62 protein-coding genes and 1 pseudogene (2 of these 63 cut by a window edge) are annotated in these 57671 nt (G+C 51.6%); 35 read left to right on the top strand and 28 right to left on the bottom strand.

The genetic code is table 11. The annotated features are described in order from the left end of the window. Both DW088_RS04515 and DW088_RS16210 read right to left on the bottom strand, forming a co-directional pair. On the bottom strand, positions 1-764 hold the 5' portion of the coding sequence (locus tag DW088_RS04515; protein ID WP_118359837.1) for a hypothetical protein. Its footprint begins 151 nt before the window's first position; the window shows 764 of its 915 coding nt (coding positions 1-764); the start codon lies at positions 762-764; its stop codon lies beyond the left edge, outside the window. Beyond that, complete coding sequence (locus DW088_RS16210; RefSeq protein WP_243029784.1) at positions 757-1869, bottom strand: DUF6076 domain-containing protein; 1113 nt, start codon at positions 1867-1869, stop codon at positions 757-759. Before DW088_RS16210 ends, DW088_RS04515 begins: the two co-directional genes overlap by 8 nt. 222 nt (positions 1870-2091) lie before the next feature. Here DW088_RS16210 and DW088_RS04500 point away from each other — a divergent pair, with 222 nt between their 5' ends. From DW088_RS04500 to DW088_RS04470, 7 genes are all read left to right on the top strand, one after another. Continuing rightward, positions 2092-2712, top strand: coding sequence for a CHC2 zinc finger domain-containing protein (locus tag DW088_RS04500; protein ID WP_055199526.1), 621 nt, complete (start codon positions 2092-2094; stop codon positions 2710-2712). Continuing rightward, positions 2687-4078, top strand: a complete 1392-nt coding sequence (locus DW088_RS04495) for a DNA primase family protein (RefSeq protein ID WP_118359833.1) — start codon at positions 2687-2689, stop codon at positions 4076-4078. Before DW088_RS04500 ends, DW088_RS04495 begins: the two co-directional genes overlap by 26 nt. Positions 4079-4456: 378 nt before the next feature. Continuing rightward, complete coding sequence (locus DW088_RS04490) at positions 4457-5746, top strand: plasmid recombination protein (RefSeq protein ID WP_118359831.1); 1290 nt, start codon at positions 4457-4459, stop codon at positions 5744-5746. A gap of 15 nt (positions 5747-5761) precedes the next feature. Beyond that, positions 5762-5947 carry a hypothetical protein gene (locus tag DW088_RS04485; protein WP_007488117.1) on the top strand — a complete coding sequence of 62 codons (186 nt, stop codon included), beginning with the start codon at positions 5762-5764 and terminating at the stop codon, positions 5945-5947. A gap of 89 nt (positions 5948-6036) precedes the next feature. Continuing rightward, complete coding sequence (locus tag DW088_RS04480; protein WP_007488123.1) at positions 6037-6267, top strand: helix-turn-helix domain-containing protein; 231 nt, start codon at positions 6037-6039, stop codon at positions 6265-6267. Beyond that, a complete protein-coding gene (locus tag DW088_RS04475) occupies positions 6248-7927 on the top strand; it encodes a recombinase family protein (RefSeq protein WP_118360101.1) in 1680 nt (559 codons plus the stop codon). Before DW088_RS04480 ends, DW088_RS04475 begins: the two co-directional genes overlap by 20 nt. Before the next feature lie 14 nt (positions 7928-7941). Further along, on the top strand, positions 7942-8190 hold the full coding sequence (locus tag DW088_RS04470; RefSeq protein ID WP_118359829.1) for a hypothetical protein: 249 nt from the start codon (positions 7942-7944) through the stop codon (positions 8188-8190). A gap of 374 nt (positions 8191-8564) precedes the next feature. Here DW088_RS04470 and DW088_RS04465 read toward each other — a convergent pair whose 3' ends face one another. Further along, complete coding sequence (locus DW088_RS04465; protein ID WP_118359827.1) at positions 8565-8975, bottom strand: hypothetical protein; 411 nt, start codon at positions 8973-8975, stop codon at positions 8565-8567. Positions 8976-9071: 96 nt separating this feature from the next. Beyond that, positions 9072-9509 carry a recombinase family protein gene (locus DW088_RS04460; protein ID WP_279217332.1) on the bottom strand — a complete coding sequence of 146 codons (438 nt, stop codon included), beginning with the start codon at positions 9507-9509 and terminating at the stop codon, positions 9072-9074. On the opposite strand from DW088_RS04460, the pseudogene DW088_RS04455 reads away from it, so the two are divergent. Then, a pseudogene (locus tag DW088_RS04455) lies at positions 9504-9941 on the top strand (DUF4316 domain-containing protein); the annotation flags it as partial. The gene DW088_RS04460 and the pseudogene DW088_RS04455 sit on opposite strands and share 6 nt — an antisense overlap. A gap of 419 nt (positions 9942-10360) precedes the next feature. On the opposite strand, the gene DW088_RS04445 reads toward DW088_RS04455, so the two are convergent. Then, entirely contained in the window at positions 10361-10630 is a 270-nt protein-coding gene (locus DW088_RS04445; RefSeq protein WP_243022604.1) for a helix-turn-helix domain-containing protein, read from the bottom strand. 229 nt (positions 10631-10859) lie between these two features. Between DW088_RS04445 and DW088_RS15820 the strand changes: the two genes are divergently transcribed. Continuing rightward, the gene (locus DW088_RS15820; protein ID WP_158574609.1) at positions 10860-11012 is read left to right on the top strand and encodes a hypothetical protein; all 153 of its coding nucleotides are present in this window, start codon (positions 10860-10862) and stop codon (positions 11010-11012) included. A gap of 73 nt (positions 11013-11085) precedes the next feature. Here the strand turns inward: DW088_RS15820 and DW088_RS04440 are convergent, their stop codons facing one another. The 6 genes from DW088_RS04440 to DW088_RS16020 form a co-directional block, all read right to left on the bottom strand. Continuing rightward, positions 11086-13515, bottom strand: a complete 2430-nt coding sequence (locus DW088_RS04440; RefSeq protein WP_118359823.1) for an ABC transporter permease — start codon at positions 13513-13515, stop codon at positions 11086-11088. Then, the gene (locus tag DW088_RS04435; RefSeq protein WP_118359821.1) at positions 13512-14186 is read right to left on the bottom strand and encodes an ABC transporter ATP-binding protein; all 675 of its coding nucleotides are present in this window, start codon (positions 14184-14186) and stop codon (positions 13512-13514) included. Before DW088_RS04435 ends, DW088_RS04440 begins: the two co-directional genes overlap by 4 nt. A gap of 112 nt (positions 14187-14298) precedes the next feature. Then, complete coding sequence (locus DW088_RS04430; protein ID WP_243029776.1) at positions 14299-15549, bottom strand: sensor histidine kinase; 1251 nt, start codon at positions 15547-15549, stop codon at positions 14299-14301. Beyond that, a complete protein-coding gene (locus tag DW088_RS04425) occupies positions 15546-16235 on the bottom strand; it encodes a response regulator transcription factor (RefSeq protein ID WP_118359817.1) in 690 nt (229 codons plus the stop codon). The genes DW088_RS04430 and DW088_RS04425 overlap by 4 nt, the downstream gene beginning before the upstream one ends. Positions 16236-16808: 573 nt before the next feature. Then, entirely contained in the window at positions 16809-17012 is a 204-nt protein-coding gene (locus DW088_RS04415) for a DNA-binding protein (protein WP_118359813.1), read from the bottom strand. A 126-nt stretch (positions 17013-17138) separates the two neighbouring features. Next, entirely contained in the window at positions 17139-17453 is a 315-nt protein-coding gene (locus tag DW088_RS16020) for a hypothetical protein (RefSeq protein WP_199720415.1), read from the bottom strand. Here DW088_RS16020 and DW088_RS16705 point away from each other — a divergent pair. The 7 genes from DW088_RS16705 (at position 17442) to DW088_RS04380 (ending at position 21570) form a co-directional block, all read left to right on the top strand. Beyond that, on the top strand, positions 17442-17747 hold the full coding sequence (locus tag DW088_RS16705; RefSeq protein WP_442861171.1) for a hypothetical protein: 306 nt from the start codon (positions 17442-17444) through the stop codon (positions 17745-17747). The two genes, DW088_RS16020 and DW088_RS16705, sit on opposite strands and share 12 nt — an antisense overlap. Positions 17748-17773: 26 nt before the next feature. Then, a complete protein-coding gene (locus tag DW088_RS04405) occupies positions 17774-17896 on the top strand; it encodes a replication initiator protein A (protein ID WP_147356548.1) in 123 nt (40 codons plus the stop codon). Next, positions 17897-18007, top strand: coding sequence for a winged helix-turn-helix transcriptional regulator (locus DW088_RS04400; RefSeq protein WP_118359810.1), 111 nt, complete (start codon positions 17897-17899; stop codon positions 18005-18007). It begins immediately after the preceding gene. A gap of 135 nt (positions 18008-18142) precedes the next feature. Then, positions 18143-18391, top strand: coding sequence for a hypothetical protein (locus tag DW088_RS04395; protein ID WP_147356547.1), 249 nt, complete (start codon positions 18143-18145; stop codon positions 18389-18391). Continuing rightward, a complete protein-coding gene (locus DW088_RS04390) occupies positions 18388-19089 on the top strand; it encodes an ATP-binding protein (protein ID WP_207663031.1) in 702 nt (233 codons plus the stop codon). The genes DW088_RS04395 and DW088_RS04390 overlap by 4 nt, the downstream gene beginning before the upstream one ends. A 258-nt stretch (positions 19090-19347) precedes the next feature. Beyond that, complete coding sequence (locus DW088_RS04385; protein WP_118359806.1) at positions 19348-19530, top strand: hypothetical protein; 183 nt, start codon at positions 19348-19350, stop codon at positions 19528-19530. A gap of 54 nt (positions 19531-19584) precedes the next feature. After that, positions 19585-21570 (top strand): recombinase family protein, encoded by a 1986-nt coding sequence (locus DW088_RS04380; protein ID WP_158574607.1) that lies wholly within the window; start codon positions 19585-19587, stop codon positions 21568-21570. Between the two features lie 112 nt (positions 21571-21682). Here DW088_RS04380 and DW088_RS04375 read toward each other — a convergent pair whose 3' ends face one another. The 7 genes from DW088_RS04375 to DW088_RS04345 are packed head-to-tail and all read right to left on the bottom strand — an operon-like array spanning position 21683 to position 27059. After that, positions 21683-22363 (bottom strand): RibD family protein, encoded by a 681-nt coding sequence (locus DW088_RS04375; protein WP_118359802.1) that lies wholly within the window; start codon positions 22361-22363, stop codon positions 21683-21685. Between the two features lie 15 nt (positions 22364-22378). Beyond that, the gene (locus tag DW088_RS04370; RefSeq protein ID WP_199720407.1) at positions 22379-23266 is read right to left on the bottom strand and encodes an aldo/keto reductase; all 888 of its coding nucleotides are present in this window, start codon (positions 23264-23266) and stop codon (positions 22379-22381) included. A 13-nt stretch (positions 23267-23279) separates the two neighbouring features. Continuing rightward, the gene (locus DW088_RS04365) at positions 23280-23729 is read right to left on the bottom strand and encodes a flavodoxin family protein (protein WP_118359798.1); all 450 of its coding nucleotides are present in this window, start codon (positions 23727-23729) and stop codon (positions 23280-23282) included. A gap of 39 nt (positions 23730-23768) precedes the next feature. Continuing rightward, a complete protein-coding gene (locus tag DW088_RS04360) occupies positions 23769-24740 on the bottom strand; it encodes an alpha/beta hydrolase (protein ID WP_118359796.1) in 972 nt (323 codons plus the stop codon). 15 nt (positions 24741-24755) lie between these two features. Next, positions 24756-25445: a flavodoxin gene (locus DW088_RS04355; protein ID WP_118359794.1), complete on the bottom strand. Its 690-nt coding sequence runs from the start codon at positions 25443-25445 to the stop codon at positions 24756-24758. A gap of 22 nt (positions 25446-25467) precedes the next feature. Next, on the bottom strand, positions 25468-26295 hold the full coding sequence (locus DW088_RS04350; RefSeq protein WP_199720406.1) for an SDR family oxidoreductase: 828 nt from the start codon (positions 26293-26295) through the stop codon (positions 25468-25470). Next, entirely contained in the window at positions 26292-27059 is a 768-nt protein-coding gene (locus tag DW088_RS04345; RefSeq protein WP_118359789.1) for a carboxymuconolactone decarboxylase family protein, read from the bottom strand. Before DW088_RS04345 ends, DW088_RS04350 begins: the two co-directional genes overlap by 4 nt. A gap of 137 nt (positions 27060-27196) precedes the next feature. Between DW088_RS04345 and DW088_RS04340 the strand changes: the two genes are divergently transcribed. After that, on the top strand, positions 27197-27637 hold the full coding sequence (locus DW088_RS04340) for a MerR family transcriptional regulator (protein WP_118359787.1): 441 nt from the start codon (positions 27197-27199) through the stop codon (positions 27635-27637). 187 nt (positions 27638-27824) lie between these two features. On the opposite strand, the gene DW088_RS04335 is transcribed toward DW088_RS04340, so the two are convergent. The 3 genes from DW088_RS04335 to DW088_RS04325 are packed head-to-tail and all read right to left on the bottom strand — an operon-like array spanning position 27825 to position 30448. After that, on the bottom strand, positions 27825-28856 hold the full coding sequence (locus DW088_RS04335) for a hypothetical protein (RefSeq protein ID WP_442861170.1): 1032 nt from the start codon (positions 28854-28856) through the stop codon (positions 27825-27827). 33 nt (positions 28857-28889) lie between these two features. Beyond that, positions 28890-29333: a GNAT family N-acetyltransferase gene (locus DW088_RS04330; protein ID WP_117529613.1), complete on the bottom strand. Its 444-nt coding sequence runs from the start codon at positions 29331-29333 to the stop codon at positions 28890-28892. Beyond that, positions 29330-30448, bottom strand: coding sequence for a DUF6076 domain-containing protein (locus tag DW088_RS04325; protein WP_118359785.1), 1119 nt, complete (start codon positions 30446-30448; stop codon positions 29330-29332). Before DW088_RS04325 ends, DW088_RS04330 begins: the two co-directional genes overlap by 4 nt. A gap of 88 nt (positions 30449-30536) precedes the next feature. Here DW088_RS04325 and DW088_RS16195 point away from each other — a divergent pair, with 88 nt between their 5' ends. From DW088_RS16195 to DW088_RS04305, 4 genes are all read left to right on the top strand, one after another. Further along, the gene (locus DW088_RS16195) at positions 30537-30983 is read left to right on the top strand and encodes a transposase (protein ID WP_147356546.1); all 447 of its coding nucleotides are present in this window, start codon (positions 30537-30539) and stop codon (positions 30981-30983) included. Positions 30984-31021: 38 nt separating this feature from the next. After that, positions 31022-31162, top strand: coding sequence for a hypothetical protein (locus DW088_RS16535; RefSeq protein ID WP_279217330.1), 141 nt, complete (start codon positions 31022-31024; stop codon positions 31160-31162). Between the two features lie 290 nt (positions 31163-31452). Next, positions 31453-33837: a ferrous iron transport protein B gene (feoB, locus tag DW088_RS04310; protein ID WP_118359779.1), complete on the top strand. Its 2385-nt coding sequence runs from the start codon at positions 31453-31455 to the stop codon at positions 33835-33837. 13 nt (positions 33838-33850) lie between these two features. Beyond that, a complete protein-coding gene (locus DW088_RS04305) occupies positions 33851-33994 on the top strand; it encodes a FeoB-associated Cys-rich membrane protein (protein ID WP_118359777.1) in 144 nt (47 codons plus the stop codon). A 98-nt stretch (positions 33995-34092) separates the two neighbouring features. On the opposite strand, the gene DW088_RS04300 is transcribed toward DW088_RS04305, so the two are convergent. Both DW088_RS04300 and DW088_RS04295 read right to left on the bottom strand, forming a co-directional pair. Further along, the gene (locus DW088_RS04300) at positions 34093-34638 is read right to left on the bottom strand and encodes an NADH peroxidase (RefSeq protein ID WP_110435265.1); all 546 of its coding nucleotides are present in this window, start codon (positions 34636-34638) and stop codon (positions 34093-34095) included. Between the two features lie 30 nt (positions 34639-34668). Further along, a complete protein-coding gene (locus DW088_RS04295; RefSeq protein WP_118285485.1) occupies positions 34669-35079 on the bottom strand; it encodes an RrF2 family transcriptional regulator in 411 nt (136 codons plus the stop codon). Between the two features lie 478 nt (positions 35080-35557). Here DW088_RS04295 and DW088_RS04290 point away from each other — a divergent pair, with 478 nt between their 5' ends. Continuing rightward, positions 35558-36040 carry an RNA polymerase sigma factor gene (locus DW088_RS04290; protein ID WP_227108921.1) on the top strand — a complete coding sequence of 161 codons (483 nt, stop codon included), beginning with the start codon at positions 35558-35560 and terminating at the stop codon, positions 36038-36040. Then, the gene (locus tag DW088_RS04285) at positions 36037-37056 is read left to right on the top strand and encodes a hypothetical protein (RefSeq protein ID WP_118359775.1); all 1020 of its coding nucleotides are present in this window, start codon (positions 36037-36039) and stop codon (positions 37054-37056) included. Before DW088_RS04290 ends, DW088_RS04285 begins: the two co-directional genes overlap by 4 nt. Positions 37057-37109: 53 nt before the next feature. Here the strand turns inward: DW088_RS04285 and DW088_RS04280 are convergent, their stop codons facing one another. From DW088_RS04280 to DW088_RS04260, 5 genes are all read right to left on the bottom strand, one after another. Further along, on the bottom strand, positions 37110-37655 hold the full coding sequence (locus DW088_RS04280) for a CAP domain-containing protein (protein WP_118359773.1): 546 nt from the start codon (positions 37653-37655) through the stop codon (positions 37110-37112). Between the two features lie 152 nt (positions 37656-37807). Next, positions 37808-39085, bottom strand: coding sequence for a glycosyl hydrolase family 18 protein (locus tag DW088_RS04275; protein ID WP_118359771.1), 1278 nt, complete (start codon positions 39083-39085; stop codon positions 37808-37810). Between the two features lie 130 nt (positions 39086-39215). Continuing rightward, positions 39216-39908, bottom strand: coding sequence for an LrgB family protein (locus DW088_RS04270; RefSeq protein ID WP_118359769.1), 693 nt, complete (start codon positions 39906-39908; stop codon positions 39216-39218). Further along, positions 39901-40269 carry a CidA/LrgA family protein gene (locus DW088_RS04265; protein ID WP_147357269.1) on the bottom strand — a complete coding sequence of 123 codons (369 nt, stop codon included), beginning with the start codon at positions 40267-40269 and terminating at the stop codon, positions 39901-39903. The genes DW088_RS04270 and DW088_RS04265 overlap by 8 nt, the downstream gene beginning before the upstream one ends. Before the next feature lie 5 nt (positions 40270-40274). Beyond that, positions 40275-40829, bottom strand: coding sequence for a DUF4364 family protein (locus DW088_RS04260; protein WP_158574606.1), 555 nt, complete (start codon positions 40827-40829; stop codon positions 40275-40277). Between the two features lie 260 nt (positions 40830-41089). Between DW088_RS04260 and DW088_RS04255 the strand changes: the two genes are divergently transcribed. From DW088_RS04255 to DW088_RS04200, 12 genes are all read left to right on the top strand, one after another. Then, positions 41090-41689, top strand: coding sequence for a GNAT family N-acetyltransferase (locus DW088_RS04255; RefSeq protein ID WP_117489440.1), 600 nt, complete (start codon positions 41090-41092; stop codon positions 41687-41689). Between the two features lie 141 nt (positions 41690-41830). Then, positions 41831-42535 carry a JAB domain-containing protein gene (locus DW088_RS04250; RefSeq protein WP_118359765.1) on the top strand — a complete coding sequence of 235 codons (705 nt, stop codon included), beginning with the start codon at positions 41831-41833 and terminating at the stop codon, positions 42533-42535. A gap of 204 nt (positions 42536-42739) precedes the next feature. Beyond that, positions 42740-44659 carry an excinuclease ABC subunit UvrB gene (uvrB, locus tag DW088_RS04245; protein ID WP_243029803.1) on the top strand — a complete coding sequence of 640 codons (1920 nt, stop codon included), beginning with the start codon at positions 42740-42742 and terminating at the stop codon, positions 44657-44659. A gap of 110 nt (positions 44660-44769) precedes the next feature. Continuing rightward, positions 44770-47616 (top strand): excinuclease ABC subunit UvrA, encoded by a 2847-nt coding sequence (gene uvrA, locus DW088_RS04240; RefSeq protein ID WP_118359761.1) that lies wholly within the window; start codon positions 44770-44772, stop codon positions 47614-47616. Between the two features lie 423 nt (positions 47617-48039). Then, positions 48040-50115 (top strand): single-stranded-DNA-specific exonuclease RecJ, encoded by a 2076-nt coding sequence (gene recJ, locus DW088_RS04235; protein WP_118359759.1) that lies wholly within the window; start codon positions 48040-48042, stop codon positions 50113-50115. A 20-nt stretch (positions 50116-50135) separates the two neighbouring features. Continuing rightward, complete coding sequence (locus DW088_RS04230; protein ID WP_118359757.1) at positions 50136-52322, top strand: RelA/SpoT family protein; 2187 nt, start codon at positions 50136-50138, stop codon at positions 52320-52322. A 456-nt stretch (positions 52323-52778) separates the two neighbouring features. Next, positions 52779-53231, top strand: coding sequence for a D-aminoacyl-tRNA deacylase (dtd, locus tag DW088_RS04225; protein ID WP_118359755.1), 453 nt, complete (start codon positions 52779-52781; stop codon positions 53229-53231). 176 nt (positions 53232-53407) lie between these two features. Next, positions 53408-54040 (top strand): MBL fold metallo-hydrolase, encoded by a 633-nt coding sequence (locus tag DW088_RS04220; RefSeq protein WP_118359753.1) that lies wholly within the window; start codon positions 53408-53410, stop codon positions 54038-54040. Continuing rightward, on the top strand, positions 54037-55506 hold the full coding sequence (hemZ, locus tag DW088_RS04215; protein WP_118359751.1) for a coproporphyrinogen dehydrogenase HemZ: 1470 nt from the start codon (positions 54037-54039) through the stop codon (positions 55504-55506). The genes DW088_RS04220 and hemZ overlap by 4 nt, the downstream gene beginning before the upstream one ends. Positions 55507-55552: 46 nt before the next feature. Beyond that, on the top strand, positions 55553-56476 hold the full coding sequence (locus tag DW088_RS04210) for a uridine kinase family protein (RefSeq protein WP_118359749.1): 924 nt from the start codon (positions 55553-55555) through the stop codon (positions 56474-56476). Positions 56477-56646: 170 nt separating this feature from the next. After that, positions 56647-57039, top strand: coding sequence for a zinc ribbon domain-containing protein (locus tag DW088_RS04205; protein ID WP_117751371.1), 393 nt, complete (start codon positions 56647-56649; stop codon positions 57037-57039). 84 nt (positions 57040-57123) lie between these two features. After that, positions 57124-57671, top strand: partial view of a putative polysaccharide biosynthesis protein gene (locus DW088_RS04200; protein WP_158574605.1) — the beginning only. It continues 1078 nt past the right edge of the window; 548 of the gene's 1626 nt are visible here — the first part of the coding sequence; its start codon is at positions 57124-57126; the stop codon falls past the right edge of the window.

The raw sequence follows: 57671 nt of genomic DNA, 5'->3' as shown, positions 1-57671 counted from the left end.
TTGAAAATGGTTTTATAACCCAAATCGAAGTTTTTGGCAGTGGTATAAACTATCAAAAAAGTGTACGGGCAACCGTTGGGGTCGTATTTTGTAAGAACTTTATTCATGTGGGAGTCTAATCGCTCTCTTTCCAATGAAGATACCTTTATTCCCTCTATCATTACAACAGGTAATCCATCATAACAAAGCTGAATATCAACCTCCCCAGCCTCGTCACCGTTTTCTGAGTCTCCTTGCCTTGTTTGATCTTTCATGAAATAGCTCTCGCCCAAAATATCCCGAATATAATCATTCATTGTATCTTCGCTACTATCTGCGTTGTAGTGGTGATTACGCTGTAGCTTTGAAAGTGCTCGTAACATTTTGTCGCATATTTCTTTTTCGGGTATTCGGCTATCATCTTCTATTTGTGCAGTACTACAATCTTCTTTGTATTCGTCCAAATGATCCTTCAATACATATAATTTTGACTCTAATTTGTCAAATCGTGTTTTGTCATCCCATCCGGTAAAATGGGATGACAATGCAATTATTTCGTCAATGTATGCGTCACCTTCTATTTTGGCAAGTTCAAAACACACTCGGTCTTTCCACTGCAAAAAGACTGGATTCTTATATATGGTTTGCAGATCTATGCTGGATGTTTTATGCGTTCCAGTATTGTAGTCATACATTGAAGCCACTGGGTAGCTCTCTGTGGTAAATAGTGTTTTGATTTCCGGTGCTTGATCAATCAATTCTTTTATAGCATCCACATTAATCATAGTTTTTTCCTTCCAACGCTTCTTTTCTTAATACGCCTTGTCCCATTTCTTTTTCATAATCGCCCTTGGCATAGGCTACATTGCTCAATGCCCGGAGCATTTTATCCTTTGCCAGCTTCTTCATAACCTCTGCAAGATCAGCGTCCAGAGTACCACGCTTCACATAGCGGTTTATGGTATTTAGCCGCTTTTCATAAATCTGTTTCAGCGGATGATCGTCCGCAAGTTCCCGCTGTTCTCTGCCTTTTAGATTGCCGATCTGCCGACAGGTGCGGTGCAGCTTGTCCCCCGGCGCATAACCGCCGCAGTATTTGGTGTGCCTTGCGTTGGTGGTCAGAAACCATTTGCCGCAGATCCGGCATTTTTTCGGTGAATGACCCACACACAAACCCTCAAAGAAATCAGACCGGAACATTCCCACAAAGGATACATAGTGCATCCGCTTGACCAGCTTCGCTATGTCCTCGCCGGGACGGATGGTAGCCACATACTGAACAGAGTTATTTGCAACAGACATCCAGGCATTGCCCTCTGTGATAGAGAACTTAGGCGGGAAATAGCTGCCGAACATTTTTGCAAAGCCCTCCGCTGTGCGGTCTGCCTCGTTGCCGTCTGATTTTTCTGCAAAATCAAGCATTGCCTTTTGATATTCCTCAAGAGAGTATGCCAGATGCCCGCATACAGCGGTATAGCGCTGGAGCATCACCGCATCAGCATATTTTGGAACTTCTTCGAACGGTAAAGAATTGGTTACGGCTTTTATGGCGAACTCCACATATTTCAGAGCATTGTCCGCAGTAAAAACCTTTTCTATCCGTTCCCTGTGCTTTGGTATATCCATATAGGAGAACGGCGGCGTTTTGCTGAGAATCTCTAACATTGTCAATGCAGCTTCCTTTACCATAGGAAAGAGTGCAGAAGTATCCTGTCCGGCATTCAGCATCCCGAGCAGCAGATTGATTTTCTCGCATTGCTCGTTCATTCTTGTAATAGTATCCGCAGGAACATTCAGCGCATCACAGGCAAGCGTGCCGACAGGGAATGTTTTGCCCTCATATATGACCGTATCCTGCCAGAAGTCCAATGTCATCAATTCTTGGTTCATGCTTACCCTCCTGTCCTGTTTTTTCACTTTCTTAATTGTATCATGCTAATGTAAAGAAATCTACATCTATCAATAAGTTGTCCTGTTTTTTGAAACAGGATTGTCCTGCCATTAGCCTGTTTTTTGAAAAATCCGTCATAACCATAATAGAAGGAGCGAAGCACCTGCCAATCACGGCGGGTGCTTCGTGCTTTCCAGAATATTATGAACGGAGGGTTTTCTATGACAATCTATGAAACCATCAAGGCGGCAATCAGCGTCAAGCAAGCCGCCGAACACTACGGGCTGAAAGTGAGCCACAACGGCATGGCTTGCTGCCCGTTCCACAACGACAGGCATCCGAGCTTGAAGCTGAATGAGGACTATTTTTTCTGCTTTGGCTGTGGAGCAAAGGGAGATGTGATCGACCTTGTGGCAAGGCTGTTCAATATGAGCAGCTATGAAGCAGCGCAAAAGCTGGCTTCGGACTTCGGACTTGACCCGAAACCGCCCACTGCCGCAGCTATGGCCAAGCCAAAGCGTCCTTATATCCGTCAGTTCCGGGAGGATGAAATGCTGTGTTTCCGGGTGCTGACGGATTATCTGCATCTGCTGGAAGATTGGAAAGTGCGGTATGCACCCAAAACACCGGAGGAGGCTCTGGATGATCGTTTTGTGGAAGCCTGCCAGATGCACTGTCCTATCGAATATATGGCAGATGTGCTGACCGTGGGTGATCTGGAAGAGCGGGTGGCATTGGTGGACGAGCTGATGAAGGAGGGAAAAATTACTTTTCTGCAAGAGTACATCACACGAAAGAAAAAGGAGGTGGCGCACCATGGCGAAGAACCGGAAAACGCCTGATATGAATTTGCCTGTCTGGTTTGATGGGCAGAACATCAACGAAGCTCTGTTTTGTGAAGAATTTTTGCATGAGCGCAGAATTATCTTCGCAAACGGAGCTTTTTTTACGCCCGATGGTCGAGTGACGGACGATCTCCCACTGCGTGGGGAGATTTACGACAAGCTGAAATTTTGTGCCGTAAACAATATCCCCCGGAAGATCACCAACATTCTGGAAGTGCTAAAACTGGAAGCACAAGTGCCGGACTTTCCACCGGAGCAGGATCGGATTCATTTGTCGAACGGTACGCTACTGCTGAACGGCACATTTACCGAGGGCAGACCGACTATCGTGCGAAACCGTCTGCCTGTTGTTTACAATCCTCATGCACCTACACCTGTGACCTGGCTAAAATTTCTGGATGGGCTGCTCCATGCGGAGGACATCCCCACTTTGCAGGAGTTTATCGGCTATTGCCTGATTCCCTCCAACAAGGGGCAGCGCATGATGGTGATTAAAGGCAACGGCGGCGAAGGTAAATCTCAAATCGGTGCGGTACTGTCTACCATCTTCGGCACGAATATGAAAGACGGCAGCATCGGCAAGATTTCTGAAAACCGCTTCGCCCGTGCTGATTTGGAACACATTCTCCTGTGCGTGGATGATGATATGCGGATGGAAGCTCTGCGCCAGACCAACTATGTAAAATCCATTGTCACCGCACAGGGCAAGATGGATTTGGAACGCAAAGGCAAGCAGAGTTATCAGGGCTGGATGTTCGCCCGATTGCTGGCATTCAGCAACGGTGATCTGCAAGCCTTGTATGACCGCAGTGACGGATTTTATCGCAGACAGCTTGTGCTGACCACCAAGGAAAAGCCAGTGGACAGAGCTGACGATCCCGACCTTGCGGAGAAGATGAAAGCCGAATCCGAGGGTATCTTCCTGTGGGCATTTGAAGGCTTACAGCGGCTTGTTGCCAACAACTTTAAGTTTACGGAGAGTGACCGTATCCGGGAAAACCGGGAAGCGGTCAAGCGTGACAACAACAATATCTTTGATTTCATGGATTCCGAGGGATACATCCAGCGTAAAGCGGATGCGTCCATCAGTTCCAAGGATTTCTATGAAATCTATCGGATGTGGTGCGAAGAAAATTCCCTTGCACCGCTGAAAGCCCGCAGCTTCAGCGACGCCATGATTGCCAATGCCGGGAGATTCAATCTGGAACATTGCAACAATATCACCAACTCTGCCGGACGGCGGGTTTGGGGATTCATGGGAGTGGAAGCCATTGCACGACCTCATATAAATGGGTTTTACGGAGATTCGCCGTGTACGTACGTACCGGAGGACATTCCGGAGGAATGGCGGCAGGTCGAGTAAATCCCATTACTGGTACGTATGTACGCAGCAAAAGAGCGTAAAACGCTCGTTATAGAAACAGCACGCATCCTCTCGTTCGGGTTGTTTCTATGTCCACAGGTTTTTGAAAAAGTGTCTGTGGACACCGGCTGCAAGAGGAAGTTGACACAGAACAGCTTCATGCAGACGGGCTGACCATGGGAAAAGGCGTAGACATTTTCGCCTTGGTCAGCAGAGGTCACCGCAGTGACCGCATTCCCCCTCGGGAGAGCCCTCGGAGAGCCCACGGCACTTTGCAGCCAGTATGGATGAAAGTGTAATAGTGGGTTATTACACTTTGAAAAAGTGCCGTTCTCCAGCCCTCCGCTGTCTGCAAATCTCAAAGAAAGGAAAAATCCAATGGCAAGAAATGATGGAATAGACCGTACCGTAGCCAGAAATCTGGACTTGGAAACACCGGCTGATGTGGCTAAGGTACAGGAACACAATGAGCGTGAAAAGGACAGCTACAGCAATCAGGACATCGTGCCGGAACGCACTTCTCTGAACGTTCATTTCAAAGCACCCACGGACGATTATGTAAAAATGTTTGAGCAGATGGAACAAGACGGCGTGATCTCCACCAGAGGTCTGAAACCGGATGCCGTCAAATACGGCGAGTTGATCTTCGATGTGAACTCCGCTTACTTCTACAACCACGGTGGCTATGAATTTGCAAAAGAGTTCTATGCCGATGCCTACAAAGCCGCCGTGGAGATCGTGGGCGGTGAACAGTATATCCTCTCCGCTGTGATGCACGCCGATGAGCGCAACCGGGCAATGTCCGAAGCTCTGGGCGAGGAGGTGTACCACTACCACCTTCATGTGGTTTATATCCCGGTGGTGGAAAAGCAGATCCTTTGGTCGAAGCGATGCAAGGATGAAGCCCTCCGGGGAACCGTTAAGGAGGTCATCACACAGGTCAGCCGCAGTAAGAAATGGGAGTCCAAGCCGGTGCTTGACGAGGACGGTAATCCAATGTTGAACGCAAAAGGAAAAAAGATTTTGAGGTCATCCTACAGTGTGTTGCAGGATGACTTTTTTCATTTCATGCGAGTTGCCGGATATACCGATCTGGAGCGTGGAGAACGTGGAAGCACCGAGGAACATCTGACTGTGACCCAGTTCAAGGTGCAGGCAGAACAGCAGCGGCTGGAAACTGTGACCGGGCAGGTGGCACAGGCAGAACAGAATTTGGAGGATGCCAAAGCTGCCACAGCAAAACAGAAAAAGAAACTGGAATCTTTGCAAAAGGAAACCAAGGCGGCAAAGACCATTGCGCTGACAGTGCAGGACATTGAAGCAATGGGCAAAAAAGCCACATTCGGAAACAATATCACGCTGACACCGGATGAATGCGACACACTCAAACGCTATGCGGTCAATGGCATTATCGCCAATGCTGACAACAAGCGCTTGAAGGAGAAACTGGCTTCCGCTGAAAAGACGGTTTCCATCTGGAAACAGCGGTATGAAGCAGTAAACGAAAAATATATGGAACTGAAACAGAAAGCCCAGCCTTTTCTGGATGCACTGGAAATTGCATCCGAAAGGGTTCGGGCTTTTATCAATTCTATCCTCATCAGAGGAAAGGAAACGCAGGAACACAAACACCCTGCCCGGAAGTGTGGACAGGATATGGAACTTTGATGGAGGAATCGCCTATTGAAGAAATATTATGAGGAAGCGAAATATAATGCGGCATTTGACCGCTGTGTGGATGTTATGAGCCAGATGCTCCAGAAGTACGGGCATCAGGTTTTGGATAAATTAGAGCAGGATACTCCGCAAACGGTGGAGTGTTCCAAGGATGATAAGCAAGCGCAGCCTTTGACGGATAAGGCTGCGTAAAAATTTACAATTTACACGTTGCGTACTTGTTGCGGCTATGCTATAATATGTACGCAACGTGTATTTTTGCTTTTTTGGAGAAAAGACGAATGGATTGTAAAAACAGAATTATTAAGTTGCGTGAAAGCACAGGACTGAACCGGAAAGATTTTTGCAAGCTCGTCCATATTCCTTACCGGACTATGACCGAGTGGGAATTGGACAACCGCCATGCACCGGATTATGTGCTTAGACTTTTGGAGTATTATATCCGCAACGAGGGATTGATGGTAAAAGAAATGAGCGAAGGAGGTGGCGATTCTGAAAAAGAAGCAACTTAAATGTTATCTATATACGAGAGTGTCCACCTCCATGCAGGTAGACGGATACAGCTTGGATGCCCAGCGGGACAAGTTGCGGAAGTATGCGGCATACGAGGATATGGTCGTTGCCGGGGAGTATTCTGACGAAGGATTTTCCGGTAAGAACATCCAAGGGAGGCAGGAGTTTCAACGGATGCTGAACGACATCCAGGACTGCAAAGACGGCGTTTCCTATGTGCTTGTCTTTAAGCTCTCCAGATTTGGCAGAAATGCAGCCGATGTTCTGAACTCTTTGCAGCTCATGCAGGATTTTGGTGTCAACCTGATTTGCGTGGAGGATGGCATTGACAGCTCCAAGGATGCCGGAAAGCTTATGATTTCCGTGCTGTCTGCGGTGGCGGAAATCGAGCGAGAGAATATCCGCACACAGACAATGGCAGGACGGGAGCAAAAGGCTCGTGAGGGCAAATGGAACGGCGGTTTCGCTCCCTATGGATACAAATTGGAAAGCGGAAACCTTGTCATTGCGGAGGATGAAGTGGAAGTAATCCGTGTTATTTATGACCGCTACATCCATACCAATGAGGGCGTTGCCGGAGTTGCTAAATATCTCAACCGCAACGGGTTTGTGAAGAAGCTGCGGCAAAATAACACCATCCCCGGATTTTCAAGGAACTTCGTGCAGGACGTACTGGATAATCCCGTTTATATGGGTAAAATTGCTTATGGCAGACGGAGAACCGAAAAGAGGCAAGGTACAAGAAATGAGATGCACGTGGTCGAGCAGTCGGAGTTCCCTGTTTACGATGGTCAGCATGAAGCCATCATTTCCGAAGAAGATTGGTATCTGGCACAGGAAAAGCGCAAGATCAATTCCTTTAAGCGGGAAAAGGTCAACAATCCAGACCACGCACACATCCTATCCGGTATTTTGAAATGCCCGTGTTGCGGAAAGAGTATGTACGGCAATATTGCCAAGGCTCATAGCAAGGACAAGAAAACACGGTATTATTACTACTGCAAAAATACGGTTACGCCGACGGGACATGAGTGCAGCTTCCGGCTGAATATCGAGCAGACGGAAATCAACAAATTTGTGGCGAAGGTCATCTCCGCTATGGTCAGCAATCCCCGATTTATAGAAGCAATTCAAGCGAAAATTGGAACGGCGGTTGATACAGAGGATATGGAAAAGCAGATCGCCGTTCTGCAAGGACAGCTAAAGCAAGCCTTTGGAACGAAAAGCCGCTTGGAGCGTCAGATGGATACTTTGGACATCAACGATGCCCACTATGACAGAAAAATTTTGGATTTGCAGCGCCGATATGATGAACAGTATGATACGATAGAAGAAATCGAAGTTCAGATTGGCGAATTGCAAAGTCAGATACGCAGCATCCAGCAGGAGAAAATCTCCGGCGATAACATTTATCGGCTCTTACTGGCATTTGATGAAGTCTACCATTCCGCAACGGAAGCAGAACAGAAAGAGTTTATGAAAGCCTTTATCGAGCGAATTGAGATGTTCCCGGAAAAGAGAAAAGACGGAAGCTGGATAAAGAAGATTGTATTCAACTTCCCTGTGCCTGTTGATGGCGAGGAAGTGAAAGAACTTCCCTTGGAAACTGAAGCAACAGTCGAGACGGTCGCCCTCTTGTCACGGGAACAAATCCACTGACGGTTGAGGTCAGAATGGAAGTGGAAACCGGCGAGGTCAAGGAGCATCCGACCTATAAGCGTATTCAGGAGTATGTGCAGGAGAAGTACGGCTTCAAAGTCCATACGGCATATATTGCAGAGGTCAAGCGTATGGTCGGACTGGATATGCACAAAGCACCGAACGCAGTGGAGCAGAGAAAACATGAGTATCATCCCTGCCCGCCTGAAAAGGTTGAGGCAATCAAGGATGCGCTGCGGCATTTTGGCTTAATATCAGAGTGAGTTTACGGCTAAAAGCCCAGCATCACGTCAAACGGCGTGGTGCTGGGCTTATTTTTGTCGTGCTTCGGGGCTTTTTTGAGGATAAAACCGCCTGTGTGCCGTTTGCTTTTCTTTGCCATATTGACACGCTGACCTCTGTTCGTCGTGGCGACTGTGCGTTTTCGGGATAGAAAATGGACACTTATCTTTGTATAGGGAAAAAGCAAGAGAGGAAAAAGAGAGTGAGCGCAGGCTGTGGGAACGGTGCGTAAACCGCTTGCGGTTTTCCACGGTTTCCATAGCCGCAGCGAGGGAGAAAAGGGAGAGGTGGCTTTCTCGCTCAGGCGGTTTGCCGCCGCTCTTTTGCTCTCCCTTTTCTCCCTGAATATCAGGGATTATTCTGCGTCATTGCTCGGCGTAACAGGGCGAAAGTCCGCCTGGACCCCTTCATTGAGGTCAAAGCACATGGTTTTTGCGTCGGCAACCCAGAAACCACGCACCTTGTAACTCTTGTCGGGAATCCAGTCCTCGCCAGTAACAGCGCGAAGCGGGTCAAGCAGATTCTTGTTGGAGATCGTAACAACACCTTTCTGCTCTCCCTTTGGCTTGGAAAACTTGAAGCCCTTCGGCTCGTTGCTCTTGCAGGAACGGATCGCAAATACCCTCGCTTTCGCATCCAGCAGACACAAAACAAAGGCGGGATAGCCCAAGTACTCAAGCACCTTCTTGGTGATGGTCACGCCATTCTGATTCAGGAATATATCCGGGTAGGCGTTGATGTTGGAGTCGATGGTTTCAAAGTTCAAAGCGGAAAATCAAAGTTCATAGTTAAAATCCTTTCATTTCATGGTGTTTTGCGCCTCATCCACGTTTTTCATAAACTCCTGACGCTCCATAAAAGATCACCGGGAATCCATAATCAGATAGCCCTTGAAAAGACCATCTTTCACGCGGTATGCGACGAAGTGACTGCTCAGACGGCGCAATGTAGCTCGTTTGACTGTGCTGTGCCGCTCTGACAGCAACTTTTGTACCTTGATCCAATCCTCTTTTTTGATAATCGCTGTGTGGTGATTTTCCTTGAAATACATATTTAAATCCGTATTTTTGACGGATTTATGGGTGCGAAAATCCTTGGTATAGGTTTTCTGCATCAAAGCATCACCGCAGTATTTCTCATTTCGGAGGATGTTGCGGACAGTACTGGCAGACCAGAGATCGTTCCCCATTGGAGATTTGATACCCTGTTCCGTCAGCGCAGCGGCGATTTCTGCCGGGGTTGCGCCCTCCAAGCAGCTTTCATAGATGTACTCAACAATTCTTGCCTCGGTCGGCTCAATGACATGAAGGACTACGGCTACGCATGGGCTGGCGTTCTTCCCGCTGGACAGGAAGCGGCTGAGAAGGCTTTGGAAAAGGGCTGCGAGGTTTACCGTCTCTATTCGGATAACATCGAGGGCTTGTGCGTGGATGCAAAGGAGATTGCCGATCATGCGGCAAAGGGCGGAATGCTCGGTATCAGCAAGGAAAGCTGGATGGCGGCACTTGAGAAGGAAAACTACCTCAAGGCGGCGGAGATGTCGATGGAGGATGACTACGGCATGATTGATGGGATCATCAACAACGGTCCGAAGGAGGACAAGACCGCAGAGGTCAAAGCCTCCGAAACCGGTGAGAAGTCCTCCATCATGGACAGGCTCAAGTCTGCAAAGGCAGAAAAGCAGGAGGAATGCTGCTCTCCCAAAAAGAACAAAGGAGAGATTGAGCTGTGAGCAGAAGTCAGAAATGGCGGCAGGAGTGGTCGTTCTTCATAGGAGACAGCGGACGCCGGAAGTATAACCGTTTCTGCGTCCGCTGCGTCCATAGCTGCAAGCAGAGCTTCCGCGCGGATCTCATCGCCTGTCCGCACTTCTCACGCAAGGCATCGAGGTGTAGACAGTTAGGGGTCGAAAAAGCCTGTGATTGCAAGCCTCAGAGCGGCGCAAATAGACCAGCCTAAGTGCTTGTATTCCCTGCGTGGTTTCATCTTTAGCGCGGAAATAAGTGTCGATTTCGGCACTTGTTTGAATGCCCGGAAAACGAACCAAGAGCCTCTGTCGATGCCCGGTTTGGGTGCCGGCAGAGGCTCTTTTTTATGACATATTCAAAATTGCGGACAGCAGCTCTTGAACCTGTTGCCGGTATTCCGGCTTTATATCCGAAATACGTCTGGCAAGCGCAAGGGCTTCCGCTTCTGGCTCGTCAGTCCCAAAGATATTCGGTCCGCACTGACGCCGAGCAAACGGCAAAGGCGCTGCAAGGCTTCAAGAGAGATACCGGAAGCACCACGCTCAATAGCACTCAGGTGATTCGGCGTCATGCCAAGCATTTCTGAGAGCGTGTCCTGCGTATAGCCCGCCTGTTCTCTTGCCACTTGAATATTGCCGCCGATTTCAATATTGATGTCCTTCTTCTCTCGCATAGCCTCACCACCTTTGCATTTAGTGTACCTAACGGCGGTGTCATTATCCACGGTGCGCCGTCGTTGATTTTGCTAACGACATTGCGTTGACTGTCCGTGATGAGGGTGATAGAATGGAGCTACCTACCAAAAGCCGGTAGGTAGCCCGGTCGTCCTATATAGATAGGGTAAGTAACCTGCCCCTCCGGGTTGTCCATTCTTTGTTCAATCAATTTTAGGAGGGATTCTTATGGACAAAGTAAATGGAAAGCTGACAATATTTTTTGAGGAGCCGTTTGGGGTGGGGATCTTTGATCAGTTAGGGCTAAAAATAGCCGTTGACCTGTTCTTTGTAGGAAGAACGGACAAGGTTGAGACGATGGCGGGTCCTCGCAAAATTTGACTTTTATGTTTGAATCACTATAAAGGTAAGCTGCCGCCCATCTTGAGCGGCAGCTTGCTTTTTATAGAATCTACTATCCCTGATACCTTATTCTTTCTACCAGCGTTTCCTTTTTCAGATTACTGCTTAAAACACAGGAAAGCGCAATTTGTAGAATACCAACCAGAAGAATCATAACAAGAATCGGGATAAGAGGAACGTGATAAACGTTCATTCCAAAAATCCCATTATGCTTCGCATAGGAAAACAGTGCATAGCCAAGGGGCAGACCGGCAGCAAGTGCGACGCAGATGGTGCCAACCGTAAAAATCAAGCCCTGTATTTGTAAGCTCAGATTTAACTGCTTATTGGTCATGCCTACCGCTTGCAGCACACCGTATTCCTGCTTCTTCGTGGTGATATTGATGATCATGGTGTTTGCCAGATTCATAAACCCGATGAGACCGACAATTGCCATGAACAGATAGCAGCCAAGCTTCATCATACGGCTTGCATATTCTGCAGATTGTAACTGTGCATGATAGGTATCCATTTTTATATGGGAAGTATTAGAAATCAAAGTATTCAGACTCTGTTCCACAGATGCAACATCTTTTTTATCACAGTCCACCCACAGATAGCCATAGGCTGTTCCCCTCGGATTCATGGAACGGTATACACCTTCCGGAATGACCAGATAAGTGTCCGCGCTTACAAAGGAGCCTGCGATTTTTCCATGATAGGTATAGGTTCCGCTTCCGTTATCAAAGTCAAATGCAATGGATTCACCCGGAGCATAGCCATCTTGTTCCATCCACGTCGACCAACCAAAGAAAATTTCACCATTCTTTACCGCCTGATCATAGTCCATAGAGCCAATATCCCCGTCTTGGCGCATAAAATCAAAATCATTTTTACTCACAATATCAGCCGGATATCTTGTTCCGTTCAGATCTGCAGAGACGATTTCTCTCGTCAGTACATCCGTTACACCGGGGATGGATTTGATTTCTTTAATCAAAGAATCATTCAGTGGGTTGTTCTGTAGGATTGTGTCCAGATTATTCTCCGAATAGGCTTCATCATAATTCTGGGAATAATCCAGATGCAACTCAAATTGTCCATGGTTGATTGCAATCCGCGCCTCGTGCTCCGTGTCAATATTCCCAACATAATTAGAGACAATTACAAACAATACACAGGAAAGCCCCATGGTAAGAATCGTAGCAATGGTTCTTTTCGGATTGCCTGTCACATTTGCCATTGCCATGGAGAAAACGGTGACATCTTTTCTGCCTTTTCGTCTGCCCTGTTTTTGCGTTTTGGAGCCGCCAAGATACCGTGTCGCTTCGATGGGTGAAATCCGGGAAACAATTTTCATGGGTTTGCGCAGAGCCAAAACGACCGTAAGAAACGATACAAAAATGCAGATGAGCATAATTGTCAGTGAAAACAGAGGAACCTGATGGTTCTTCATTCCGGACGATACCAGATTTCCCTGCTCCACCAGCCAGTTGAAGCTGACTTTTGCAATCAGGAAACCAAACAGCAGCCCCAGCGGTATCGAAGGAACCGCCAGAAGAATGCCCTCACGAAAGATCAACTGCTTCATCTGCTTTCTGGTTGCACCCAGCGCCTTGATTTTTCCGTACTCCTGAACCTTCTGGGCGATCCCGACCTGGAAGATATTATAAATGACCACAACGGAAAACAGCACGATTCCGAGGATCAGGGTTCCACAAACCACAATCATTTCATAGCTCGGCTGCAATACCCACTGCAGGTAGAGGTCATTGATGATCACGTTTTTCTGGTCAATGCCGCAGGAATCCGCGATTTCTTTTATAACAGGCGCAACATTATTCATAGATACATTTGCAGAATCGCTCAAGGTAAAATAGATATTATATTGCCTGTCACCCTCCGCGACACGCTCATTATAAAAATCCTGCGAACCGAATACAACATAGGAAGCCCCGATGGTATATTCATCCCGGTCATATAAAATCCCGCTGACAGTAAATTCCACCGGTGCGTATTCCGACTGCATGCCGGAACGGTACTCCAATGTTACGGTGTCTCCGACCTTTACATCATGGTATCCCACTGCATCAAAGAAAGCGCGTCCTGCGGCAATTTCCTGCGCCTTTTCCGGATAGGTACCTTCCTTCAACACATATTCCTGATTATAGGGAAGCATTTTCCTGACCGTTTCATCCGCACTGACAAAGCCGCCATTTTCATTTCCTTTCAGGATGCCCTCCGTACACATGATGCCGATATCAGATATCTCAGCTCTGCGTTCCACTTCTTTTAATTGCGTACCATCTGCGGCGATAAACAGGCCGTAGTTGCTTCCGTATGAGCTTGCAGCCTGATCCTTCTGTAAGCGGATCAGTCCATTTCCAATTGTACTGATAATGACCAGAAGCATGGTAGTCAGGCAAATCGCCGTCATAATGAGGACACTTCTTGTCCGATTTCTTTTGTCGTTGCTGAATGCAATTTTGCTGATCGTCCTCAATTAAAATCCACCACCTGTCCATCCTCGATGACTAAAATACGGTCAGCAACCTGCGCGATCTCATCATCATGGGTAATCATTACAATCGTCTGTCCATATTTTTTTGCGCTCATTTTCAGCAGCGCGATCACCTCGTCACTTGTCTTGGAATCAAGATTTCCGGTTGGCTCGTCCGCAAACAAAATCTCCGGTCTGTTTACCAAGGCTCTTGCAATCGCAACGCGCTGCTGCTGTCCTCCGGAGAGAGTATTCGGAAGATTATGAATCCGGTGATCAAGACCCAGTGTGGTGATAATATCATTGACATAAGCTTTATCCACTTTTTTTCTGTCAAGCCCCAGCGGAAGAACGATATTTTCCCACACATTGATGGAGGATACCAGATTGAATGCCTGAAATACAAATCCGATCTTTCTTCTCCGGAAAACGGCAAGCTGATCCTCCTTCATGGAATACAGGTCCTTGTCAGACAAGATCACGCTGCCGCTGGTTGGTGTATCCAGCCCGCCCAGCATATGCAGCAGGGTACTTTTTCCGGAGCCGGATTTTCCGACAATGGCGACAAATTCTCCCTGCCCAATCTGGATATTCACATGATTGACGGCTTTGACCTGATTTTCCCCCGTCCCATAAAATTTGCAAAGCTGATTCGTTTCTAATATCACGCCCACTCCAATGGCCTCCTTTTCTTATTTACCAGCATTGTATCAAAGGAACCTTTCATTTCACTTTCAAAAAGAGAGCAGAAGTCTTACAGATTTGAAAGACTTCTGCTCATCATCTCTACGAAAGTCCATTCTCCGGCAGCTGAATCAAAAAGGTACTTCCTTTTCTGACTTTGCCGGAGGCTACCGTAATTGTCCCACCATGCTGCTCAATAATCTGTCTGGACAGATACAGACCGATGCCAGTTCCGCTCTTTTCGCGGACTTCCGGCGCAGTCCCTCTGTAAAACCGCTGGAATATTTTATGGTATTCACTCTGCGGGATTCCGATTCCCTGATCCGCGATCTCAATTCTCACAAAGCCGGTTCTTTTTTGTAGACGGATCGTGATTTTTGAATGTTCTGGGCTGTATTTGATGGCATTGTCCAAAACGTTAATGATTGCTTCTCCAAGCCAACGTTTATCCTGCATGAGTGCACAATGCTCCAGTGATTCGTTGCAGTCGAAAATAAGTTCTATCCCTTTCTCCGCTGCCTTTGGATACGTTCGGTTTACTGCGGAGATGATCGTATCCATAATGGGAAGTGTTTTCTGATCAAGCTGAATCAAACCTGTCTCCAGTTTGGATATTTCCAGCAGAGACTGCAACAATGTTTCCAATCCGTCCAATGCACTCCGGCAGCGGATGCGAAATTCCTGTTGCTCCGTCTCACTCAGATTGTTCCGCAGCAATATGCTAAAGCAGGTATCCAAGGCTGCAACCGGGGTTTTCAGCTGATGGGAAATGTCGGATACCATTTCCTTTGTGCTTTCCTTCTCCGCTCTGGCTTCCTCTTGCAGCAGCTGGATATGATGTCCGATTGCTTCAAGCTGAAATTTCAGTCTTTCCTGCCCGACATGATCTTCTGTGTCCGGCACTACCTCAAAGTGATTTTCCCGAAATGCAATCAGGATTTGCTCTAGCTGCTCCAATCGTTTCCGACTTTCTTTCGCCTCAACTTTATTCCGGTAAAACAGGAACGTTAGCAAAGACAGACATAGCACTGCACTTGTACAGCCGGTTATCATGATATTCTGCCGGAAGCGCACATAAAACGAAGTCCCTTTGTTTTCCCAGTACCCGTATTGCTCTAATAATTGCTTACCTTGTTCATTGGCTTGATGGTCGTTTCCTTTCAGCCATCCTGCGGCAACATCCATGCCGGTGGTCTCTGCGCCCGCCGCAACTTCTGTCAGGATATCCATTTTACATTGATAATCCTGATAATATAAATAGGTGGTAAAGCAGTTCAATACCGCAAAAAAGAGTAGAACCGGCAGCACCAGTGACAAGGCATCAACCCACTTTTTGCGATGTCGTTTCGTCACTGACTTACCTCCTGATTCCATATATACCCAAGACCTCTGATATTCTTTATATAGACCGGTGCAGCCGGATTGTCTTCGATTTTCTCCCGAAGTCTTCTGATATTGACAGCGATTGTATTTTCATCCACAAAATCCCCTTCCAGATCAAATACATTTTCTAATATTTGTGTTTTTGAAAGAATCTGTTTCGGATTCTGAAGAAAAAAAGTCAGCATTTTCAACTCCGTTTTTGTCAGACTGATTTCACGACTCTTTATCAGGACTTTCATTTCTCCTGCGATAAATACGATATCTCCCGAAATCATCTTTCCGGCTTCTGTTTTCTCCTGTCTGCGGCGGAAATGTGCTTCTATTTTCAAAAGAAGTACCGAAAGACTAAACGGCTTTGTAATATAATCATCTGCCCCTGCTTCATATCCCATGACCTGATCCATCTCCTGATCTAGTGCTGTAAGACAAATAATGTATGTATTATAATTGCATCTCATCCACCTTACAAATTCCAATCCATTCCCATCCGGAAGATTCACATCACAAATGGCAACATCCACATTATTATCACTTGCAATTCTTTTCGCTTTTTTCACTGATTCTGCTGAAAAAACCTCATATCCGGATTTTTTCAGTGAAAATGTAATTCCACGATTCAAGTTTTCATCGTCCTCAACCACAAGGATATTTGGCATAATTCAAACCACCCTTCCGTCTTAGCTATATATGTTAAACGTTACATCAAATACTGCAAATGCTTTTATTGATTCAGGCGAATTCTGCATTCCTGTTGGCACACGATTTTCCGCAGGAAAGTCTAGTGTGCTATACCTTTGCTTCCGGCTGACGCGGGAAAGGAACCGCATTCGCCCTCTCTCCCCAAAACTAATTTTATTATATTCAATAAATTTCAGGAGCTGTGTCTCGGAAAAAGCGGGATCGGGTACAGCATGATGTGAGTTTTGTCACCACGAGGCATTTTTGTTCCTTTTGCCCCTGACATGACATAATCGAAGAATCCATCTTGAAACATGATGGATTTCAGAAGGTATGCGTACTTCTTGTCCAAGGCTCTAAAACACAGGACATCGGCGTTACACCCGCCCGAAGTTGTTGCGAACCACATCCTTTTGAAATATGGACGGATGTTGCTAACAAGCACGTCCTCCGCTTGAAAATATGTCACTCGCTCTGAAGAATCAGTCGTGCCAAAGGAAGCAACACCTTGCTCGTCCGGCAGAATGTTTTCCGTTGAGACATGATGCGGCTCATTTTTCGTTTTCGGCGGGCTTCTTGATATACTTGCCGTTCTTGATTCTCGCGTCCGCTGGCTTCTCTGCGTCCTCTGGAATTCCCCAGACCGTGCCAATGCGGATCGCACCGGGGACGCGCCCCTCGCCGCATAAAATCTGAATACGGCGAGTGGATATACCCCAGCGTTCGGCGGTTTGCGCGATAGATAAATACTTCATGGGCGGTACTCCTGTTGCAGTTCAGTTCTGCGTCTGCTTATAAAATCACAGTATAATTATAATCGTCAAAGCGAATAAAAGAAAGGGCTTTTCGGAAAAGCCCAGAAAGTATCTACAACTTAAAAATCAAGGGTTTGGGGCTTCCCCAAAAATCAAAATGGGCGTATCGGCTGCAAGGCTGAAACGCTCATTTTTCCGGTGTGTACGGACACCGGATGTGCTTGCTATTCTCTCAAATCTCATATCCGCAAATACAACGCGCTCCCGCTTTCGCAAAAGCAGGGGCGCATATTTTTTGAAAATCTTTCGTTTCGATACCTGCGTTTCGACGAAGAAATGTCCGTTGTATTGTGAAAGGAGTGTTTCAATATGCCAGATCGCACGTGACCCATCCGCAAAGAAATCTGTCTGAATGAGCAGGAATTGAGCATGGTTCGCCACAAGATGAACCAGCTTGGCACCCGCAACTTCGGCGCGTATGCCCGGAAAATGCTGATTGACGGGTACATCATCAAGGTCGATTACACCGAGCAGAAAAAGTTAGCCGCCGCTGCGTCCACGATTGCAAGCAGAGTTTTCGGGCGGTTGTCGTTATTTGTCCGCATTATCAGTCAAAGAGGGCAAAAAAGGGTGGCACAGCTGCGTACTCCCCTCGCGGACCTGACAGAAAACCGCCATAGCAGCCGTATCACACCAGACCAGAGAGGATGTGATGAAAAATCTATTTCAAACTGAATACCGCATTGCCGCCGTTCATTCCCTTGCCGCGCTTCATGCTGGCGGGCGAATATTCCATCAACGCCAAGCTGCTATATGGGCTTCTGCTCAACCGCACCATGCTTTCCCAGAAAAGCGGCTGGGCGTCCGAGGATGGGAATGTGTAAGTGATCTATACGATCAAGCAGATGGCGGATGACCTTGACCGGAGTGAGCGGACGGTCAAAACCGCCCTGCGGGAGCTGGAAAATGCCGGGCTGATCACCCGCGTCCGTTAGGGCTGGAATCAGGCGAACCGCATCTTTCTGCAAATTCCAGACAGGGTGCAGGATTCTTCCCCTTGCATGGGGCAGAAATTGCCCACAAGTAATACTGATGCAGAGTATAAAGAACATAGTAAGACCGAAAGAGTAGTGAGTACGCGCCGCCGGCTTGGAGAGTTTCAAAACGTTTTCCTGTCAGACGAGGAATGTACCCGGCTGGAGACGGCTTATCCCGGTAAAGCTGCCGAATACATTGAGCGTCTGTCCCGGTATATGGCTTCCAATGACAGGCGCTATGCCAATCATTACGCCACCATCAAGAAGTGGTTGGATGAGGACAGTAAGGGCAGGAGCGCGAAAAACTACACCTACGACGATAACGAAGGAGAGTGTCTATGAATCCGATTTTTACGAAAATGGTTGATGCCGTTGAAGCGGCTAATGCCGCGCCTGACGATTACATCAATCCTGCCGATGGGCTGAAATACTGCGGCAAGTGCCGCACGCCGAAAGAAGCGTTTTTTCCCGCTGACCTTCAGGCGCAGGGCTTTACCAAGCACCCGGTTATGTGCAAGTGCGCTGACGAGCGCCGCGAACGGAAAGAAGCAAAGCGCCGGGAATACGAGAGAATGTCCCACATGACAATGCTCCGCAGTGAAGCGTTCCGCGATATGCCCGCCTCTGGCTGGCGGTTTGAGTCAGCCGCAGTTACAGCGCCCCAACTTGCAAAGGCGAGAGGCTACGCGCAGAATTGGGACGAGTTCAAAAAAGCGGGGATCGGACGGCTCCTGTTCGGGAATGTCGGCACGGAAAAATCCTATGCCGCTGGCTGCATTGCCAACGCTCTGATTGACCGTTTGGAGTCTGTCCTCTTTGTGGGAATGTCTGACGTGGTCAACCGTATGCAGGGCAACTTCGGCACAGACCGCGACCATTACATGAAATCGCTTATGCGCCCCGACCTCCTCATTCTGGATGATTTGGGTGCAGAGCGTAACACTAGTTTCGGCAAGGAGCGCGTATTCGATGTGGTTGACAAGCGGCTGCTGACCGGCAAGCCCATGATCGCACCACGAATATCCCGCTTTCCGTTATGAAGCAAGCTGCCGATTTGGATGACCGCCGCATTTTTGACCGTATCTTGGAAGTCTGCGTCCCGATTCGCTTCGACGGGGAGAACTTCCGCAAAGGCAATGCCAGCGCGAATATCCCAAAAGCCGCAGAAATGCTGAATGGGTAAGCTGTTGCAGCAGCTTACCCACCCATGAGACAGGAATAATAGTAACTACTGAGTTACCATTGAAAAAGCGGCACTTCATTCGGCTGACGAACATAACGTCAAATGGGGTGATTACATGGTAGAAAACGAAAACTACAAGAGCTACACTGCAAACAATGGAACTGAGCTTCGCTTTCCCAAGGCGAGTGTGGTTCAGATGACGGCGGAGCAGCGGGACTGCTACCAGAACTTTATCAATGTTCTGGCACAAATCCTGATCAAGTATGCTGCCGCAGAAAAGGAAAATCAGAAAATCTGAGCAGAGTATTCCGGGCGGTCGATGACCGCCCGGTCCTGCAATAGGAGGCAATCTATGTATAATACGAAAGAGGGCAAATCGTGTGTTATCTATATCCGCGTCAGCAGTGAGCGTCAGGTAAAGGGGGATAGTCTGGATGGGCAGAAGCACTATCTGGCTGAATGCGCCGAGCGTCGGGGTATGACGGTTCTTGATACTTATGTTGAAGAAGGCAAAAGCGGCAAAAGCATTGAAGGGCGGACGGAGTTCCAGCGGATGCTGGATGACATTCAGAGCGGAAAGGTACATACGGACTATGTGCTGGTTTTCAAATTATCGAGATTTGGCAGAAACGCACGGGATGTGCTGAACTCCCTTGAGTTTATTATGAAATATGGCGTTCACCTGATGTGTGTAGAAGATGGGCTTGATTCCTCAACCTCCATTGGAAAAATGATGATTACCATTCTCGGTGCGGTAGCTGAGTTGGAACGTGAGAACATCATTGCACAGAGCCTTTTGGGGCGCGAGGAAAAAGCAAAGTCCGGCGGCTGGAACGGCGGCTTTGCACCCTATGGGTACCGTCTGGTAAAGGGCGATGACAAGAGTAAAGGGAAATTGGAGACCGTCCCGGAAGAAAAGGCTGTCGTGCAACTGGTTTTTGATATGTTCCTGAACCGAAATATGGGATACACGGCAATTTCTGGCTATCTCAATCGAAACGGTTATACTCGCCTACCGGCAAAGAATGCCATCCGCCCCAGCTATGGGGAGTGGAGTTCTGACCACATCAAGAGAATGCTTAGCAATCCGGTTTATACGGGGCGCGTGGCATGGGGAAAGCGACGGACAGAGAAAGTTCCCGGCAAAGATAACGAATATCGACTTGTGAAGCAGGATGAGTATATTTTGAGTGAGGTTATTTCTCGTGAGGCGTTTGTTTCCAAAGAGGATTTTGACAAGGTGCAGGAGATCAAAGCCATTCGTGGGAAAAAGGGTAATCACAACATTGGTCAGTATAACGCGCATCTGTTGTCCGGTATCGTAAAATGTCCGCAATGCGGCGCACCTATGTATATCGGTATGACCAAGTGGACAAATCAGGACGGCACGGAGCGCCGCACAGAATCTTATGTCTGTTCTTATGCGACTAAACATAGAGGGACTTCGGTATGCCGCAGGAATGGCGTGGTAGCCAGTCAGGTTGAGGACGAGGTGATGGAGTACACCCGGAAGATTGTTCGCAATCCGCAGTTTATCAAAGATTTGCAGGAAAAGGTAATGACCGCCGTGGACATGACCGAGGTCGAGACTGACATTACCGCCTACAAAAACCAGCTATCCGCTTTACAGCGCAGCCGCGACAGCTTGGAGCGGGATATTGACCGCATTGCCCCTGATGACAAATATGCAGAGCGCCGCCGCGCAGACATGACCCGCCGCCTGAATGACCTCTATGACCAGATTTATAAGGCGGAGGATCTGCTGCAAGAAAGCATGATGAAAAAAGCAACTCTGGAAAGCGAGCAGATGTCTGTGCAATCTATGATAGGAATCCTCTCGTCTTTTGACGCAATCTATGATAGAATGAATGCAGCAGAACGGCGCGACCTTGTGAAATACCTGATTTCCGAGGTTGAGTTGTTCCCGCGTGAGGAGCAAAAGACTCAGAAACGCTTTGTAAAGGCGATTGCGTACAAGTTTCCTATTGAGCAAAAGGTGCTCACGCAATTTGATGAATGCGGGGCATCTGTCGAGACGGTATGCCTTTTGTCCAAACTCAATGCGAAGCAACATATTGAAGTTGAAGTGAAGATGGACGAGCTGGATTTGACTGCTGCGGAGAGTAAGGCTACCTATGAGAAAATTAAGGCGTATGTGCTGGAACATAGCGGTATGAAAGTCAGCAGCCTGTATATTGCTCAAGTGAAGCAGAAGCGCGGTATCATCGAGCGGGAGAATTACAACAAGCCCAAGTCTGACGATGCCAGACAGCCCCAATGCCCGCCGGAAAAAGAGAAAGTAATCATGGAAGCATTTGAGTATTTTGGGATGATTTAATACTTTGGTAAAGCCTTTGGATGGCTAAAAATCAGCAAAACCGGCAACAGGGAAAGAATCCATGTTGCCGGTTTTGCTTTTTACGCGAAATTACGATTTACTTGCAGAACAATCAGTGCAGAGCATACCGAAGCCAGACAGCACCATTGTTATAGGGCTGTACGCTTAGGAGCTTCAAATTGACGGGTTCTGTGTCTAACGGTAAACCGTCAAAAGTAGCAGTCATACCTTTTCGACCATCGATTCCGGGACCGAGTAGAATACTGACTTCATCCAGTAGTCCGGCATTGAGGAAAGCAGCGTTGATCGTACCTCCACCGACAATCGCCATGCGTTCCACGCCAAACTCGGTATACAGAATTTCAACGGCTTTATGCAGATCAATATGCGTTTCACCGCAGACGATCCATGAAATATGCAGGGAATCCAGATAGGCAAGATACTCTTTTGTAACCTCTGTGGACATAATGACAATCAACGGGGAATCGCCGTTACTATCGTCATGCCACAGGAGCGTTCCTTTGGTATCGACCACCACCTGATAACCGTTTGCACTCCGCTTTTTTGAGAAGCCTTCTTTTCCAACGCTCTCTGTTGGATTCTTTGCTATAAAAACACCGGGTTCTGCCAATTCGAGCTGTGCAGTCACCCTGCCGCTGAGATTTGTGGGAACATCCAAAGCACGCAGCGCTTCATAATACTCATTGGAACCTGCAATTTTTACAGTCATGCCACAATCAATTCTTCCGTCCACAGACATCATCATGTGGCAGATCATATATGGTTTTTTCATGTATATCCTCCTCGATTACCAGTTTTTCTTATCTTTGGTGCAGTCGTGTTGCTGTTTTCGTTCATCCACCATCTTCACAAACCACTCCACCATATTCGGATCGGTGTGTGAGAAGAAGCTGCTTTGTTTTTTGTCAATCGTGGCAATAACCGCCATATCATCCTCGCTCAAAGAAAAATCAAATACATGAAAGTTTTCTTCCATACGCTCGAGGTGAGTAGATTTGGGAATGATGACAATTCCACGCTGCAAATGCCAACGAAGAATGACTTGAGCAACAGACTTTCCGTACTTCTCAGCAATGACTTGCAGTTCCGGCGTGTGGAACATATCGCCTCGCCCTTCACCGAATGGTGCCCATGCTTCCATCTGTATGCCGTATTTATCATGCCATGCTTTCGCTTCCGTCTGCTGATTGTGAGGATGAATTTCCACCTGATTTACCATCGGCTTGATTCGATTAAAGGAAGTAAAATCCACCATACGGTCAGTATAGAAATTGGAAATGCCGATAGCACGGATTTTTCCTTCGTCATACAGTTCCTCCAATGCCCGGTATGCACCGTAGGCATCTGAAAAAGGCTGATGGAGCAAACACAGGTCAAGGTAGTCAACCTGTAATTTTCGCATGGATTCCAATACGGATGCTTTTGCTCTTTCATAGCCGTAATGCTCAATCCAGACTTTGGTGGTTAGGAAAATTTCATCTCTTGGAATACCGCTTTTTGCAATGGCATTACCCACTTCTTCCTCGTTAAAATAGCTCTGGGCGGTGTCGATGAGACGGTAGCCGATTTTCAAGGCATCACTGACACAGCGTTCACATTCATCTTTTGTAACCTGATAGACACCATAGCCGAGCTGCGGCATTTTTACACCGTTATTCAAAGTTACATATTCCATGTCCCACTCCTCCTTATAGGGAGCTATTCAATCTTGACGCTTCATTTTTATTTGTCACCATACCGCCGTAGGTCATACCATAGAGGGCGGCAAAGCGCTTCATGGTATATTCACCAGCTTCCAGCATCCACTTTTCTGGGGCGGCACCTTGGAATATAAAATACAGTTTGCGATCACCCAGGGAGCCGTCTTTTACTTTTCCATAGAAACGATCCAGCATATTGCGGACACTTCCGCAGATGTTGTGCCAGTATACAGGCGAGCCGATGACAATGGTCTTGGCGTTCTCCATGGCGGCGATCACAGTTTCCAGCCCGTCACCGGACAGTTCCTGACCGTAAGCACCAATGATGTAATCTGTTAAATTCAGAGATTTGTAGTTCTTTCCTTCAAGCAGTTCTGCCGCTAATGCAGCAGTATTGCCGTTGGGATTTGGACTGCCATTGATAAATAAATACTTCATGTTCCATTCCTCCTATCCTATACACTGATTTTTCTATCCTTATTTAAGATGCATATTAAAAAAGCTGTTCAGCTTTTCAAAAGGAATGACATCTAAATTGTCATAAAGATCAACATGGCTCGCTCCCGGAATGATAAGCAGCTCTTTATTATCTCCGGTCATTTTTTCATAAGCTCCCTCACTGAAGTAACGGGAATGCGCTTTTTCTCCATGTACCAGTAGAACCGCAGACCGAATTTCAGCGGCATACTGCAAAATTGGCATATTCATAAAGGACAGAGGAGAGGTCACATTCCATCCGTTGTTGGAATTAAGAGAACGAGGATGATAACCACGCTCGGTTTTATAGTAAGCATAATAATCTTTTACAAACTGTGGGGCATTGTCCGGCAAAGGATCGATGACACCGCCTGCAAGGGCATAACTGCCATTTTTATAATCCTCAGTACGCTGGGTATTCATTGCCAGTTTTTTGGCGAAACGAGCCTCGGGTGTGTTTTCATTGTCAAAATAACCGTTGGCATTCACACGGGTCATGTCGTACATGGTCATAGCAGCGGTCGCTTTGATGCGGGTATCAATGGCAGCAGCGTTGATCGCCATGCCGCCCCAACCGCAGATACCGATGATACCGATACGCTCGGAGTCCACATTCTCCTGCACGGAGAGGAAGTCCACTGCCGCACAGAAGTCCTCGGTGTTGATGTCCGGCGATGCGACATAGCGGGGCATACCGCCGCTCTCTCCGGTGTAAGACGGGTCGAAGGCAATCGTCAAGAAGCCAAGCTCCGCCATTTTCTGCGCATACAGACCGGAGCACTGCTCCTTTACCGCACCGAACGGACCGCTGACAGCAATAGCGGGAAGCTTGCCAACTGCGCCCTTCGGTGTGTACATATCCGCCGCCAGTGTGATGCCGTAGCGGTTATGAAAGGTCACCTTTTTATAGTCTACCTTGTCACTTTTCGGGAACACCTTATCCCATTCCTGTGTTAAATTTAATTTTTCCATGATGGTAATATCTCCTTAGTTCTCATCTAAAATTTCAATTTTATCAAGCCAGTCTGTAACTGCTGTTAATGCTTCATCCTGCGAATTTTGTGCCACAGAATCTCTTATTTCTAATCCATCCAAAACATCTGCACCTGTGCAGATTTCAGCAATGCTGCTGTCGGTGGAAGATAGGCCGCTTCCTTCGTGGGTACAGAACGGAATGATTGTCTTTCCCGAAAAATCATAACTCTCAAGGAATGTGTAGACGGCCATCGGCATGTCGCTCCACCAAATCGGGTAACCGAGAAAGACAACATCATAATCTTCCATGTTTTCCACGGTAGCTGACAGTTCAGGACGGGCATCTTCTTTCTGCTCCTGCCTTGCGGTTTCTGTACAAGCTTCGTATTCATCGGGATATGGCACAACGGTGCTGATTTCGAATAGGTCAGCATCGACCTGTTCTGCAATCATATCTGCTATTATGTGCGTGTTTCCTTTTTCAATATGCCCGACACCATAATTCTCACCAGTACGGGAAAAGTATGTTACTAAAACTTTCATAGTCTCTGTATCTCCATTCTCATCTTGTTGTGTGCCGCTGCTTTCTTCTGAAACGGTATACCCGGTAGTTTCTGTTGTTTCGGCATTCTGACTGCTATTGCAGGCGGATAACGCAAAACACATGAAAAGTATGAGTAACAACGATAAAACTTTTTTCATAATCCACGTTATCCTTTCAAGGTTATTGTGGTTTCAGAGAACCATAGCAATAGCTTGCCGTTGCACCGCCATCAATCAGAAAAGTAGAGCCGGTAATGAATGCTCCCTTATCGCTCATCAAAAGTTCTGCCACATTTGCCACCTCATCGGCTGTACCGGGGCGACCAGCAGGACATTTTGCAAACATATTTTTATAAAAGTCTCCTCGAATGCCGTTAAACTCATCAATCGCAAGGGGAGTCACAATGATACCGGGGGCAATGGCATTGAGCCTCGCTCCACGCTTGCCCCATTCTACAGATTGAGCCATGACACGCTTTTCATTACAACGCTTTGCCATCTGATAAGCATAGAGCGTGTCACGAATATTTCCCGGCTGCAAGATATTCAGTGACAAAAGTTCTTCCGTTGGGGTCGTAGCAAGCTGTTCATCTTGCTGTGAGGTCAATGCAGGCATTCTCCAACCGGACTGACTGGAAATCGTCACACCAACACCACCGCTTGCAATCACTTTGCCCACTTCTTCCAACAAGACAGCCGTTCCATATAAATCGACCTTCAAAATCGCTTCAATGGGTGCTTGGCTGGGCGAAACACCTGCCGCATTTACAAGCATGGTGATTTCCCCATATTCCTGCCCTTTGGCAATCATGGACTGTATGGAAGCCCTATCGGAAAGGTCGGTTTTCACAGGAAAAGCGTCAAATCCAGCGTTGTTCAGAATAGCCGCAATGTTTTCTGCATTCTCCGTCTTTTTATCGCCTACAATAATCTTCATTCCGGTGCCGACACGGCGGGCAATCGCCATTCCGATCTGTCCGGCACCGACTAATAGCATAACTTTTTTCATAATGTTTCTCCTTTCGTTGCTTGAATGTAGTCGATATCATTGACTTCTTCCAACCACTCATTAGAGGCTTCCTCTCCGGGAACTTCTACCGCCAAGTGAGAGAACCAGCTATCCGGCGCTGCACCGTGCCAGTGTTTTACGCCAACAGGGATATTTACCACATCGCCGGGGCGCAGCTCCTGTGCCGGTTTGCCCCATTCCTGATAGTAACCTCGACCAGCCACACAGACGAGGATCTGTCCGCCGCCGCTTTTGGCGTGATGAATGTGCCAGTTGTTACGGCAACCGGGTTCAAAGGTCACATTGTAAATGCCGACCTGCTGCGTAGAAAGAGGTGCGCGATAGCTTTGTCCGATAAAATATTTCGCAAAGGCGTCATTGGGTGCGCCGATGGGAAAGACCATTTCATTCTGATGCTTGGCTTTTGCGTCGGCAGCATCGTCCTCCGCCCATATCTCCTTTGCCATACGGAAGGCCGCCCACGCCTTAGGCCAGCCCGCATAAAATGCCGCATGGGTCAGGATCTCCGCAATTTCCGTTTTGGTCACACCGTTGTTCTTTGCAGTTGTCAGGTGGTACTGAAAGGACGAATCCGTCAGTCCCTGCGCCATCAGCGCCACCACTGTTACAATGCTGCGGTCTCGCAGGGAAAGCTTGTCTTCCCTGCTCCACACCTGCCCGAACAGCACATCATCATTCAATTCCGCAAATTTGGGAGCGAATGTTCCCAATTCATTTCTTCCTGCGGTTTGTTTTTCTGCCATAAAATCATTCCTCCTATATTTCTGAATAGCCATTGCAATCTTTCTGTATAACTGCTATACTAATGATAAAACCTGAACCTAACTTTAGGTCAAGGGACTTTGTAAAATAAATTTGTTAACTTTTTGTGGAGGCATACATGTATTCGATTGGACAGGTTTCGGAAATGTTTGGACTTCCGATTTCAACTTTGCGCTATTATGACAAGCAGGGGCTTTTTCCGGGAATGAAAAGAATTTCTGGCATCCGTAAATTCAGTGAGAAAGAGATTGAAGCATTACGTGTAATTGAGTGCCTGAAACGCTCCGGTCTGGAAATCAAGGATATTAAGCAGTTTATGGACTGGTGTGTGGAGGGAGCAGCTACTTATCCTCAACGAAAAGAACTGTTTGAGAAGCAAAAGAAAACAGTGGAAGCTGAAATTGAACATTTAAGTCGTGTGTTGGATATGATTAAATTCAAGTGCTGGTATTATGAACAAGCCATGCAGGACGGCAACGAAGATCGGGTACATGGTATGATACCGGATAAGCTGCCGGAGGATATTCAAAAGATGTACGATCACGCACATAAAGAATAAAGAAATGCCGTATATTTGCCAATTAGAGACAAATATACGGCATTATTAGTATTCAAACGGAATTACTATGTCCTTTGGACAATTCGCATTTTTACAGTACAGCAGATAGGAAATTGCCGCTTTTGCATACTTGTTGGACTTAATTGTGTCCCAGTCTGCCAGTATAATAATTTCAGCTGTTTTAGCTTCAAAATTTAGAGATAGTTCGCCATTCGCCGTCGCAGTCTGCTTGGCATTCGTAGATTGCGGCGGCGATTTTCTTTTTTCGCTTGGTCTTGGATTTCTGTTTTAGCCGGACTGCATGGATTGCGCCCTCGGCAACCAACAATTCCGTCAGTTTGTCCACTGCTTTTCGGTAAGCTCGTTCTGCACCGCTGGCTGTACTGCCCTCAAACATAACCGCCAGTTCTTCAAAGGTGGGGCGGTCTTTCCATGAGCTGACACGCCCACAAGTCATGCAAATTGCTAACCGTTTTTCGAGCAAGGTCTGTTCCCGGTAATTCAGTTTCTCAAATGCCTGCTGCACCTTTTCTGCTTGTATGCCGTTCCAGAGGATATCGGTATAGTTCGCGCTATCGTCAAGGGCTACATCCTCGCCTATTTCCTCGCCATCCTCGTCTGTTACATAGAATGGCTGCTGATTGCGGATACCTCGCACAACTTTCAGATAGTCTTCGGCAAGAGCAAGATCACAGTTGTCTTTCTTGGAAAATTCGTTGACCGCATCCTTGGTATTGTGGTACAGCCAAGCCATTGACCGCACCATTTTGTAATTGGTCAGAGAGGACACCGACCATTTTTCTTCACCCATGCGGAAACGGAGCATAGCATCCCGGATGAACGGGAAAATGTATGTAGCATACTCTGCACCCTTGGCAAGGTCATAGTCCATCAGCTTTTGGAGCATTTGCTCCCGGCAGGAGAGCTTTATATCTATAAATCGGTCTGTGTCATACAGATCGCCGCCATCCACACCGAGAAAGTCTTTGATGCGCTTGTTAAGCTGCGGCTCGTAGTGGTGTAGGAAGAATGAGAAATATATCAAATTCTTTTCCTGCAAGGCAGACAGGATATATTCGTTCAGACTGCCCACCGCTGGCGGCTCCGGTTCCAGTTGGAAGATGCGCTCTGCCACATAGGGAATGATGCCGTCACCGTGCGGATTGACATGATGTTTCGGTATGTATCCAGTCATATTCCATGTAAAATCATTCAGCATAGCGCACCTCCTTCCGGTTTACCATATCAGTATTTAGAACTTTCTTTGCAAATACACCATATCCACCAACTGTACACCACCTTCATATATTGGGTGGTCATAATTGTCTGTAAAGAAATTTGGTATTATGTGAGAACGGACAAAACCACATTTTTCATAGAATGGTATTGTCAGTGGACTATCGCCCGTTCCAACTTGCAGAACAGCATATTGTCCGCTGTATTTCTCGATGATAAAGTCAATCAAAGCTTTTGCATAGCCTTTGCCTTGATATTCTGGAACTGTTGCAATGTTCTTAATTTCAAGCACACCATTTCTTTCGCCGGTTATGACACATTCGCTTTTAACTCCATTATCATCGAGGATATACATCCTGCCATTATCAAGATAGCAATCTACCATGTTTTCCTGCTCATCAGCCAATAACAGCAAATCCAGATATTCCTTTTTGTTTTCTGTAACCTCAATAATTTTCATTGTTTATACCTATAAGTTACTTTCAATGCTTCTTTTTTCAAAGCCGCCTGTCCCATCTCTTTTTCGTAATCACCTTTGGCATAGGCGACATTGCTCAGCGCTCGAAGCATTTTATCCTTTGCCAGCTTCTTCATAGCCTCCGCAAGATCAGCGTCCAGAGTACCACGCTTCACATAGCGGTTTATGGTGTTCAGCCGTTTCTCATAAATCTGTTTCACCGGATGATCGTCCGCAAGTTCTCGCTGTTCTCTACCTTTCAGATTACCGATCTGCCGGCAAGTGCGGTGCAGCTTGTCCCCCGGTGCATAGCCGCCGCAGTATTTGGTGTGCCTTGCGTTGGTGGTCAGAAACCACTTGCCGCAGATTTTGCATTTCTTCGGTGCATGACCAACACATAAGCCCTCAAAAAGATCAGACCGGAACATCCCTACAAAGGATACATAGTGCATCCGCTTGACCAGCTTTGCTACATCCTCGCTGGGACGAATGGCGGATACATACTGAACGGAATTGTTCAGGATAGACATCCAGGCATTGCCCTCTGTGATGGAAAACTCCGGCGGGAAATAATTGCCGAACATTCTGGCAAAGCCCTCTGCGGTGCGGTCAGCTTCGTTTCTGTCCGATTGTTCTGCAAAATCAAGCATCGCCGTTTGGTATTCCCCAAGGGAGTATGCCAGATGCCCGCATACGGCGGTATAGCGCTGGAGCATGATTGCTTCGGCATAGTTCTGGATTTCTTCAAACTGCAAGGAATTTATTGCGGCTTTTATGGCAAACTCCACATATTTCAGCGCAATGTCGGCAATAAAGCCCCTTTCTATCCGTTCCTGGTGCTTTGATATGTCCATATAAGAGAATGGCGGGGTTTCGCTGAGAGTATCCAGCATCGCCAGAGCAGCTTCCCTTGCCATAGGACAGAGTGCATAAGCATCCTGTCCGGCATTCAGCATCCCGAGCAGCAGATTGATTTTCTCGCATTGCTCGTTCATTTTTGTAATAGTATTCGCAGGGACATTCAGTGCATCACAGGCAAGCGTACCGACAGGAAATATTTTGCCTTCATATATGACCGTATCCTGCCAAAAATCCAAAGTCATCAATTCTTGATTCATGCTTGACCTTCTGTCCTGTTTTTTATTTTTCTAATTATATCATGTAAATGTGAAGAAATCTCCGATCTCAGATAAGTTGTCCTGTTTTTTGAAACAGGATGGACATCGAGGTATCATCGCCGCTGAACCTATGGCCGAAGAATCCAAGAGCTCCTGTGGAGTGCTGTTTCAGAATCTGAAGGACTGTGGTCTGTCTACGCCCAAGCTTATCATTTCAGATGCTCACTCTGGGTTGGTTTCGGCAATTCGTGAGTCCTTTTCCAGAGCCTCATGGCAGCGCTGCAAGGTGCATTTCATGCGGAATAGTCTGGCCTATGTGCCGCAGAAAGAGAAGAAATCCTTCGCTGAGACACTCAAGGAAATCTGGCCGGCGCCTACGGCTGAGTTCGCCAGAAAGCGCGCATATGAGGTGATCGACTCCTATGCCAAGCGCTTTCCGAAAGCGGTCAGTGCCTTGAAGACGGATTGGAAGATTCTCTGGTCTTCTATGCATTCACAATGCTGGATGCGTGAAAAATCTTATCTTCCAACATGATTGAGAGATTGAATCGTGAAATCCGCAGACGTACCAGCGTGGTCGGAATCTTTCCGAATGAAAGTTCCTATGTTCGCCTGGTGACAACGTATCTTATGGAATACGCCGAGGACTGGTCTGTTTCCAGAGCCTACATAAGCCATGAATCCATTGCGGCCACACTGATCACCGCAGCCTAACTTCATTTTTCAGGAGCCTTTTTGCGAACATTACTTGACGCGGTCCGCTTTGCAGCGTACCGGAATATCGTTTTTGCTCTGTTCGTCAAGCTCGCTCGTCTGGCGCTGTCCGCAATACTGATGTTGGCGTCATGTTCCTCGTAATTCTCGATGTCATCCGTGTGTTGCGTGTGCACAATCGGCAGGATTGCTGTATAATAAACATTGACAACTCCCGCTCATAGGAGAATAATAGTCTACGAGTATAGAGCAAAACTGTCGACGGCACGAAGCCGCGAGGAGATATAGATATGACATTGGATAAACTGAAACCGCATGAAAGTGCAAAAATCACCGCAGTAGGCGGAAGCGGAGCCTTGCGCCATCACCTGCTCGATATGGGACTGACGCCGCAGACCGAGGTCACGCTGCAGAAGGTCGCTCCGATGGGTGATCCGGTGCAGTTTGAGCTGCGCGGCTATGAATTGACCCTGCGCTTGGATGAAGCGCGGAAGATCGAAGTCGGCACGCCGTATCAGCGAACAAAAAAGCCTTCCGCCGGACAGGTACGCCACCGTCCTGCGGCGCACCCCGGCATGGGCGAGCTCAGGAAATCCAAGGACTACCACATTTATGAGCACGCCAAAGCCGCGGCTGCCGGTAAAAAATTGACCTTTGCGCTTGCCGGCAATCAGAACTGCGGCAAAACGACGCTGTTCAATCAGCTGACCGGTGCCAACCAGCATGTCGGCAACTTCCCCGGTGTTACGGTGGATCGCAAGGACGGCACGATCCGCAGCCATCCGGAGGCAACCGTTACCGACCTGCCCGGCATCTATTCGCTGTCACCGTATTCCAGCGAGGAGATCGTAACCCGCAGCTTTCTGCTGGACAACAAGCCGGACGGCATCATCAATATTGTAGACGCGACCAACATTGAGCGAAACCTCTACCTGACCATGCAGATGATGGAGCTGGGCATTCCGATGGTGCTGGCGTTGAATATGATGGACGAGGTCCGTGCAAACGGCGGCACCGTCCATGTAAATGAGCTTGAACAGGCACTCGGCATTCCGGTAGTGCCGATTTCGGCCGCAAAGAACGAGGGCATTGATGAGCTGATCGACCACGCGATCCACATCGCCCGCTATCAGGAAATGCCCAGAGGCATCGACTTCTGCCAGGACAGCAGCGACAAGAACGATCCGGTCGCCGCTGTTCACCGATGCATCCATGCAACCGCCCTGATGATCGAGCCGAATGCCAAACGAGCCGGTCTGCCGGTACGCTTTGCCGCCACCAAGCTGATCGAAAAGGACCCGCTGATCGAAAAGGCGCTCGCACTGTCCGATGACAATCGCTCCGCTTTTGACCAGATCGTATCCGTCATGGAGAAGGATTCCGGTCTGGACCGCGAAGCGGCGCTGGCAAACATGCGGTTCAGCTTTCTGGAAAATCTGTGCAGCACAACAGTCGTCCGCCCGCACGAGAGCAAAGAGCATAAACGCAGTATGGCGATCGACCGCTTTTTGACCGGCAAATACACCGCTATCCCTTGCTTTGCCGGTATCATGGGTTTGATCTTCATCATGACCTTCAGCTGGATCGGCGCATGGCTGTCCGACGGCATGACCGTTCTGGTCGATGCCTGCATTTCGTGGCTGGATGCCGGATTATCCGCCCTGCAGATCAACCCCGTTGTTCACTCGCTCGTTGTAGACGGTATCGCAAACGGCGTTGGCAGCGTACTCAGCTTCCTGCCGACCATTGTAACGCTGTTCTTCTTCCTCTCGATTCTGGAGGACACCGGCTATATGGCGCGTGTGGCCTTTATCATGGACCGGCCGCTCCGCAAGCTGGGACTGTCCGGCCGCAGCTTTGTGCCGATGCTGGTCGGCTTTGGCTGCTCGGTTCCGGCCATCATGGCTACCCGCACACTGTCCAGTGAGCGTGACCGCCGCATGACGATTTTACTTACCCCGTTTATGAGCTGCTCGGCCAAGCTGCCCATCTACACCATGATGATCAGCGCCTTTTTCCCCAGGCAGTATCGTGCGCTTGCCATGATTGGCCTGTATCTGTTCGGCATTCTTTGCGGCATCCTGTATGCGGTCATTTTGAAGGTCTCCCGCTTCAAGGGCGAACCGGTTCCGTTCGTTATGGAGCTGCCGAATTACCGTCTGCCCAGTGCCAAAAGTGTTGTGCACCTTATCTGGGAAAAGGCAAAGGGCTTTATCCAGAAGGCATTTACCATTATCTTTGCTGCTTCTATCGTAATCTGGTTCCTGCAGACCTTCGATGCACGCTTTAATGTGGTGTCTATGCCGGAAAGCAGCCTGCTGGCTGCGCTGGGCAGCATTTTTGCACCGCTGTTCGCACCGCTCGGCTTTGCGGACTGGCGCGTGTCCACCGCCCTGATTACCGGCTTTACCGCAAAGGAAAGCGTTGTATCCACGCTGACGCTGCTGCTCGGCGGCGAGGTATCTAGCATCGGCACCCTGTTTACGCCGTTTACCGCGGTCGTATTTCTGGTATTCGTGCTGCTCTACACCCCTTGTGTTGCGGCAATTGCCACCGTAAAGCGTGAGATGGGCAGCACACGGGCTGCCATCACGACTGCGCTGACCCAATGCGTGATTGCATGGCTCATTGCCTTTGCCGTCCGCTGTGTCGGTCTTGCATTTGGTCTGGCATAAGGAGGCACGGTATATGAATCTCCCCACTATTTTGATTCTGGCATTGATCGGTATCGCGCTGTTTGCCGCGCACCGTTCGATGAAAAAGCATCCGTCCGGCTGTTCCGGACACTGCTCCGGCTGTCCCGTGCAATGCAAAAGTGAAAAACACAAATAAAACAGCAGCCTGTCCGTTCCAAGAGCGGACAGGCTGCTGTTTATCGGTTCCTGAAAAAAGAGGGCAGGCATTTCTGCCTGTCCTCTGAATAGTCTCAATTACTTGTTGAAGTAACGCTTCAGCAGGCCCTCGAAAGCCTTGCCGTGGCGAGCCTCGTCGCGTGCCATCTCATGTACGGTGTCATGGATAGCATCGAGGTTCAGAGCCTTAGCGCGCTTTGCCAGATCAAACTTGCCAGCGGTTGCGCCGTTCTCAGCGTCTACACGCATCTGCAGGTTCTTCTCGGTGGAGTCGGTTACAACCTCGCCAAGCAGCTCTGCGAACTTAGCAGCGTGCTCTGCTTCCTCGAATGCAGCCTTCTCCCAGTACAGGCCGATTTCCGGATAGCCCTCGCGGTGTGCAACGCGAGCCATTGCCAGATACATACCAACCTCGGAGCACTCGCCCTCAAAGTTAGCACGCAGGTCAGCCATGATGTCCTCCGGAGCACCCTGTGCAACGCCTACAACGTGCTCAGCTGCCCAGGTCTTTTCGCCAGCCTGCTCCTTGAACTTCTCTGCCGGTGCGTGGCAGATCGGGCACTCTGCCGGAGCTGCTTCGCCTTCATATACATAACCACATACGGAACAAACAAACTTTTTCATGATTTTTTCCTCCTGTATCGTTGAACAAATTTATTTTTGAGGGGGCAGGAAACGATCCATTGTTATCGAACAAAGCTGATCGCGCAGAGATCGGTTGATCTCCGAGAACACGCGATGAAAATCACATTCATTCTGGGTGCCCATGTGTGTGCACTGGAACTCATTTGCAAGGCAGTGATTGATGGCGATCGGACCATCGATGCATTCGATGATCGCGCCGAGACTGATCTCCGATGGGGAGTGGTTCAGCTCATAGCCGCCGGCAACGCCCTTATAGGATTTTGTAATACCGGACTGCGTCAGCTTGCGGAGAATTTTAAGCGCAAACCGGAGTGTTACGCCGGTTGCCTCGGAAATATCCTTCGCGCACTGCTTTTCGCCTGCAAGTGCCAGACAATAGGTCACACGAATTGCATAATCCGCTTCATGTGTGATTCTCAAATCGTTCCTTCCTTTCTCTCCTTGGAACAACTTTAGTATAACCGTGTTGTGCCAAAATGTCAATAGGTTTTCTTAAAAATAAATAATATTTTTTATTTGATAATAGTTATCAATAAGTAACTTGCTTTTGGATCGGATTAACTATACCAGATAAGGACAGTATACCATGGCGGGAGACTTTTGTCTATCGGTTCAGGAATGGAGGATGGAAAATGAACGTGGAGATTCAGCATTCTTCATTTATTCATTTGTATTGTGCGATGCGGTGGGGGAATGTGTTTGGAATCTCTGTACCGATTTCGTTTTGTGCGCTTGTACTGTATAATAGGTAATGCAAAATGCAAGTACGAAAAATTTTCCCTTTCACAAAACCATTTGCCGCACCGAACCGTCTAATAGATGAAAGCCGCAGACAGAAAGCGCTTTTGACGAAACCTGTCTGCGCTGTCCGGACGCTTTCGGAAAGGAGAATTCGCTTATGATGGATAGAGAGCAATTTACCTCCGCGGTGCTGGCAGCCGAGCCTACGCTGTACCGCGTAGCGAAAACCATGCTCCGCAGCGAGCATGACTGTGCAGACGCGGCGCAGCAGGCAATCCTGCGGGCGTGGGAGCAACTGGATTCGCTGCGCAGCACGCGGTATTTCAAAACGTGGCTGGTCCGCATACTCATCAACGAGTGCAGCACGATATTGCGCCGTCAGCAGCGGCTTGCGCCGTATGATGCGGCTGCTGCAGAGGCGATACCGGCGCCTGCGGCTGATGATCACAGCGACCTGTATGCCGCCATCACCGCACTGGAGGAAAAGCTGCGCCTGCCGGTGGAGCTGTACTACTTAGAGGGCTTTAAGACCCGTGAGATTGCCGGAATGCTCGGCATACCGGAAAACACGGTCAAGACTCGTCTCCGAGCGGCAAGAGAGCATTTGCGCAAGGACTTGAAAGGAGCGTGCTTCGCATGATGAACCATAATGATTTCCCGAAAATGACCGAAGAATTTGACCGCAGTGTCCGCAGGGCGCTGGACAGCCTGCCCGAGCGAGAAAGCAAGCCGGTACGCCGTTTTTCATCGAAGAAAATCGTCTGCACCGGACTGGCGGCAGCGCTGTGCATCGGCGGAACCGCATTTGCCGCGAATGCACAGAGCTGGTTTCCGCTGCTGTTTCCGAATGGCGGAGACGCGAATCTCGAAGGGTATGTACAGACGGCGGACAACGCCAAGTTGACCGATGAGAACGAGCATTACCGTCTGTCGGTGGAGTCAGTGCTGTTTGACGAGAGTGCGGGTACGGGCGTGATCAGTCTGCACCTTGCAAACAAAAAGCAGGACGGCGTAAAGCCGTTCACGCTGGCGCACCTGATCGACAGCTATCAGAACAAGCCAGACATCACATGGTCCACGCTGTCCTCGTGCTATGCCGAGGAGGGACAGCTTGATTTCGAGGTCATGTACGGCGACAGCGGCTTCTGCGGCAGTGAATTTTATCTCGATACCGCGCGTTCGACCGACAACGACTACTATTTCGAGGGCGCATTTTCGATTTCGAGCGATTACAGGCAGGGAGAGCCGCTCCGTCTGGAGGCACTTGAGCCGGGTAAAACGACCGTGCGTGCGGACGGAGCGGGTACCGCAAAGACGGTTCTGGCGGTCGATCTGCCGGAATTTCAGCAGATGCCGTACCTGACGAGCGCAGACGGCGATGTAACGCTGTCGCAGATCGGCATCCGCATCCGCAATGCGGATATGCACTGCACGGTGGACGAGGTCGATAAGCTGAGCGTGCAGCTGAGGGACGGCTCGGAGTACGTCATTCTGGACGAAAATGCGGATATTGACCGTACTCTGTATACCTACGGTTTCAATTCCACCGAGGACACCGACCGTATCGACACCGAGATTGCGGTGCTCGCGCGTGCATTTGACTTGGATAATGTGCAGTCGGTCACCATCAACGGCGAGGTGTATCCGCTCTCGTGATAAACGGCAGGATAGAGCAACAAAACAGACCGCTAATGCGGTCTGTTTTGCGTTTATGCGGTGAAAAGCTGTGCCCAGTATGCGGTTCCGTTCACAACGGTACAGCCGATGCCGATGGTGGTGAAGCTGCTGCTGAGAATGTTCGCGCGGTGGCCGGACGAGCTCATCCACGACTGCACAACAGCCTCCGGCGTGCTCTGACCATAGGCGATGTTTTCGCCGGCACGCGCGTAGGAAACGCCGGCCTCGGTCAGCGCGGTAAAGCAGGATGCGCCGCTCGGGCGCGTGTGCGAAAAGCTGGTTTGCAGTTCTCCGGCGCGGATCTGCGCCGCCTGCTGCACCGCGGTGCTGATGGTCAGCGCGGGAAGTCCCTGTCTGGCACGCTCGGCGTTTACCAGTGAGACCACCTGCGCGGCGTAGCTGCTGTTCGCGGCGGTGCTTGGTGAGGGCTTGCTCGCAGAAGGACGGCTGACCGTTTGTGTGTAATTCGGACGCACGACGAACGAAAAGCGGTTCTGCTGCAGATGTGCAGCTTCTGCAGCAGTGGTGGATGCGATGACAAGCGCAAGTGCCAGCGGCACGAGTCTCTTGAACTTCATAGGTAGATACCTCCTTGAATTTTGCGGGAAACTCCCATGCACCGTATGATAGCGGGTTTTGTAACCGTTTTGCAATGGAAATCCGAGGAGAAACTGCCGAAGCACGGAAAAAACCGACCGAAACAGGGGAAAATCGGTCGGTTTGGTGAATTTTATCCAAGCTTTTCGATGTCGTACAGGCTGTTCAGCACGAGCCACAGCTGCGGAAAATACCGCATGATATTCCAGATGCTGACGCCTGCCAGCTGATATTCTCCGGCAAGTGCCAGTTTGGCACGGATAGAACGCGCATCCTCAAACCAGACCTCGTGCTCGGCACGGTCGCGCCAGTAGTTGTAGTGCGGAGACTGTGCCGTGTCATCATAATGAATTGGCGCGCCGACCTGAATCGCCTGCTCGACGGCCTGCACGTTGCCCAGACTGCGGGCGCGCGACTGTCCCTGCACATAGGGCAGCGCCCAGTCGTAGCCGTAGTTCGGGATGCCCATGAACAGCTTATCCGGCGGCACCTGCGACACGGCAAACCGCACGACCTGCGCTACCTTGTTAATTGGCGCGACCGCCATCGGAGCGGACAGCGTGTAACCCCATTCATAGGTCATCAGCAGGGCACGGTCCGCCGCAGAGCCGAGCGCGGCATAGTCGTGTGCCTCATACAGAAGACCTTGCTGCGCGGCGGAGGTTTTAGGCGCGAGTGCCGCGAAGACCGTGTATCCGGCAGGCGAGAGCCGCTCGCGGACCGAGCGGACAAACGCGGCATATGCGTCCGCGTCCTCCGGCGGCACGTACTCAAAGTCGATGTCCACACCGGCGAAGCCCTGCATGGCCAGTACCTGTGCCAGATTTTCGATCAGCGCCGCGCGAGCCGTCGGGGTGTTCAGCAGCTGGTGGGCACGTTCGCCGGAGAACTGCCCGTCCTCGCCGAGTGTTGTCAGAACGAGCAAAGGCTTTACCTGATACTGCCGCGCCATGCGCACGAGCAGCTCGGCGGAGAACGGTAAAATGCGTCCGGCGTTGTCAAAACCGACGGAAAATACGGATAAGTACGTCAGATAGGGCAGTGTGCGGCGCAGAACGCGCAGGTCGATGCTCGGATAGGCGTAGCCGTTCACCGCAAAGCGTCCCAGCTTGTTTCCGTAGCTGAGTACAAGCATCTGCCCCGGCTGAATGCGGTCGGTGCCGCCAAGCTGCGGATTGTTCTGCCACAGCTGCATCACGGTTGTGCTGTTCTGCGCGGCAATGCTGCCGAGCGTGTCGCCGCGGCGGACGATGTACGTCTTTTCCGGCTGCGGAACGACAATGGTCTGCCCGGGCGTTAAGCGGTACGGCTCGTGCAGCTCATTCTGCTGGATGAGGAACGGCAGGGGAATACCGTGCAGCTGCGCAATGCGGTACAGCGAATCACCCGGCCGAACAACATGGATCACCATAGAAAAACCACCTTTCTTCCTGCATTTTATGCAGGGGAAAGGTGGTTTTGTGAATGGAGAATGGATAATGGAGAATTAGGGTATCGCGCAAGGATAGCGACATTCTCCATTCTCAATTTTCAATTACTGCTTACAGCAAAATAGCAGAGCCGATGGAAACGATAAGTGCCGTCAGCAGACCGGCAACGCCGATCGCCAGACCGGAAATCGCGCCTTCGGTCTCACCCAGCTCAATGGCGCGCGAGGTACCGACTGCATGAGCTGCCGTGCCGATGGACAGGCCCATCTGCACCGGATTGCGCACGCCGATGCACTTGAGGAAGGTCGGCAGGATGATCGCGCCGATGATGCCGGTGACGACAACCGCAATCGCGGTGATGGAGGTTACGCCGCCGAGCATTTCGGCTACCGCGACTGCAATCGGAGTTGTTACCGATTTCGGCACGAGAGAAAGCGTCGTGCTTTCGCTCAGACCGAACAGATGGCTGAAGAGCAGCACGCTGCCGATGGATACCATCGAGCCGACGAACGCGCCGAGCAGGATGGGCAGCAGGTTTTTCAGCAGTACATCCAGCTTGCGGTAAATCGGGATCGCAAGCGCTACCGTTGCCGGCGTCAGGAAGAACGAGATCAGCTTGCCGGATTCCTCATAGGTCTGGTAGGGGGTGCCGGTTGCGATCAGCAGCGCACCGACCAGAATCGAGGCAATCAGCAGCGGATTGCAGACCGGAGAGCCGGTTTTCCTTTGAATCTCTACGCCGAGTGCATAAAAACCGATGGAAATCAGCAGCCAGAACTGCGAAGAGGAGAGAAGATCAGTCATGGTCGAACGCCTCCTCGGTTTCACGATGCTGCAGACGGAACACGATATGTACGGTCAGTGCGGTAGCAGCGGCAGTACACAGCGTGGTCAGCAGGCAGACGGCAAGGATGGCAAGTGCTTCGCTTTTGATGTCGTTCCAGATTTCCAGCACGCCCAGCATGGCGGGCAGAAAGAAAAACGCCATGTTCTGCAGCAGAAAATCCGCTACGCTCTCTACATGGTGCAGACGTACCGCGCCGAAGATGAGCAGGGCGAGCAGCAGGGTCAGACCGAGCACGTTGCCGGGCAGCAGACCGCGGAGTAAAAGGGAGAGCAGTGAGCCGCCGACACAGCAGGCAAGCAGCACACCGAGTTGCTTCATGTGTTTCAAGGTTTTTGCGCTTCTTTCTCGTTTGCGTAGTTTTTTGTCATTGCGGTGAGCAATGTTTGATAGACGGCCTCGGCGTTTTCCTTAAAGGTACGCTCGAGCATGGCAGCCTGTCCGTGACTGACGACGTTCATTTCCACTGCGAACACCTGCTCCATTTCCATGCGGACGGTCAGGTCGTTCGGGCCGTGCTCGGTGACGGCGGTGTGGATGCCGGCGTCGCGCCGGATCTGGCGGACGACACGCAGCGCAGAGCGCTGTGCGGCTTCGCGGACCGGATAGGGAAGCTGCTTCTCGAAAATGCGGGTAGCCTCGCGTCCCTTTTCGGTGATGGCGTACAGGGTTTCTTCTTCGTCGGGTATCTCCTCGATGTGTCCGGTCGGGACCATCTCGTAGAAAGCCTCGCTCAGCTCAAAGTAGCCAAAGCCTTCGTCGCACCAGGTCGTTAAGTCCACAATGGTGCTGAAGCTGACCGGGAATGGCAGCAGATCCATGGCGAACAGGACCAGAAACTTGATATCCTCTTTGGTATGGATAAAACCGTAGCGAACCATATGCGCGATGCCTCCTTCTCTTCCCCGGCAGGGCGAAACGCCGTTTTCGTCAGTGCTTTTCATAGTATACTACTCGGCAGGGCAAAATGCAATCGGCTGAAATGACAAAGAATATTATATAGAACGGCAAGAATTATACTGTAAAAAAATCAGCAGATGCAAGGCGAACAAATGTGCGATTTTTTGACAATCTCCTATTGAACATAAAAAATGAATGCGGTATACTTATATCGAGATTATGTCGAAACGAGGAAAAAATCATGCCGGAAGTTGTTCTGCGTCCTGCAGAGGAAGAAGATATTGCCGAGATGCTTGCGCTGTATGCGCCGTATGTTGTTCAAACCACTGTGTCGAGCGAGTACGATGCTCCTTCAATGGAGGAGTTTACCCGCCGGTGGCGCACCTATACCCAAAAGCTGCCGTGGCTGGTCTGCCGTATTGACGGCGAGGTCGTCGGCTATGGCTATGCGGCGCCGCACCGTACCCGCGCCGCCTATCAGTGGTCGGTCGAAACGTCCATCTACGTTGCACAGGAGCAGCACCGCCACGGTATCGCCGGTGCGATTTACGCCGCGCTGTTTGAACTGCTGGCGATGCAGGGATACTATAATATCTACGTCGGCATCACTTCACCGAATGAGCGGTCGATGAAGTTCCATAAAGCCATGGGCTTTATCATCTCGGGCGCATATCAGGAGAGCATGTATAAATTCGGTCAGTGGCGCGATGTCCTCTGGATGGGCAAGAGCCTGCGTCCGCATGACGGCGCACCGCAGCCGACCGTTCCGTTCCCGGAGATTAAGGACAGTCCGCTGGTAACCAGAGCGCTCAATCAGGCGGTGGAGAAGATTCATTTTTAATGAGAATTGAGAATGGATAATGGAGAATTAAGGAAACGCCGCGAAGCGGCGTATTAAACAATCGCGCAGAGCGCGATACTGCTTTCGATCTTCAATTTTCAATTCTCCATTCTCAATTTTGTACAGGGGGAGGGAATACAGATGCCAGACAACCCGCATATGGGTCACCGCCAGCGCATGCTGGACAAATTCCGCCGGTTCGGACTGGAGATCTTCAGCGACCACGAGGTGCTGGAGATGCTGCTGTATTTTGCGGTACGGCAGGGCGACACCAACCCGACAGCACACCGGCTGATGCAGCGGTTTGGTTCACTGCATGCGGTGCTCGAGGCAACCGAGGACGAGTTGCAGACGGTCGATGGCGTCGGTCCGCGCTCGGCGGAGCTGCTGCACCTGTGCTTTGCCCTGTTTCACCGTTATCAGGCGGATGTGGCGAAAATGGAGCAGTTTACCGATAAACTGAACACCTATGACCGCATCGGCGCATATTTCGTGCCGCAGCTGTGCGCCGAGCGGGAGGAAGTGCTGCTGGCCGCCTATGTGGATGGCGCGGGGCGTGTGCTCAAGTGCGAGGAGATCGCACGCGGCGGACATGCGCGGGTGCAGGTGGACAGCTACAAGATTGCCCGCGGTGCCTTGATGGCCGGTGCGGCAGGCGTTGCGCTGGCGCATAATCATCCGAACGGCACGCCGACACCTTCGCAGGAGGATTTTGATATGACTGACCGTCTGCAGCGCACGCTCTCCGAACTGGGTTTGGAGCTGGTCGATCACTGCGTTGTGGCACGCAGCAATTTCACATCTATCGGTCGATTAAGAAGCGGAAGTCTAAGAAAACGGTACTGATTTGTAAACGGTCGAAGTAATGGAAAATTGAGAATGGAGAATTGAGAATTAAGGAACCGTGCATAGCACGGAATTTGATACGCCGCTGTGCGGCGCACATTCATTCTCCATTTTCCATTCTCCATTCTCAATTACTGCACACGCTAATAGCAAAGAGGGAGGCCTATTTCCTTGCCGGAATTTAAGATACACAGCCCCTACCAAATGGCAGGCGATCAGCCGGAGGCGGTAGCCAAACTGGTGGAGGGCATCAACAACGGTCTGACCGAGCAGACGCTGATGGGCGTTACCGGCTCGGGCAAGACGTTCACCATGGCGAACATCATCGAGCAGACCCAGCGCCCGACGCTGGTGCTCGCGCACAATAAAACGCTGGCCGCACAGCTCTGCACCGAGCTGCGCGAATTTTTTCCTGAGAATGCGGTAGAATATTTCGTATCCTACTACGATTATTACCAGCCGGAGGCGTATATCGCCTCGACCGACACCTATATTGAGAAGGATTCCGCCATCAATGATGAAATTGACCGCCTGCGCCACTCTGCGACCTCGGCACTGAGCGAGAGACGCGATGTGATCATTGTGTCGTCCGTGTCGTGCATTTACTCACTCGGCGATCCGATCGACTACAAGAGCATGGTCATTTCCATCCGTCCGGGCATGGAGATGAGCCGCGAGGAGCTCATCCGTCGACTGATAGACATTCAGTACGAGCGCAACGACATTGCGTTCGAGCGCAACCGCTTCCGCGTGCGCGGCGACACGGTGGAGATCTGGCCGGTATACTCGGATGAGGATGTTGTCCGTATCGAGTTTTTCGGTGATGAGGTGGACCGCATCAGCCGTATTAACCCGCTGACCGGCGTTTCTCTCGGTGAACTGGGGCATATTGCTGTTTTTCCGGCGAGCCACTACGTCACGCCCAAGGAAAAACTGGAGGAAGCCATCAAGGACCTCGAAGAAGAACTGGAACAGCGCGTAAAATACTTCGAGGAAAACGGCAAGCTGATCGAGGCACAGCGCATCGCGCAGCGCACCCGCTACGACATTGAAATGCTGCAGGAGATCGGTTTCTGCTCGGGCGTCGAGAACTATTCGCGCGTGCTGTCGCGGCGTGCGCCGGGAAGTGCGCCGTACACGCTCATCGACTATTTCCCGAAGGATTTTCTGCTCATCGTGGACGAGAGCCACGTCACGCTCCCGCAGGTGCGCGCCATGTACCACGGCGACCGCGCCCGCAAGGAAAGTCTGGTCGAAAACGGCTTCCGCCTGCCGAGCGCGTATGACAACCGCCCGCTCAATTTTGACGAGTTCAACGACCGTCTGAACCAGATTGTGTATGTTTCCGCAACACCTGCTGAGTATGAGCTGTCGCGCTCGGGTCAGGTGGTCGAGCAGGTCATTCGCCCGACCGGTCTGCTCGATCCGGAGGTCGTTGTCCGTCCGGTTGATGGCCAGATCGACGATCTCATTGGAGAAATCAACGCCCGCACGGCGAAGGGCGAACGTGTGCTCGTTACCACGCTCACCAAGAAGATGGCGGAGGATCTGACCGATTACCTTGAAACCGCCGGCATCAAGGTGCGCTATATGCACCACGATGTTAAGACCATCGAGCGGCAGGAGCTGGTGCGCGATCTGCGTCTCGGCGTGTACGATGTGCTTGTCGGCATCAACCTGCTGCGTGAGGGCCTCGACATTCCCGAGGTGTCGCTCGTTGCCATTCTCGATGCGGACAAGGAGGGATTTCTCCGGTCGGAGACCTCACTCATCCAGACTATCGGCCGCGCCGCACGAAATGAGCACGGCATGGTCGTGCTGTATGCAGACAGCATCACGCCCTCGATGAAGCGCGCGATGGACGAGACCGAGCGCCGCCGTGCGCTGCAGGATGCGTTTAATAAGGCACACGGAATTATCCCCAGGTCTGTGCATAAAAAGGTGCAGGATGTTATCGAAATCACCTCGAATGTGCCCTCGAGCAGCAAGAAAAAGCTGCGAAGCAAGGGCGAAAAACAGCAGGAAATCGCCCGCCTGACCCGCCAGATGAAGGAAGCCGCGAAGATGCTCGAGTTTGAGATCGCAGCACAGCTTCGTGACCAGATTAAGGCGTTGGAAAAATGAAAATTGAGAATGGATAATGAGGTACGCCGCTGCGCGGCGATCAATAAACGTGCAAAGCACATCACCACAATTTTCAATTCTCCATTATTTTGTGATAAGGAAAAAATACAATGCAGGAATATATCCATGTAAAAGGTGCCCGAGAGCACAACCTGAAAAACATCGACATCAAAATTCCACGCGACAAGCTGGTGGTGCTCACCGGCCTGTCCGGCTCGGGCAAATCGTCCCTGGCGTTTGACACGATCTACGCCGAGGGTCAGCGCCGCTACGTTGAATCGCTGTCCAGCTACGCGCGGCAGTTCCTCGGCCAGATGGACAAGCCGGATGTGGACTACATCGATGGTCTTTCGCCCGCCATCTCCATCGACCAGAAGACCACCTCGCAGAACCCGCGTTCGACGGTCGGCACGGTCACCGAGATCTACGACTATATGCGCCTGCTGTGGGCGCGCATCGGCACGCCGCACTGTCCGAAATGCGGCAAGGAGATCCACCAGCAGACCATCGACCAGATCATTGACCGGCTGATGGCGCTTGAAGAAAAGACGCGCGTGCAGCTGCTTGCGCCGGTCATCCGCGGCAAGAAGGGCGAGCACGTTAAGGTGTTTGAGGATGCCCGCAAGCAGGGCTATGTCCGCGTGCGTGTAGACGGCGAAATCCATGATCTTTCGGAAGAATTCAAGCTGGCGAAAACCAAGAAGCACAACATTGAGATCGTTGTTGACCGCGTTGTCATCCGTCCGGACGCCCGCGGACGCATTACTGATTCGGTGGAGACCGCGTCTGCGCTGTCGGGCGGTCTGGTGATTGCGGATGTCATTGGCGGCGAACCCATCACGTTCTCGCAGAACTACGCCTGCGACGACTGCGGCATTTCCATCGAAGAGCTTACCCCGAGAATGTTCTCATTCAACAACCCGTACGGTGCGTGCCCGGTGTGCACGGGTCTGGGCATTCAGAAGCGTGTTGATCCCGATCGCGTTATCCCGAACCGCCATCTTTCGATCAAGCAGGGCGCCATCCGTGCGTCCGGCTGGGGCAGCGCCGACCCGGGTACGATCGCGGGCATGTACTACACTGCACTCGGCAAAAAACACGGCTTTACGCTCGAAACGCCCATCGAGGAGTTCTCCGAGCAGGCGCTCGACGAGCTGCTGTACGGCACCGGAGATGAACCGCTCGAGCTGTCGGTCAGCCGCATTTCGGGCGGCGTGATGCGCCAGCCGTTCGAGGGTATCATCCCCAATCTGGAACGCCGTTACCGTGAGACCAACAGCGAGTGGTCGCGCGGCGAGATTGAAGAAGTGATGAGCGAAAGTCCGTGCCCGGCATGCCACGGCCGCCGTCTGCGCCCGGAGGTGCTGGCGGTCACGCTCGGCGGACTGAACATCGCAGAGTTCGCGGAAAAGTCGGTCGTCAAGGCGATGGAGTTCCTTCACACGCTCAAACTGACCGAAATGCAGCATAAAATCGGTGACAGAGTAATCAAGGAGATTATGGACCGCCTCGGCTTCCTACAGTCGGTCGGCCTGGAATATCTGACGCTTTCGCGCTCGTCCGGCACGCTGTCCGGCGGCGAGAGCCAGCGTATCCGGCTGGCAACGCAGATTGGCTCATCACTGATGGGCGTGCTGTATATCCTCGACGAGCCGTCCATCGGTCTGCATCAGCGCGACAACGACAAGCTGCTTGCGACCCTGGGGCGGCTGCGCGACCTCGGCAACACGCTCATCGTGGTCGAGCACGACGAGGACACCATGTTTGCGGCTGACCACATCGTGGACATCGGTCCGGGGGCGGGCCGCAACGGCGGCGAGGTCGTGTTCGAGGGCACGATAGACGAGCTGCTCAAAAGCGACAAATCCATCACCGGACAGTACCTTTCGGGCAAAAAATTCATTCCGGTGCCCGAAATCCGGCGCAAAGGCAACGGCAAGAGCATCACGGTCAAAGGCTGTGCGGTGAACAACCTCAAGCACACGGATTTCACGATTCCGCTCGGCACGCTGACCTGTGTCACCGGTGTTTCGGGTTCGGGCAAGTCCTCGTTCGTCAACGAAATCCTGTACAAAAAGCTGGCAGCGGAGTTGAACGGCGCGAAGACCCGAGCCGGCGCGCACGACGAATTCATCGGCATCGAGAATCTCGACAAGGTCATCGACATTGACCAGTCGCCCATCGGACGCACGCCGCGCTCCAATCCGGCGACCTATACGGGTGTGTTCAACGATATCCGCGACCTGTTTGCCAAAACGGCGGACGCAAAGGCGCGCGGCTACAGCGCAAGCCGTTTTTCCTTCAATGTCAAGGGCGGCCGCTGTGAGGCCTGCTCGGGTGACGGCCTGCTCAAAATCGAAATGCACTTTCTGCCGGACGTTTACGTTCCCTGCGATGTATGCAAGGGGCGCCGCTATAACAAGGAGACGCTCGAGGTGCGCTACAAGGGCAAAAACATCTACGAAGTGCTGGATATGACGGTGGATGAAGCGTGTGAGTTCTTCGCCAACGTGCCGAAAATCGCACGCCGTCTGGAGACCATGCGCGAGGTCGGTCTGGGCTACGTTAAGCTGGGGCAGTCCTCCACAACGCTGTCCGGCGGCGAGGCGCAGCGCGCCAAGCTGGCGACCGAGCTGTCCAAACGCTCGACCGGCAAGACCATCTATATCCTCGATGAGCCGACCACCGGTCTGCATGTCGCAGATGTCCACAGGCTTGTGGATGTTCTGCAGAAGCTGGTGGATGCAGGCAACACGGTTGTTGTCATCGAGCACAATCTGGATGTCATCAAGACTGCGGACTATATCCTCGACCTCGGTCCCGAGGGCGGCGACGGCGGCGGCCGACTGGTCGTTTGCGGTACGCCGGAGGAGGTTGCACAGTGCGAGGGTTCGTATACCGGACAGTATCTCGGCCCGATTCTCGCCCGCAAAAACGGCGGAAAACGCGAACAATAAAACAGCAAATCAAAGCGGGCACTCCGACAAGGAGCGCCCGCTTGTTCTCTTTCCATAGAGAACAAAGCGAAAAAATTATGCCTCGCGCGACAGCGCGCATTCAATCGGATTTGCGTAGCAAATCCATAAAAAGGCGGGGCGTGTACGCGCAGCGCGACCGTGAAGTCGCGCAAGGATAGCGCCTGCCTTTTTATACAAGGGAAGAAAAATGTGCCCGTAGGGCGCGGCTTTTCGTCGAAATTCGCTCGAAAGCGTGGTTTCGAGCGAGAAGCTGTTCCCAAAACGATCGTTTGGGGAACAGCTTCAAAAATGTTGTGATTTTGGGTGTGTTTTGGTATAATAGTGATAATATAAAATCGGAGTTACTATACGCAGGCGCCGGAAGGCGTGCTGCTGCCGTGACTCAGGAAGGGATCGTTCAATATGAGAGCAAAGCGATGGGTGATCGCCTCGCCGGACACCGAGCGGGTGCGGGTGCTGTCGCGGGAGACCGGCTATACACCGCTGACGGCGGCGGTGCTGTCGGCGCGCGGCATCGACACACCGCAGGCTGCGGCGGATTACCTGAGCTGCGATGCGCGAGGACTGCATGATCCGTTCGGTTTGACCGATATGGGTAAGGCAGTCGAGGTCATCCGCGAGGTAATAGATCGCGGAGAGAAAATGGTGGTCTACGGTGATTACGATGTGGACGGCATCACGGCAACGTGCACACTGGTGGATTATCTGCGCAGCAAGGGCGCAAAATGTGAATATTACATTCCCAATCGTCTGACGGACGGCTACGGTCTGACCCGTCCGGCGATGGAGCAGCTGTATGAGCAGGGCACGCGCCTGCTCATCACGGTGGACTCGGGCATTACAGCCAACGAGGAGATTGCCGTCGCACGCGAGCTCGGCATGCAGGTCGTCATTACCGACCACCACGAGTGCCACGAAAACCTGCCGGACGCGCAGGCGGTCGTGGACTGCAAGCGGACGGACGATACCTATCCGTTTTCCAGCCTGGCGGGCGTGGGCGTGGCGTTCAAGCTCATCTGTGCGCTCGAGGGCGACACGCTCTCCATGCTCGACCGGTACGCCGACCTTGTAGCGCTCGGCACGGTGGCCGATGTCATGCCGATTGTCGGTGAAAACCGCATTATTGTGGCGGAAGGACTGAAAAAGCTGTCCGTGACGGCGAATATCGGTCTGGAAATGCTGCTGCGCGAGGCGGGGATGAAGAACAGGCGGCTGACCTCCTCGACCATCAGCTATGTGCTTGCGCCGCGCATCAACGCGGCGGGCCGCATGGGCAAGGCCGAGCTGGCAGCAGAGCTGTTCCTGACGAAGGATCCGGTACGGGCACAGGCGCTTGCCGCTGAGCTTTGCGAGCAAAACAAGCTGCGCCAGAACGAGGAGAACAAGATACTCGAGCAGACGCTCACACGCCTGCGCCGCGAATACAACCCGCTTGAGGATAAAATTATCGTGCTGGCTGGAGAGGGATGGCATCAGGGCGTTATCGGCATTGTGTGCTCGCGCCTGTGCGACCGCTACGGCTGTCCGGTCGTGCTCATCTCGGTGGGCGAGGACGGCGTAGGCAAGGGCTCCGGCCGCTCGATCGGCAGCTTCAATCTGTTTGAGGCGCTTACCTCGTGTGAGGACCTGTTCGAGCGTTACGGCGGTCATGCGCTTGCCGCAGGACTGACCGTGCAGGCGGACAGGATCGAAGAACTCCGCACGCGCCTGCGCAAGTACGCGGAAACGCATGTCACCATGGCGGAGCTTGTTCCGCAGCTGCACATCGACTGCATGGTGCAGTCGGAGTGGCTGACGCAGGAGAACATCGAATCCCTGAGCGTACTCGAGCCGTACGGCATGAAAAATGCGGAGCCTGTGTTCTGCATGAAGAACATGACCGTTGAGGAGATTACGCCGCTGTCCAGCGACCGGCACGTTCGTCTGTCGCTCATCAAGGACGGCAAGCGTTTTTCCGCAATCTGGTTCGGCATCGGTGCGGGCGGTCTCGGCTTTGTCGAGGGCAACACCGTGGATGCCGCCTTTCATCTGGAGATCAACGAATTTCGAGGCCGCCGTTCGGTACAGCTGACCATCTGCGATGTGCAGCTGAGTGACTGCGAGCATCTGGCGGATCAGAAGATTCTCAATCTGTATAATACACTCATGCAGGACGGCCCGCTCACCGCAAGGGAAGCGCGTCTGCTCCTGCCCGACCGCAAGGATCTGGTTGCTGTCTGGCGGCATGTGACCTGCCGCGCGGAGGACGGACGGCTTTCCGTACCGGACGGGGCACTTTCCCGCCGGGTTGCGTGGGAAAGCCGACGCGACATTAACATCGGCAAGCTGTTCGTCTGTCTGGACGTTTTTCAGGAGTCCGGACTCATCAGCTATCATTTTAAGGAAGGCATGCTCAATATTTTGCTCAAACCCTACGAGGGCAAGGCCGATATTTCCGGATCGGTTGTCCTTGCCACATTGCAAAGTATGGCGGGGTGACACGAATGGGGGAAGGATCTATGCAAACGAAACTGGATTTTTTGATCGAACGCGTACAAAAACAAAACCCGCAGGCGAATATCAAGAAGATTCGCGCGGCATACGAATGTGCGGCCAAGGCACATGAGGGACAGAAGCGCCGCAACGGTGAGCCGTATATCATTCATCCGGTCGCTGTCGCTGAGATCGTTGTGGAGATGGGTCTGGATACGGATTCCATCTGTGCAGCGCTGCTGCATGACTGCATTGAGGACACCGAGTTCGGCTACAAGGAGATCGAAAACAAATTCGGCACGCCGGTCGCGGAGCTGGTGGACGGCGTAACCCGACTGGGCATGCTGCGCTACTCCAAGGAGCAGGAGCAGTTCGAGGACCTGCGCAAGATGTTCCTCGCCATGGCGAAGGATATCCGCGTTATCCTCATCAAGCTGGCCGACCGACTGCACAATGCCCGCACCTTCCAGTTCCTGCCCGAGCGCAAGCAGCGCGACAAGGCACTGGAAACCATGGAGATTTACGCGCCGATCGCGCACCGTCTCGGCATGAGCCGCATCAAGTGGGAGCTGGAGGATCTGTCGCTGAAGGTTCTCGACCCCATCGGCTATAACGAGATCGTTGAGGGCCTCAAGGCCCAGAGTGAGCAGCATGAGGAATTCCTGCAGGGCATTCAGGACCGCATCAGCACCAAGCTGAAGGAAGCGAACATCCACAACACGATTTCGGCCCGCGTCAAGCATATTTACTCGATCTACCGCAAAATGTATGCCCAGCACAAGACCATCAACGAGATCTATGATATCTGCGCCGTGCGCGTCATTGTCGATACCGTGGCGGACTGCTACAACGTGCTCGGCTACGTCCACGACCTGTACAAGCCGATTCCGGGCCGCTTCAAGGACTATATCTCCACACCGAAGCCGAACGGCTATCAGTCGCTGCATACGACGGTCATCGGCCGAGCAGGCATCCCGTTTGAGGTGCAGATTCGTACCGTAGAGATGCATAAAATGGCGGAATACGGTGTTGCGGCGCACTGGAAGTACAAGCAGGGTCTGGACAAGAAGGGCAACGAGGAAGCGTTCGCGTGGATTCGCCAACTGCTTGAAGCCCAGCAGGACACCGAGGCCGAGGACTTTATCAAAAACATCAAGGTTGACCTGTTCGCGGACGAGGTATTCGTCTTTACGCCCAAGGGCGATGTGGTCAACATGCCGGCAGGTGCAACGCCGATCGACCTTGCGTATGCGATTCACTCGGCAGTCGGCAACCGCATGACCGGCTGCAAGCTGAACGGCCGTATCGCACCGATCGACAGCCAGCTGAAAAACGGCGATATCGTTGAGATCCTGACCTCCAAGGAGGCACACGGTCCGAGCCGTGACTGGGTGAAGATCGTCAAGACCACCGAGGCGCGCAACAAGATCAAGCAGTGGTTTAAGAAGGAATGCCGCGAGGAAAATATCGTCAACGGCAAGGAGGATCTCGACCGCGAGCTGCGTGCCAACCTGCTGTATAACGGCTTCTATGAGAACGAAGAGGTGCAGAAGAACACGCTCAACAAGTTCTCGTTCAACACGGTCGATGAGCTGTACGCGGCCATCGGCTACGGCGGCATTATGCTGACCAAGGTCATCAATAAGGTCAAGGACGATGTCGGCAAGCTGCGCCGCCAGCGCGAGCAGGCCGAGCGTGCCGCGCATCCGCAGAACGAGCAGCAGCAGCGCCGCCAGAATAAATCCAGTGACGGCGTTGTTGTCGAAGGCATTGATAACTGTCTGGTCAAGTTTGCCCGCTGCTGTACGCCGATTCCGGGCGATGAGATCGTCGGCTTTGTCACCCGCGGCTATGGTGTTTCCATCCATCGCCGCGACTGCGTGAATGTCCATATCGAGGAAGAGCCCGACCGCTGGGTCCGTGCCTGGTGGGATGAGGATATGGCGGCCAATGCCGGTCATGTCAATAAGTTCTCCACCGGCCTGCAGATTTCCACGCGCAACCGTATCGGTGTGCTGAGTGACGTTACGCTGGCGTTTGCGTCCAGTAAAATTAATGTGCACGAGATTTCCGCACGCGACCTCAACGACGGCTACGGCGTTATCAACGCCATGGTTGACGTCACGAGCGTCCATCAGCTGGATAATATGATCAGCCGCCTGCGTTCCATCAAGGGCGTCGTGGATGTCACCCGAACGGTTGATACGAATTGATAATTGATGATTGAGAATGGAAAATGAGACGCGGAAAGCGCTTGTGCCTGCGCGTTTCAGGCTCCCCTAAAAGGGGAGGCATTGGCTGGTGCAGAAGGTTTACAAAGGCTCGATGGGTCATCGAGCCCCACGATGTATCTAACTGGTATCATCAAAGGAGTTGCGCGGCACTGCTATGCCGCGCCCAGCGTAGACCCCAATTGGATGTAGCAGTACGGTATCCGAAATGCGAATAAGTGGATACCATGCGGAAGAAAAAATCCTCTGCCGTTCCTTTCCTGCTTGCGAAGTCTACCATCTGCACTCAAGGTATCCCAAAAAGGAAATGGGAGTCCCAAGAGGGTAGAAACCATTGGTGTCTACCCTTTTGGAACCCCAGCCAAGGTTTGGCACCCATTCCAAATCAAAAAAATCAACAGATTAAATTCAAAACTTACTACGAAAAGAGGAAAAATAATGCGGGCGCTGGTACAGCGAGTCTCCCACGCGTCGGTGACGATCGACGGCAGACTTCACGGGCAGATCGGACAGGGCTTCCTTGTCCTGCTCGGCATCACAGACGGTGATACCGTGGACGATGCGGTTTATCTGGCCGATAAAACAGTTAAAATGCGTGTATTCACAGACGAAAACGACAAAATGAACCGCTCACTCGCGGATGTCGGCGGCGGTCTGCTCATCGTGTCGCAGTTCACGCTCTACGGTGACTGCCGCAAGGGCAACCGCCCGAGCTTCACGAGCGCTGCCCGTCCGGAGACCGCCATCCCGCTGTATGAAGCATTCATCGCGCGCTGCCGCGAGAGCGGCCTGCCGGTCGAGACCGGCGAGTTCGGCGCGGATATGAAGGTCGATCTATTGAATGACGGCCCGGTAACGCTGTGGATGGACACCAAGGACATGCGGCATTGACAAGATAAACCTGTTCCGTAGGGCGGGGCACTCCAGAGTGGCTTCTCTTGCCTATCGACAATTCACCTTCTGCCCTCACCCTGCGAAATAAAACAATTTACACTGACTTACCACGGCGGGCTGAGGGCAGCCCGCCCTACGAAGAAGGCTTAAATGCCGAAGAAAGGGTATAACTAATGAAGTTAATGCAACTCTGTGTGGGCATGGTCCGCACGAATTGTTACATTGTATATGACGAAGCAACCCGCGAAGCCGCGGTGATCGATCCGGGCGACAATGCCAAGTCGATTTTGCACGCGGTAAACGAGGAACAGCTGAATGTCAGGTATGTGCTGCTGACGCACGCGCATTTTGACCACATTCTGGCGGCGCACGAGGTGCTCGAGGCGACCGGCGCGCAGTACGTTGTGCCGGAGAAGGACACCTGGCTGCTGAGCCGTGACAACATGGGTCAGTTCCGCGGACTGGCACGCAGTTATGTGCAGGATACGCCGGATATTCTGGCGAATGAGGGCACCGAGGTGACGTTCGGCGGCATGACCGCGACCTACATGGCAACGCCCGGTCACACGCCCGGCTCGTCCGTCATCAGGATCGGCGACTGCCTGTTCACCGGCGATACGCTGTTCCGTCACGAGTGCGGCCGCTGCGACCTTGAGGGCGGCGATTTCTCCGCCATGCTGCGCTCTTTGAAGCGTCTGCATGACCTTGACGGCGATTACAAGGTATTCCCCGGTCACGAGGGCATTTCTACGCTGAACGAGGAACGCGCATACAATCCATATATGCTGCAGGCGATGGGAAAATGATCTATACACTGGAAAATCACGAACTGAAACACGCGGTAGAGGAAATGCTGTTTCATCTGCTGCCGACTGAAACGCTGAGCAGGGCAGATTCGGTCGAGCAGCTTACCGAGCCGTACTGCCGCAGCATTTTGACTGAGGAGAACGGCGAAGCCGCCGCGCGTGCGATCGTCTGCATGGACGGTGTAACGCACGAGGCGGAAAAGCACGCGTCCGTCGCCGGACTGGCAACGCTGGACTACAAGCGCACCATCACCGAACTGGTGAAAACGACCGTGTACGACGCGGTCGTGCCGTTCCTGCCGCAGGCTCCGGTCTGGGGCAGCCTGACCGGCGTGCGTCCGGCCAAGCTGGCGCGCGGCATGATCGAGCGCGGCATGACGCGCGGCGAGGCGGCGGTCGAGCTGCGCGAGCACTTTCACGTTTCGCCGGAGCGCACGGCGCTGACGATTCGTGCAGCCGCAACCGCGATGGAGATGGACAAGACCATCGGTGAAAACGATATTTCGCTGTACGTCGGTATTCCGTTCTGTCCGTCGAGGTGTTATTACTGCTCGTTCGTATCGGCAACCACGGCACAGTCCGGTAAACTCATCGAGCCGTATCTGGACACGCTCTGCCGCGAAATCGAGGAGACAGCCGCGCTTGTCCGCGCAGCGGGCAAGCAGGTACAGAGCGTCTACATCGGCGGCGGCACACCGACCACGCTGGACGAGCATCAGCTGGCACGACTGCTGTCGGCGCTCGAAAATCACTTTGATTTTTCACATTTGCGTGAATATACTGTGGAAGCGGGCCGTCCGGATACCATCACACCGGAAAAGCTGCGCGTGCTCAAAAGCGCGGGCGTTGGCCGCGTGAGCATCAACCCGCAGAGCATGAATGACGCCGTTCTGGCTGCGATCGGCAGAAAACACGGCTCGGCAGACGTGCTCCGCGCGTTCGAGCAGGCACGGCAGGCCGGTTTTGACGAGATCAACATGGACCTCATCGCGGGTCTGACCGGCGACACCGCCGAGACTTTTGCACAGACTGTGGATACTTTGCTGCATCTTTCGCCGGAGAATATCACGGTGCATACGCTCGCCATCAAGCGCGGCGCTGATCTGACCGATAAGGCGGCTGCCGCCGCACAGCGCGAGACCGTTTCTCAAATGCTGGACGGTGCCGCACATGCACTGCAGAACGCAGGCTACGGCCCGTATTATCTCTACCGGCAGAAATTTATGGCAGGCGGCTTCGAGAACGTCGGCTGGTGCAAGCCGGGCACCGAATGCTTCTACAACGTGAGCATGATGGAGGAGCTGCAGACCATTCTGTCGCTCGGTGCAGGCGGCGTTTCCAAGCGTGTCGTGCGCGAGACCGGCTGGATTGAGCGCGCGAACAATCCGAAATATCCGCTTGAGTACATTCAGGCGGCAGACAGACTGGCCAACGGCAAGAAAAAGCTGCTGTTCCCCAAGAAATAATCAGGATAGGGAAATGAGTGAGTAATTCCGTAAGAAGGGACTGTCTATGGCAGAATACACACTGAAATACATCAATCACCGCGCCGAATGTGACGCGGAAGCCTTTGTGAACGACTGCGAGGAGCACTATCATCGTCAGCTGCATCTGGTGGCTGACCAGATCGCCGCGAACTGCAAGCGCAAGCCGGTCGTGCTGCTCAACGGTCCGTCCTCATCGGGCAAGACCACCACGAACGACCGTCTGGGCCGCATTCTCGAGCTGGCGGGCATTCACGCGCACATGATCTCGATGGACGACTATTACCGTACCTCGGGCACCTACGACATTCCGTTTGACGAGGAAAACGGCGTCAATGACCTCGAAAGTCCGGAGTGCATGGATCTGGATCTGCTCCGCGACCACCTGACGCGTCTGGTGGCAGGCGAGGAAATCATGGTGCCGCGCTTCAACTTTGAAACGCGTACCTCGCATCGCAACGACCGTCCGGTGCAGCTGCATAAGGACGAAATTGTGATGATCGAGGGCATTCACGCGTTCAATCCGGTCATCATGGGCGATCTGGAGAAGCATGCGACAAGCGTCTATCTTTCGGTGGCGAGTGTGCTGTTTACGGACCGCAACGTCCGCGTTGAGCCGCACATGCTGCGCTTTCTGCGCCGCGCTATGCGCGACAGCCTGTTCCGCAGCTCACCGGTGGAGTACACCTTAAAGCAGTGGAACTCGGTGCGGAGAGGCGAGAGACTGTATATTTCGCCGTACCGCGGGCAGGCTGATCTTACGGTGGACACCTATCTGCCGTACGAGACCAACATCCTCATGCAGTACCTGAGCGAAAAGCTGCAGGGCGAGGAAAAAATGCTCGAGCAGGCCGACCTTGCACCGCTCAGCGCGATTCTGGATAAGGTTTGGCCGATCGACTACAAGCCGTATATGCCGGAGGATTCGGTTCTGCATGAGTTTATCGGCTGAAAAGTGTCCGGATTCTTGCTTTTTGGCAGGGTATGAAGTATAATGGCAATACCACATAATTGAAACTGCGGCGTTTTGCGGAAATTTTCCCGCAAATCGCCCTTGTTCCATTACGCAATATTACCATGAGACCGGAAACGGAGACATTCCGTCGGAAGGAGCGACAAGCTATGGATATGAAAATGCAGGCGTTTCTCGATAAGGTAAAGGACATGGCGGATAAGACCGGCAAGGTCTCCCGTCATGCGGCAGGCGTAGCCGGTAAAAAGGCGAACGACCTTGCACTGGCGACCCGCATCAATCTGCAGATTTTCGATCTGAATACCGAGTGCGAAGCACTGTACAAGGAAATCGGCAAGCTGGTGTACGATCTGCACCGCGGTGCAGAGGTCACCAACGAGGAAATGGACGAAAAGATGGCGCAGGTCGATGCCAAGCAGGAAAAGCTGGCCGCGCTGCGCGACAAGCTGGCGGAAATGCGCTCGGTAACGGCGTGCCCGCACTGCGGCAAACCGTGCGGCAAGGATGACGCATATTGCTCGTCCTGCGGTGCAGAGCTGTAACATAATACGGTTTGATGCATCATATTGTAATATCGGGCAAGGGCAGCTATGCCCATTCTGATCAAAGGAAGGGGCGTACGGCGTTTGCAACGTAAAAAACAGAATTTCATTCAGGGTGCGTTCATTTTGATGCTGGCCAGTCTGCTGGTCAAGGTGATTGGCGCATTCTTCCAGATACCGCTGCTCAACATGATCGGCGGCAAGGATTCGCCTGCGTTCGGCATGTTCAGCGCGGCGTACCGCGTGTACACGGCGATGCTGATGGTCTCGACCGTCGGTGTTCCGGCGGCGCTGGCGAAAATGGTCGCAGAGGCCACAGCCCGCGGCAGAGAACATGAGGTGCGGCGTACCGTCCGTGTGGCGGGAAGCATTTTCATTCCGCTCGGCGCGGTCTGCTCGGTCGTGCTGTTCCTCGGCGCGGGCACGTTTGCATCCTGGATCAAGAGCGCGGATTCCCGGCTGGCGGTTATGGCCATCGCACCGAGTGTGCTGATGGTTGCTGTTCTGGCGGTGTTCCGCGGCTATTATCAGGGCCGCTCGAACATGGTGCCGACGGCGGTTTCGCAGGTGATCGAGTCACTCGGCAAGCTGTTTATCGGTCTTGGACTGGCGTATTACGCGGTTCAGCATAA

It is taken from the genome of Butyricicoccus sp. AM05-1 (assembly GCF_003474415.1).
Taxonomy (GTDB): domain Bacteria; phylum Bacillota; class Clostridia; order Oscillospirales; family Butyricicoccaceae; genus Agathobaculum; species Agathobaculum butyriciproducens.
The sequence above is the reverse complement of the archived record's forward strand: the minus strand, read 5'-3'. Positions and strand labels throughout refer to the sequence as shown.

Bases quoted from the DNA above. Each gene is read 5' to 3' on its own strand.
- DW088_RS04260 (WP_158574606.1), bottom strand. From the start codon at position 40,829: ATGGTTCGCTACGGTTTTATCCATACCAAAGAGGATATCAAGTTTCTG.
- DW088_RS04205 (WP_117751371.1), top strand. From the start codon at position 56,647: ATGGATATGAAAATGCAGGCGTTTCTCGATAAGGTAAAGGACATGGCG.
- DW088_RS04385 (WP_118359806.1), top strand. From the start codon at position 19,348: ATGGTAGAAAACGAAAACTACAAGAGCTACACTGCAAACAATGGAACT.
- DW088_RS04275 (WP_118359771.1), bottom strand. From the start codon at position 39,085: ATGGTGATCCATGTTGTTCGGCCGGGTGATTCGCTGTACCGCATTGCG.
- DW088_RS04290 (WP_227108921.1), top strand. From the start codon at position 35,558: ATGATGGATAGAGAGCAATTTACCTCCGCGGTGCTGGCAGCCGAGCCT.
- DW088_RS04360 (WP_118359796.1), bottom strand. From the start codon at position 24,740: ATGGAAAAATTAAATTTAACACAGGAATGGGATAAGGTGTTCCCGAAA.
- DW088_RS04355 (WP_118359794.1), bottom strand. From the start codon at position 25,445: ATGAAAAAAGTTTTATCGTTGTTACTCATACTTTTCATGTGTTTTGCG.
- DW088_RS04350 (WP_199720406.1), bottom strand. From the start codon at position 26,295: ATGAAAAAAGTTATGCTATTAGTCGGTGCCGGACAGATCGGAATGGCG.
- DW088_RS04285 (WP_118359775.1), top strand. From the start codon at position 36,037: ATGATGAACCATAATGATTTCCCGAAAATGACCGAAGAATTTGACCGC.
- DW088_RS04415 (WP_118359813.1), bottom strand. From the start codon at position 17,012: ATGAAGTATTTATCTATCGCGCAAACCGCCGAACGCTGGGGTATATCC.
- hemZ (WP_118359751.1), top strand. From the start codon at position 54,037: ATGATCTATACACTGGAAAATCACGAACTGAAACACGCGGTAGAGGAA.
- DW088_RS04230 (WP_118359757.1), top strand. From the start codon at position 50,136: ATGCAAACGAAACTGGATTTTTTGATCGAACGCGTACAAAAACAAAAC.
- DW088_RS04490 (WP_118359831.1), top strand. From the start codon at position 4,457: ATGGCAAGAAATGATGGAATAGACCGTACCGTAGCCAGAAATCTGGAC.
- DW088_RS04340 (WP_118359787.1), top strand. From the start codon at position 27,197: ATGTATTCGATTGGACAGGTTTCGGAAATGTTTGGACTTCCGATTTCA.
- DW088_RS04325 (WP_118359785.1), bottom strand. From the start codon at position 30,448: ATGAATCAAGAATTGATGACTTTGGATTTTTGGCAGGATACGGTCATA.
- DW088_RS04445 (WP_243022604.1), bottom strand. From the start codon at position 10,630: ATGCGAGAGAAGAAGGACATCAATATTGAAATCGGCGGCAATATTCAA.
- recJ (WP_118359759.1), top strand. From the start codon at position 48,040: ATGAGAGCAAAGCGATGGGTGATCGCCTCGCCGGACACCGAGCGGGTG.
- DW088_RS04365 (WP_118359798.1), bottom strand. From the start codon at position 23,729: ATGAAGTATTTATTTATCAATGGCAGTCCAAATCCCAACGGCAATACT.
- uvrB (WP_243029803.1), top strand. From the start codon at position 42,740: ATGGCAGGCGATCAGCCGGAGGCGGTAGCCAAACTGGTGGAGGGCATC.
- DW088_RS04255 (WP_117489440.1), top strand. From the start codon at position 41,090: ATGCCGGAAGTTGTTCTGCGTCCTGCAGAGGAAGAAGATATTGCCGAG.
- DW088_RS04210 (WP_118359749.1), top strand. From the start codon at position 55,553: ATGGCAGAATACACACTGAAATACATCAATCACCGCGCCGAATGTGAC.
- DW088_RS04280 (WP_118359773.1), bottom strand. From the start codon at position 37,655: ATGAAGTTCAAGAGACTCGTGCCGCTGGCACTTGCGCTTGTCATCGCA.
- DW088_RS04480 (WP_007488123.1), top strand. From the start codon at position 6,037: ATGGATTGTAAAAACAGAATTATTAAGTTGCGTGAAAGCACAGGACTG.
- DW088_RS04335 (WP_442861170.1), bottom strand. From the start codon at position 28,856: ATGCTGAATGATTTTACATGGAATATGACTGGATACATACCGAAACAT.
- DW088_RS04305 (WP_118359777.1), top strand. From the start codon at position 33,851: ATGAATCTCCCCACTATTTTGATTCTGGCATTGATCGGTATCGCGCTG.
- DW088_RS04250 (WP_118359765.1), top strand. From the start codon at position 41,831: ATGCCAGACAACCCGCATATGGGTCACCGCCAGCGCATGCTGGACAAA.
- DW088_RS04265 (WP_147357269.1), bottom strand. From the start codon at position 40,269: ATGAAGCAACTCGGTGTGCTGCTTGCCTGCTGTGTCGGCGGCTCACTG.
- DW088_RS04345 (WP_118359789.1), bottom strand. From the start codon at position 27,059: ATGGCAGAAAAACAAACCGCAGGAAGAAATGAATTGGGAACATTCGCT.
- DW088_RS04390 (WP_207663031.1), top strand. From the start codon at position 18,388: ATGAATCCGATTTTTACGAAAATGGTTGATGCCGTTGAAGCGGCTAAT.
- DW088_RS04330 (WP_117529613.1), bottom strand. From the start codon at position 29,333: ATGAAAATTATTGAGGTTACAGAAAACAAAAAGGAATATCTGGATTTG.
- DW088_RS04470 (WP_118359829.1), top strand. From the start codon at position 7,942: ATGGAAGTGGAAACCGGCGAGGTCAAGGAGCATCCGACCTATAAGCGT.
- DW088_RS04375 (WP_118359802.1), bottom strand. From the start codon at position 22,363: ATGAAAAAACCATATATGATCTGCCACATGATGATGTCTGTGGACGGA.
- DW088_RS04425 (WP_118359817.1), bottom strand. From the start codon at position 16,235: ATGCCAAATATCCTTGTGGTTGAGGACGATGAAAACTTGAATCGTGGA.
- DW088_RS16705 (WP_442861171.1), top strand. From the start codon at position 17,442: ATGGTTCGCCACAAGATGAACCAGCTTGGCACCCGCAACTTCGGCGCG.
- uvrA (WP_118359761.1), top strand. From the start codon at position 44,770: ATGCAGGAATATATCCATGTAAAAGGTGCCCGAGAGCACAACCTGAAA.
- DW088_RS04495 (WP_118359833.1), top strand. From the start codon at position 2,687: ATGGCGAAGAACCGGAAAACGCCTGATATGAATTTGCCTGTCTGGTTT.
- dtd (WP_118359755.1), top strand. From the start codon at position 52,779: ATGCGGGCGCTGGTACAGCGAGTCTCCCACGCGTCGGTGACGATCGAC.
- feoB (WP_118359779.1), top strand. From the start codon at position 31,453: ATGACATTGGATAAACTGAAACCGCATGAAAGTGCAAAAATCACCGCA.
- DW088_RS04220 (WP_118359753.1), top strand. From the start codon at position 53,408: ATGAAGTTAATGCAACTCTGTGTGGGCATGGTCCGCACGAATTGTTAC.
- DW088_RS04380 (WP_158574607.1), top strand. From the start codon at position 19,585: ATGTATAATACGAAAGAGGGCAAATCGTGTGTTATCTATATCCGCGTC.
- DW088_RS15820 (WP_158574609.1), top strand. From the start codon at position 10,860: ATGGACAAAGTAAATGGAAAGCTGACAATATTTTTTGAGGAGCCGTTT.
- DW088_RS04370 (WP_199720407.1), bottom strand. From the start codon at position 23,266: ATGGAATATGTAACTTTGAATAACGGTGTAAAAATGCCGCAGCTCGGC.
- DW088_RS16210 (WP_243029784.1), bottom strand. From the start codon at position 1,869: ATGAACCAAGAATTGATGACATTGGACTTCTGGCAGGATACGGTCATA.
- DW088_RS04500 (WP_055199526.1), top strand. From the start codon at position 2,092: ATGACAATCTATGAAACCATCAAGGCGGCAATCAGCGTCAAGCAAGCC.
- DW088_RS04270 (WP_118359769.1), bottom strand. From the start codon at position 39,908: ATGACTGATCTTCTCTCCTCTTCGCAGTTCTGGCTGCTGATTTCCATC.
- DW088_RS04300 (WP_110435265.1), bottom strand. From the start codon at position 34,638: ATGAAAAAGTTTGTTTGTTCCGTATGTGGTTATGTATATGAAGGCGAA.